This window comes from Flavobacterium sp. AK-345 (assembly GCF_058310175.1).
Window position 1 is genome coordinate 1 of record NZ_JBZEER010000004.1, and the last position, 57,671, is coordinate 57,671.

Sequence of the window (57,671 nt, forward strand, 5' to 3'; positions counted from 1 at the left end):
TTAATCCAAATTTCTCTGGGCTATCCCTCTGTAAAAGGTAGATTGCATACGCGTTACGCACCCGTGCGCCGGTCTCTATCTCCGAAGAAATATACCCCTCGACTTGCATGTGTTAAGCCTGCCGCTAGCGTTCATCCTGAGCCAGGATCAAACTCTTCATCGTATATTGTTTGTCTTGATTAAATCAAGACTAATTATTATCGACGACTCTCTATCGGTTCTTTTCAAATCTCTCGATTCTATTACTCTTATTCTTTTGTTTTGAAATCTCTTTCAAAACGGCTGTCAATTCAATATGTCTACGAACGTGTTTCAATTTTGTTTCGCTTGTGTTTCAAAGCGGGTGCAAAAGTAGAAAACTTATTTCTAACTGGCAAATGTTTTTTGAAGTTTTTTTTAAGAAATTTTACTTTCCTTTTTCCTCATTTATTTACCAATCTGTCAATGAACTTTCCCTGTTTTGCGGGGTGCAAATGTAACTTCTGTTTTTAAATCTCACAAGCTTTTTTGAATCTTTTTTTGAAAAAATTTTTCTTTCCAAAATCCGTATGCCTGTCAGTATTTCTTAGAACGTCTGTCGCTGTTGCGGGTGCAAAAGTAGCACCTTTATTTACATTTACAAGCCTTTTTTTTATATAATTTCAATCTTTTGCAAAAGTTTTTCTTAACACTCTGATAACTCAAAACTTACGATTTGATATTTTTTATCGTTTTTAGGAATTTTCTGTAGTGTTTGTGTTTATCTCAATTCTTTTGTTTCCTGAACTACCGTTTTTATGGACTTTACATACTAATACATTCTTTTCTGAGAACTCTACAAACATTTGCTTTCTGCTTCTTTTCCGGGATTTTCATCCTTTTGCATGCCTTTTTTGGCTTTTTGCAACAAAGGCATTAAGCACAAAGTCTTTTTTTCTGCTTTCTCCTTATATAAACAACACTTCTCCTGAAAACAACTCCCCTAGCCCCGATGGGAGGGAAAATCCTTTTGTGGTGGGGTTCACCACAAAAGATTGGAAGGAACAGCGGGAACAGCTCCTCATTAATATTAATTTCAATAAAGGAACTTCAACTTCGCCCTGACAAAATCACACTTATATATTATAGTAACGCAATATTCTACTTATATAAAAAACAAATCCGACAGTTATTAAAAAACTTGCCGGATTATAAATGTGAATTCTTAATTATATACTTAATCGAATCGAATAGCTTTAACTGGAGAAATCTTGGTTATGATATAGGAAGGAATCAGCAATACCAGAAAGCAAATTGTAATAGTCAACAGATTCAATAAAATCACATACCCCCAATTTATATAAACCGGCGCCTGGTTGACATAATAATTTTCGGGATTTAACTGAACAATCCCAAATTGCTGCTGAATGAGTAATATAGAAATACCTATTACATTCCCCCAAAAGAGTCCTCGTATAATGAGATAGAAAGCATTGTACAAAAATATTTTGCGAACTGCCCAATTATTAGCTCCTAATGCTTTTAGAATCCCAATCATTTGTGTGCGTTCTAAAATAAGAACCAATAAAGCTACAACCATGTTTATAGTGGCTACTAAAATCATAACCGCCAAAATAACGATGATATTGAAATCAAAGAGCTGTAACCAATCGAATATATAACTGTATTTTTCAACTATAGTTTTTGTATCTAAACTTGAAGATGTTTGTTCGTAAATTTGATCACCGGTTGTTTTAATATTCTTAAAATCTTTTACAAAAACTTCAAAAGCGCCAACCTGATCCGGATTCCATTTATTGATTCGTTGTATATGGCGAATATCTCCTATTATATAAGTTGCATCGAAATCCTGGAATCCTGAATTAAAAATACCCGTAATTTTGAATCGACGGCTATTGGGCATCTTGCCTTGTTCTTCTTTAATAAAAAAGGTATTAAAATTATCTCCAACTTTTAAATCTAAGCGATTTGCCAGAAATTTGGAAATAATTACTTCTTCGTTTAAGTTTTTAGAGAAATCCGGTAATTTACCCTCTACTAAATATTCTTTTATATTATTCCAGTCATAATCTGCTCCTACTCCTTTGAAAATAATTCCTTCAAATGCATTTTCAGTTCTAATGATTCCCGCCTTACTTGCGATTGCCTGAATATGACTTACCTCTGGAACTGACTTAAAATTGGGATAAAAATCTTGTTTTTTAGAAATTGGAACCAATGTTACATCTGAATTATTATTATCATAATTCGAAATAATAATTTGACCGTTGAAAGCTGAAACTTTTTCGCGTATTTTTTGCTGTAATCCGATTCCGGTTGCAACTGAAACCAACATCATTATAATACCAATGGCAATAGCCGAAATGGCAATTTTGATGATCGGGGCCGAAATACTGCTTTTATAATCTTTGGCAGTAATAAGTCTTTTTGCTATAAAATATTCCAGATTCAATTTATAAGGGTCTTATTGATTTATTAAGTTGGTTAAGTTTATCTTATTCAAAAATACATTTAAAAAAACAAAAACGAATTGTAACTAAAAACAATTACAAAATATTTAAATTCTTAAAGTGGTAGTTTCTTTTTCATTTCTTCAACAATATTATATGCTGCGGGACAAATTGCAACATTTTTCAATGTAAGATCTGCAATTTGATGAAACTTTTTTCTGTCAGTATGAGGAAATTCTCTACACGCTTTCGGCCGAACATCATAAATCATACAATAGTTTTCATTATCAAGAAAAGTACAGGGCACACTTTTTAAAACATAATCTTTATCTTCATCTATTCGAAGATATTGATCAATAAATTGCTGTGGTTTTTGCCTAAAAGATTTTGAAATTCTTTCAATATCAGCCAAAGTAAATAATGGCCCGGTTGTTTTACAACAATTGGCGCATTGTAAACAATCTGTCTTTTTAAATTCGGCGTCATGCAAATCCTGCATAACATAATCTAAATTTTTAGGTTGTTTCTTTTTCAGCTTATCAAAATACTTTTTGTTTTCGATATGCTTATCTTTGGCTAACTTATTTAAGTTATTTAAAATCTGTTTCAAGTTTACTATTTAAAGTTGATGTGCAAAATTAAACAACTTTAAACTTGAAACCTTAAACTTTGAACTAAATTACCATGAAAGATCTTTTTGGAAAAGCGATGTTTGATTTTCAGACCAATAATTCGCCTGAAGATATTATTACCGAAACTACAATTTCTGAAGAAGATGAAATGAGTGTAGATTATTTATTCCGTTCTTATAATGAAATGCCAAAAATTGAGCAAAAGGCACTACAATTAGCAACTGGAAAAACACTTGATGTAGGTTGCGGAGCCGGAAGCCATAGCTTGTCATTACAAAATGATCGAAAGCTAGAGGTTACTTCTATAGATATTTCTGAAAAAGCAATAGAAACCTGTAAACTTAGAGGTGTAAAAAATGCCAAAGTTCAGAATATTTTAGATTTTGAGGGAGAAAAATTCGATACCATTATACTATTGATGAATGGCGTTGGCATTTTTGGAAAATTAGATAACTGCAATAAATACTTATCGAAACTAAAATCACTTTTAAATGAAGGCGGACAAATTTTATTAGATAGTTCTGATATAATATATATGTTTGACGAAGATGAAGATGGCGGAAAGTGGATTCCATCAAATAATGATTATTATGGCGAACTTGTTTTTAATATTTCTTATAAAGGAGAAAAAGAAGAGCCTTTTAATTGGTTGTACTTAGATTATAACACACTTCAAAATGCTGCTATTGCAAATGGATTAAAATGTGAACTTGTTTTAGAAGGAGAACATTATGATTATTTGGCCAGACTTTCAATTTAAATCATACTCGAATTCATGGAAAATTTAAATTTAGAAAAATTAAAATACCCGATTGGAAAATTTATTGCTCCTAAAACGTATTCATCAGATTACATATTAGCCAAGATTGAAGAAATTAAATCTTTTCCAGAAAGGCTTAAAAAAGAAACAGGAAATTTAAATAATGATCAGCTTAATACTCCATACCGTCCTGGTGGATGGACAGTTCGCCAAGTAATCCATCATTGTGCCGAAAGCCATATGAATTGTTTTATTCGAATAAAATGGACTTTAACAGAAAATAATCCGGTTATAAAACCATATGACGAAAATCTTTGGTCGGCTTTGCCAGATAATTTACTTATGCCAATAGAGTCAAGTTTGACTTTGTTGGAAGGCTTACATGCGCGGCTGGCATTTTTAATGAAAAGTTTATCCAAAACTGAACTTGAAAAATCATTTATTCATCCGGAAAATAACTCAGAATATAAAATAAAAGAAATTATCGGTCTTTATGCCTGGCACGGAAATCATCACCTAGCGCATATTACTTCTTTAAAAAAATATAACAACTGGAAATAAAAACATTGTATCCTTTTTATACATTTTATACATTGTTGTATACTATTTACTTAAAACAAAAAAACTCTTCGTTTGAAGAGTTTTTTTGTTTTAGACCATTTATGGAATATTTAAATATTTATGTGTTTGTAATGAAACTCTCCATTTTGGATTGTTCATTACATAATCAACAATTAAAGGCGTCATTTCTTCTTTTTTACTCCACTCAGGCTGAAGAAATAAAATTGCACCATCATTTACAAGTTCAGCTTGTTCTTCTGCAAAGATAAAATCGTGTTTATTATAAATAATCACTTTTAATTCGTGTGCATTATCATAAACTGTTTGGGTTGGTAATTTATTTTTTTTAGGAGAAAGACAAATCCAATCCCAAAATCCTGTAAGCGGATAAGCGCCTGAGGTTTCTATATGAACTTTTAAATTTTTATTTTTTAATTCCTGAGTTAATAAAGTCATATCCCATGTTAATGGTTCTCCTCCTGTTATTACAACTGTATCAGCATAAGTTGCAGCGTTCTTTACAATTAAATCAACACTTGTTGGCGGATGTAATTCTGCATTCCAACTTTCCTTTACGTCACACCAATGGCAACCTACGTCACAACCTCCAATTCGTATAAAGTAAGCAGCGGTTCCTGTATGAAAACCTTCGCCCTGAATGGTATAAAATTCTTCCATCAAAGGCAACATCGCTCCTTTATTTACTTCTAATTGTATTTCTTTTGATAACATTATTTTATTTTAAAGTGCAAAGATAGTCAATTAAATACGGAACAAAAAAACCGATAGTCTTGCGAGCTATCGGTTTTATATTTAATAGAAAACTATAATTATTTTAAAGCTTTCACAGATTGTTGAGCGTAAGTATTAGCCGGATCTAAAACTAAAGTTTTATTGAAATATTCAACCGCTTTAGCTTTATCTGTATTAGCATAACTAGCACCAATGCTATTGTAAGCTTCTACAATTTTTTTAACTGTAGCAGGTTTCGCTAATTCTTCAGCACCTTTTGCTGTTATTTTAGTAATATACTCTTCGTAGTTTTTGATAATTTGATCATCTTTCTCTAACAAGTTATTGATTCTGCCTTTGTATAAGTAAGCTTCATCATAAGTAGGAGAAGCAACCAAAACTCTGTCAAAAGCAGCATCCGCTTTACCTAAATCAGCAATAACTTCAGGAGCGGTAGCCGTTTTATTTACATTTGCATAATAAAGAGAGATCCCATAATACACATTATCAGTTAGGTAATTTTTTGATTCTGTATTACTAGAGCTCAATTCATAAAGAGCTGCAGCCTGAGCAAATTGTTTTTTACCAAATAATTCTTTACCAAAATCACCAAGCTCTTCAACAGCTAAAGGGTCCATAGCAACTCCTTTTTTAATTTCAGCTAAACCAGCATTAAAAACTGCAGGATCAACAACACCCTCAGCATTAGTTCCTTTTTTAATCTTTGCGTAACCTAAATACAAATAATCTCTTCCGATTATTTTATTTGTTGGTACTTTAATATAATCTTCAATAGATTTAATAGCTACATCATAATTTCCATTTTCATAAGCAGCATATCCTAAATATCTAAAGATTCTTGGATTAACTTTATCTTCAGCAATCATTTTGTTTGCAACAACTTCAAGATTTTTATAATCTTTAACTAAGATTAGGAAATCTGCATGACGCATTTTTGAATCTAAAGAATAGTCTGTAAGGCTTAAATATTTCTCGTAATTCGTAATTGCTTTTTGCAAGTTAACAGTAGAAGTAGATGGTTTATTTCTAGCCCATTTGTAATATGTTTCAGCTAATTCTCTGTAAACAGGTCCATAATTAGCATTTAAAGCAATAACTTCATTGAAAGATTTAATAGCTTCCTCATAAGATTTTGCTCCTTTTAACAAAACTCCCAATTGCATTTTAGCTCTCAAAAGTGTTGGATCTGCAGTAAATGCATCACGATATGCTTTGTAAGCGTCATTTTGATTATTTGCTCCATAATATGCATCACCAATTGCTAAAAGCGCCTGAGCATTTTGTGGTTCAATAGCTAAAGCTTTTTTCAAAGAGGCAACAGCATTTGTATAATCAGGATTTACTGAATTCATGTATGCTTTACCAATGTAAATAAATTCATCTACATCTTTACGTTTTATGTCTTTTGTTGCTAATCCAAAATTAGCAGTAGCTGAAGCAGTGTTTTTATTATCAAGATCAATTTGAGCTAAACCTATATAGTTTAAGTGTTTCTTTTCAGATGCTTCTAATCCATTTAAGTAATAAATTTTAGCAGAATCAATAATAGATTGATTTAAGTAAACATTACCTAAAACAAAATTAGCTTCTCCATCAGATGGTTTTGCTTTAATGATTGATTTCAGCAATGATTTTGCTTTTTGAAATTGCTCTGCATCGATTGCTTTTTTAGCTTCTTTGATATCTTGCGCTTTTACTACAGAAGCTGAAGCAACTAAGGCAAGACTAAAAATTTTAAATTTATTCATCTTTATTGTAATTAATTTATTCTTTATCGTTTATAATTTGACTTCTAATTTGTAGTTTTCTTCCGGGAGTTCTAACAGGAAGCAATCCAGATTTTAAAACTATACGTTGTCCAATATCTCCGGCGATGAATGAAGCAAACCCCATTCCTAATCCAGAATATCCCTGACAATTTATAATAAACAAATCACGTGCCAAAGGATATTTTAATTCAGCAAGATCATTTTGTGTTGGATTATAATAGTTATTATCTTTTAATCCTTTTACGCTCAAAACATTAATTTTCTTTACAATGTCAACCATATTTGGAGAAGGCTGTGATAACCAATTTACGCCAACAACACCAATCATTCCGTCATTCTCAGAAACAAATTTAATAACTTCATCATTTGTTTTGAAAGAAAAAACACCATTTGCCGGAATTTCTTTAACCTTTGCCAAATCCTTCATATAGCGCACCGTACTTGAATTTGGATTATCAAAAACTAAACCTTTAATTCTTGTATCTGATTTACCTTGCATAAAATCTATTACTGACTTCAACGCAATTAAAGTATCATTATTGCTTTTGTTTGAAATTAAAGCAATTGCATCAACTGCGAAAGGAGTTACTCTTGGATTAATTTTACTCTTTTCAAATTTTTGTAATTCCTCTTTAGTTAGATTACGAGCTGTTACTACTACTTTAGCTTTCTGACTTAACAAATCATTTATAAGCTCACCTTCTGACTTAGGTTTTACTGTAATTTTAGCATCGTAGTATGTTCCTTCAAAAACAGCTACCTGGTCATCTACAATTGGTTTTATCGTTTCATCAGTAACAATATCAATTGAACCCTTTAAAATTGTTTCTTTCGATTCGTTTTTACTTTTTTGGTTACACATGGCAAACAAAAAGACAAAAACTACTAAACCGAAAACTTTACCATATTTCAACATAATTTATTCTGCATTTGAATTAATTAACCTTAAAAAACGGATTGCCGAATAAACAATCAGTAAACCACCAAAAGCATATCTATATTTAGGTTCCATATCTAATGGAAGTTTTTTCCAGAACATAATCATTAAACCCAGTACAAGATATATTAAAAAAAAGAGTATTCCTAAAACAAGAAGAAATCGCTCTTTGAGCGATTTCTTCTGAATATTATTAAGCATATCTTTTAACATTATTCTGCAGATTGAATAGTAATAGGAAGAGAGTAAAGTACTCTGACTTTTTTACCATTTTGCTCGCCGGGAGTCCATTTTGGACATTTTTTAAGAACACGAATTGCTTCAGCTCCTGTACCGTAACCGATATCCCTTAAAACTTTAATGTCGGTTAATGAACCGTCTTTTTCAACTACAAAAGTAACATAAACTTTACCTTTTAAACCTTCTTCTTCTGGAGTCTTGTAATTGTTTCCTACGAATTTGTAGAATTTTTCAATTCCTCCTGGGAAATCTGGTTTTACTTCGATACCAGCCGTATTATATACGTTGTTATCTTCTTCTACCACTTGAGAAACAGGTCCTGTTCCAACTGGTTCATCTACAGTAAGTACTGCATTTGGATCTCCTTTGATAGTCTCAGAACCTACTTTTTTATCTTTAAGTTCTTCAATTTTTGGTGGATCCTCAGTAATTTCATTTGCTTTAGCCACAACCGGTTTCACAAACTTCACCTGATCCACTTTTGGTGGTGGCGGTGGTGGTGGTGGTTGGTTTGGCTTAATTTCCTCTTTTTTTGGAGGTAATTTTACAGTAGCAATCTTAATATCGTTATTTACATCTTCTTCTTGAGAGTCTGGTAATAAGCTTGCAATAAGAGGAGCTGCCACAGCAAAGCTAAAAATAACCGAACCTATGATAAGTGCTTTTATAGTAGTACTTCGATTCGATTTTCTTAACTCATATGCACCATATATCTTATTACGCCCTTCGAATACGATATCAAGCCACTGATTTTTAATTATATCTAATTTCATTTTTCTTGAGTATTAGGGTATTAAAAAAAGATTATTGTTCTTTTTTATCTACCAATTTTGTTTCTTCAGGTGTAAACTCAGGAACGATAGCATAAGTTTCAACTCCGGTGATAGCCATTTCATCTAACATATCAACCAAATTACGATAATTTGATTTCTTAGTTGGTTTAATAATAACTATTATCCCGTTTTTAGGTTTCCCTAATGCTGTAGAATAAGCTAAAACCGATTTCTTTCTTGATATTAATTCTCTACGAATTCCATCTTTACCATAAGCGATGTCTTTTGGCCCAGCAATTGGACTTTCAAGTAATCCCATATAATAAACAATTTTATTATCTGCGCCCAACATTACAGTCATTGTACGATTCTCATCAACCTTAGTTGGTTTCGCTGTTGGATCTGGATCTTTATCTGGCAGAGACAAATCCATCGATTGAGGTTTTGACAACGATGTGGTCAACATAAAGAACGTGATCAATAAGAATGCTAAATCCACCATAGCCGTTAAATCGACTTTAGAATTCTGCTTTTTACTTCTTACTTTGCCACCTTTTCCGCCGCCACCGTCGCCGGTATTTAATTCAGCCATTTTAGTGTATCTTTTTTAATTAAAAGTCTTTTCCTCTCATACCAGTAACTAAGTTAAAGGAATTGATTTTCTGATCTTGTAAAATATCCATAATCTTTTTGATTTGTGGATATTGTTCTTTCGCATCACCTTTTATTGCAATCTGCAATTCTTTATCATCTATATCGATCGCAGCTCTTCTTGAAACCAAAAGCCAATCTTTTAATTGATTATCTAAAGAATCTAATGGAATTCCAGGTTGATTTGCTTTTGTTCTATCAGCCGCCTTCATATCGATGATTTGTTTCAAATTTGTTACCGGAACACCAAAGTCATCCATTAACGCAAATTTAGTTTTATCATCTTCTGAAAAATTCACACCGTATTTTGCACCCATTCCTTCAAGAGTTTTTTTACGAATCTCTCTTCCTTTGATGTCAAAAAACACTTTGCTCTTCCCGTCTGCTCCTTTACCAATTGTAATAATTGCCAAATCAGAATCTGGTAATTTACTTTGTACAGTAGATGAAGGTGTATCAACAGGAAGTGCTTCTGGCACTTTAGCAGTAGCGGTCAAAATAAAGAACGTAAGCAAAAGGAACGCAACATCACACATGGCAGTCATATCTGTCGATGTTGACTTTTTTTTCATTTTTATTTTAGCCATTCTCTTTTATTTTTATTTTGATATAATTAATTGTAATTATTCAAAAATTAATTATTGTTTCAAACTTCCTCTGAATCTTCTGTAAGTATTCACGATTGTAGTACCAGCCTCATCGATAGAGTAAGTTAAATCGTCAATTTTAGCAGTAAAGAAGTTGTAAGAAACGATAGCCAAGATTGAAGTAGAGATACCTGTTGCAGTGTTGATAAGTGCTTCAGAGATACCTGTTGCAAGAGCTGCCTGATCTGGAGTTCCAGCAGAAGCTAATGCACCAAACGCTTTAATCATACCAGATACAGTTCCTAATAATCCTCCTAAAGTTCCTAATGATACTAAAGTAGAGATAATAGTCATATTTTTTTCTAACATTGGCATTTCTAATGAAGTTGCCTCTTCGATTTCTTTGTGGATTACTTCTGAAGCCTCTTCACTGTTGAAACCTTCTTTTTTAACGTCTTGATATTTAATCAAAGCAGATTTAATTGCATTTGCAACTGAACCTTGTTGTTTGTCACATGCAGCAATAGCAGCTTCGATGTTACCTTCTTTAATACTTCCTTGAACGCTTTTCATGAATTTGTCTAAGTTAGCTTTTCCAGCCGCTTTTCCAATAACGATAAATCTTTCAATAGAAAACACAACAACCATTAAAAACATACCTAATAATACAGGTACAATAAATCCTCCTTTATATACTTGACCTAATGTATTGATCGGGTGACCTGTTTCAGGATTACCTCCTTCGAAGTTAGCAGCATCTCCCATGATTACTTTCCAAATAAACACCCCAACCAAAATACACGCAACAATAATGATTCCAGTGATCATTCCTCCCCCATTCGAAGTGCTTTCTTTTTTAACTTTAACGTTTGCCATTTTTTTAAATTTTAATAGTTTTAAATAATTTTTATTTTTTAGTTATATTTAACTTGTAGAGGAGCAAATTTATACGTTTAGTTTAAATAAAAAAACTTTTTTTAATTTTATTCAAGCAAATTTAACGTCAATTTAAAAAATATCTCATTAAATTGCGAACCTCAGGTTTTCGATAAAACAAAAAACAGCATGATTTCTGGGAAAATTACAACGTTTTAGTAAATATTCAAAGATTCCATTGATATCTTCTTAAAAAGTTGCGAAATAATTTTTTATTATATTTTTAACCCGAAAAAGCTTTTTCTTACTAAAAAAAAAGTAATCAAATTGTTAAAAAACAAAGCAATACTCTTATAATCATCTAAATTACAAACAAAAAAATGAATAAAAAAGACAATTTCATTCAAGATATAAACAATGGTTATTTATCTAAGGGTGACAGCATCATTCTTGGGGGTGCAATTCTTGACGGCGAGCCAATTGCGGAGGCACACGTAAAAATTCCGCTAAAAACTTTAAACCGTCACGGTTTAATAGCCGGAGCAACCGGAACGGGAAAAACTAAAACTATTCAGGTTTTTTCAGAGCAATTATCAAATGCCGGAATTCCCGTCCTGATGATGGACATAAAAGGTGATTTTAGTGGTATAGCCAAAGAAGGAAAAGAGGAAGGTTTTATTACAGAGCGTCATGCCAAAATAAACATACCTTATAATGTAACTGCATTTCCTGTTGAATTAATGTCTTTGTCTAAACAAAACGGAGTTCGCTTACGCGCCACGGTTTCTGAGTTTGGCCCTGTACTGTTTTCCAGAATTTTAGATTTAAATGATACGCAGTCCGGAGTTGTTGCGGTAATTTTTAAATATTGTGATGACAAACAAATGCCTTTACTGGATTTGAAAGACATTAAAAAGGTCATTAACTATATTACCGAAGAAGGAAAAGACGAAATCACACAAAGCTATGGCAAGATTTCGACTGCAACAACGGGAACAATTTTGAGAAAAATAATCGAATTAGAGCAACAAGGCGGAGATTTGTTTTTTGGTGAATTATCTTTTGAAATTGATGATTTAATGCGAATTGATGAAAACGGAAAAGGATATGTAAACATTATCCGCTTGACCGATATTCAGGACAAACCCAAATTATTCTCGACTTTTATGTTGAGTTTATTGGCAGAAATTTACCAAAAGATGCCTGAAAAGGGAGATGCTGAACAACCGGAATTGGTTATTTTTATTGACGAAGCACATTTAATTTTTAACGAAGCCAGCAAAGCATTATTAGAACAAATTGAAACTATCGTAAAATTAATTCGTTCTAAAGGAATTGGCGTTTATTTCGTAACACAAAATCCAATGGATGTTCCGAGTGGTGTTTTGGCGCAATTAGGATTAAAGATTCAACATGCTCTTAGAGCTTTTACTGCAAATGACAGACAGGCAATAAAAAAAACAGCTGATAATTACCCAACATCCCAATATTACAAAACAGACGAATTGCTTACTAATTTAGGAATTGGGGAGGCTTTAGTAACAGCTTTGAATGAAAAAGGAGTTCCAACACCGCTTGTCGCTACTATGATGCGTGCACCAATGAGCCGAATGGATGTTTTGACTTCTGATGAAATCGAAGCCATCAACAGCAAATCTAAATTAGTAAAGAAATATAGTGAGGAAATTGACCGTGAAAGCGCTTACGAAATTCTAAATAAGAAAATTGAAGAAGCAACTCAGGCTGCGGCAGAGCAAGAAGAACAAGCCCCGACAAGATCATCAAAATCTGAACCTAGTACAGCAAGTGTTGTTGGGAAATCTGTTTTAAAAGTCGTAACAAGTGCTACTTTTATAAGAGGTGTTTTTGGTGTTCTAACGAAAATCTTCAAAAAATAAAAAATTTCCACCATATAAGTTATATAAGGTCACATAAAAACTTTGCGTAAAGATTAAATGAACTTATATAACTTATATGGTAGAAAAAATTATGCGTTTTGCAACAACTGCAAAATCTTGTTGTCAATTTCCGGAGTGTTCCAGATATTCTCGATGTTGTCTATTTTTAGAATTTCTTCCATAATTCCGTTTTGGAAATCACCAATCGCCAAAGCTTCTGCGTATGGGCGATCGCTAAAAGTGACACGGCTGTACAGCGGAATCCATTTTTCAGGATATTTATCAGAAAAAGCTTTTTCGATTTTCTTTTGAAGCAAGAATTTCTCATCAGCTGTTTTTGTACTCATTTCCATAAAATTACGGTACGAAAGTTCTGCAATTGCATCCGCATTTGGTTTACGTGAAATTTGATATTCAGCGAAAATCTTTTTCCAATCGTCACCATATTTTTCAATCATTTCGTTTAAAACCGTAATATCTTCAAAACCGGCATTCATTCCTTGTCCGTAAAATGGAACAATGGCATGACAGGCATCTCCGATTAAGGCAATTTTATCTTCGTATGTCCAAGGGAAACATTTCATGGTCACCAAAGTACTTGTTGGGTTTTTAAAGAAATCTTCGGCCAATTTCGGAATCACTTCAATCGAATCGGGGAAATTTTTTGTAAAGAAATCTTCCACCATTTTTCGATCTGTAAGCGATGCAAATGAATTTTCTCCTTCAAAAGGCATGAATAAAGTACAAGTAAAACTTCCGTCAAGATTAGGAAGCGCAATTAGCATATATTCGCCACGCGGCCAAATGTGAAAAGAATTTTTATCCAGTTTATGAGTAGCATCAGTATTTGCCGGAATATTCAATTCTTTATATCCCATATTCAAAAATTCCTGCGAATAATTAAACATACTTTGGCGCTGCATTCTGTGACGAATTCTTGAGAAAGCACCATCGGCTCCAAAAACCATATCGTATTTCTTCTCCTCCCACTCGCCTCTTTCGGTTTCACCAATGTGCAAAGTTGCATCGCTCAGTGTTACGTCCCAGATTTTTTGGTCAAATAGAAATTCGGCTCCGGCTTGTTCAGCAAGATCGATCATTTTTCTATTCAGAGTTCCTCTCGAAATCGAATAGATCGACTCACCTTCCTGACCGTAATTCTGAAAATTGAGTTTATCCACCAGATGGATCGCCCTTTTGTCCATCGGAATCGCGATTTCACGAACTGAGTCGCCAACGCCAACGCCATCAAGTGCTTTCCAGCCTCTATTTGACATCGCCAGATTGATGGAACGCCCAGAAAAATTTATTTTGCGAATATCAGGACTACGATCATAAACATGAACGGTGTGACCTGCTTTTTTAAGATAAATTGCCAATAATGATCCTACCAATCCAGAACCTACAACGGCAATTTTTAGTGAAGTTTGCATCAAGAAAAATCTAAATATAAGATCGTAAAAATAAGTAATAATTCTACAAGACCTTAAAAATAAAGGAAATATTTATGATTTATATAGCATGCAAATCCCGTTTTCATAACAAAATCCTGTTTTTATGGATTTATTAGAAATCCGAAAAGGATTATTTTCGTTGAAGAATAATCTCGCAAAGGCGCAAAGACGCAAAGTTTTTTTCTCATTTATTGTCATTTCGAAATGACAAGATTGCGCAAAAACTTTGCGCCTTTGTGACTTCGTGGCAAACAATTAAAACAAAATCCTATGAAAAGCGAACTATTACAATCAAATATAATCTTAGAAAACGAACGTGTTTTATTACTCCCATTTGAAAACGAAAGAAACATCGAACTCAAAGAAATCATTTTTGATGATGAAATTTGGAAATACATGGGAATGTATGTTCGAACTGAAAATGACTTCGAAAACTATATCAAAAACACCTTAAAACAAAAAGCAGACGGAATTTGTTATCCATTTTTAATTATCGACAAAGCCACCAACAAAGTTGCCGGAAGCACGCGATATGGTTATCTAAACTATGCAAGCCAAAAATGCGAAATTGGCTGGACCTGGTACGGAAAACAATTTCAGGGAACTGGTTTAAACAAAGCCTGTAAATACGAATTATTGAATTTTGGTTTCGAAAATATTCAATTCAAAAGAATACAGTTTAGTGCTGATTTAGAGAACACAAAATCTCAAAAAGCAATTGAGAAATTAGGTGCTGTAAAAGAAGGAATCTTTAGAAATAATTATTTGGATTCTGAAGGAAAAAGTAAAGATGATGTTTATTATAGCGTGATTTTGGAAGAATGGGAGAATACTAAAAAAGAATATTTTTCTGAATTTATTTAAAATTTATTCCATCACTGTCATGTAATAATTGGTATTTTTAGATTCGAATAGAAAAATGAAAAGAGTTAACAACAAATTAATATATTATGTGGACAATCGAGAAACTTGAGCAGTATATCAAAGATCAAATTGAAGAAAGCCTTTATTTAGATTATAAGGCCGCTGATTCACTTAGCAGTAGCGAAGGTAAAAAAAGTGAGATTTCTAAAGATGTTTCCTCATTTGCTAATTCTGATGGAGGTATCATAATTTACGGTGTAAAAGAATTTCAATCTGGCGCTACTTATCTTCCGGAAAAAATTGATCCAGTTGACAGAAATAGTTTCTCAAAAGAAACATTAGAACAAATAATAAATACCCGAATTTCTCCTAGATTACATGGTGTAGTCATCACACCAATAACAATTGGAGATTTAGCTAATAATCATGTTGTGTATATTTTAGAAATCCCTAAAAGCACCACTGCTCATCAAGCAAGTGATAAAAGGTATTATAGGCGATACAATTTTCAATCAATAGCTATGGATGATTGGGAAATAAAAGACATTATAAATCGTCAAAATAAATCACTCGTAAAAATATATTTCAGACCCAGATTTAATTCAGCATTTTTTGAAAAATATATTGAGAGTTCTGGTATTCCGTTAAAATTTGACATTATAGCGTGGAATCAAGGACATAAAGTTGTAGAATATTGTGATTGTATGATAGCAGGAAATGAAACCACATCAAAAGAATTAATACCAAGACCTCATATTGAAAACAATTACTTCGAGTTGTATTACACAAATGTTGAAGAGTATAGAGTCTCATTAAAAGGTGATGAATTTGTCGTTAATACAAAAAGACAAGCAATATTACCAATGACATATCGAGTAATTGGACAAGTCGAATTTCAATCCGATTTTTTTAAAGATAATCATGAAATTACTGTAACAGTAACTATGGACGACAATAGGATATCCCAAAAATTGATAGGAAAAGAATTTGTAGAATTAGATTAAAAATCTTTTCAAAAACTAATGTATGAATAATGCATTTATATATTAAAATTACACACTTAAACTGCAGATATAATTAAAATCAAAAACGTCTATAAACCTAACATAATACCTCAAAATGAACCTATATTCAGAATATTATGTGAGCGAAAATTGCGAAAGATTTGTCAATAAAATTTGGTGTCTCGATAACAGCATCGGCGAAAGCCTGATCGAAAACAAACTCGTTTTACCAAACGGCTGTTTTAATCTCGCCATTGTGAGTGGAAATGCTATCGAAGTTCATACAAGCAAACAAAAATATGAAATGCCCGAAGGTTTCTATTTTTGTTCGCAAATGACGAATAAAGTTTTGGTCAACATTCAGCCCAAAACTAAAGTCACCATAATTCAATTGCATGCCTGGACGCTTTCGATGTTTCCTAATTATGATTTAAGCAATTTTACCGATTCAATTATCAGGATTAATAAAAATGAATTGCCATTTAAACACGAAATTAATTCTGGTTTAGATGGCAATATTTTAGTTTTACTCGATATAATCAATACGTATTTTGAAGGCTTAAATACTTCACATTCAAACAAAAATCTTGTCGAAAGAATCTGTGAAATTATTAAAATTCATAACGAAGAAATTACGGTTTCGGAAATTGGAAACATTATAAATGTCTCTCAAAGATTATTACAAATTAAATTTAAAACCGCAACTGGACTTACAATCAAAAAATACATTCAGATTCTGAAATTCAGAAAATCAATCGATCAAATGGTCAATGTTGGTTTTGAAAAATTAAACCTGACAGAGATTGCCCTTTATAATAAATATTTTGACCAGTCACATTTTATAAAACAATTTAAAGATGTGATGAAAACGACTCCAAAAACATTCAATTCAAATTCTTATTTTCTTTCAAAAAAAAGAGAATAATTCGCATTTGTACAATTTTAAAAATTTTCATTGTACTAATATTGCAAATCATCAATCAATCAATCAATCAATCAATCATAAAATGAAAATCAATCCGTCATTTTTCCCATTAAAAGCAATTTTAATGGGGACATTCCTCTTTCAATCCCATTTTGGATATTCTCAGGAAGAAAAAACCTCAACATTGTACAAAACCATCATGTCAAAAGACAGTCTTCTGTTTAATGTTGGCTTTAATACTTGCGATATTTCACAGTTTGAAAACCTTGTAAGTGATAATTTTGAATTTTATCACGACAAAGACAGTATTTCTGACAAGACTTTATTTCTGAAAAACCTTAAAAAAGGTCTTTGTGGTTCTATAAGTAAATTTCAATCCCGAAGATATCTAATCCTCAACAGTACCGAAATTTATCCTTTATACAAAAAAGGTGTTTTGTATGGCGCTATTCAAATAGGCATTCATCAATTTTATGAAAAGTTTGCAGAGAATAATGAATCTCTGGCGGCCGCTAAAGAAAATTTTGGCAGTACAGCCAAATTTACGCATCTGTGGATATTAGAAAAAGGAATCTGGAAATTGCGCAGATCCCTTAGCTATGATCATCAGTCTTCTCAAATGGCCGAAACAAAGTCTGATATTTTTGATAATGATGAAGAAATTGAAAAATGGCTATCACAAAATAATGTTCCAACATTAGGAATTGGCGTAATTAACAATGGAAAACTGCAGCAAGTAAAAGTGTTTGGCGAACTTAAAAAAGGTATTTCAGCTCCTTATAATACCATTTGGAATGTCGCTTCATTGACAAAACCGATAACGGCGATCGTAACGCTAAAACTCGTAAGTCAGGGAAAATGGAATCTTGACGAGCCACTGTATAAATATTGGACAGATCCGGATATCGCAAACGATCCAAATACAAAATTGCTGACGACAAGAATTATTTTGAGTCACCAAACCGGTTTTCCGAATTGGAGATTTATGAACGAATCCGGGAAATTAGATTTTAAGTTTAAACCGGGAACAAAATATCAATATTCCGGAGAAGGATTCGAATATTTGAGAAAAGCATTAGAAAAGAAATTTCATAAAACATTAGATCAACTAGCAAATGAATTGGTTTTTGATCCGTTAAAAATGAGCGATACACAACTAATCTGGAATGATAAAATCGATCTTTCAAGATATGCTATTAATTATAACAATAAAGGTGTTGCTTACGAACCAACCAAAAACAAAACCGCAAACGCCGCCGATGATTTATTAACTTCAATTGAAGATTACGGAACTTTTTTATGCAGCGTAATGAACAGCGATGATTTGAGCGAAAAAGTTTTTAACGACATGATTTCGCATCAAATTGAGACAAAAAAAAACAAATATTTCGGGTTGGGTTTTGAAATTTACGACTTAGGAAATAGCAATTATGCACTTTCGCATGGAGGCGCAGACAAAGGCGTTCAGACGATTTTTTTATTGCTTCCAAAAACAAAACAGGGCTTACTAATTTTTACCAATGTTGATGACGGCTATAAGGTTTACGAAAAAATTGTCAACCATTATTTAGGCGAAAACGGAAGAAAAATAATTGAAATAGAAACCAAATAATATAGAAGCTATGACACGAATGATAAACACATTGGCCTTTTTTATATTGTTTTTAAGCAGAGAAGCAAAAGGCCAAACCAGTAATGATACGGTAAAAATGGATCTCCTGAAAAATGAAATCCTAAAAATGGACAGTTTGCTTTTTGATGTTGCCTTTAATCAATGTGATGCTGCAATTTTTAAAAAAATAATAGCCGAAGATGTCGAGTTTTACGACGATCGTTTCGGATTAAATACTTCTAAGGGAAACGAAATAAAATCGTTGGCCGAAAAATGCGCCGGAACCGAAAAACTTACCCGAAAATTAAATTCCACTACAATCGATAAATTGGGCGATTTTGGTGCGGTACAATTGGGCGAACATACTTTTCTAGTCAATAATATTCCGGTTGGAACTGGAAAATTTATTCACATTTGGGAAAGAAAAGATGAAAATTGGATATTGAAACGAATTGTTAGTTATGAGCATAAACCGATAAAAAAGTAATGCTATTTTTTTGTGGTATTTATAAGTTATTAAGACAAATACCAAAAAAATGATTGATATTTGAAACAAAATGAAAGAATAGTCGTCTAATAAATTAGAAGAGTTTCATTCATCATTTCACAATCAAAAAACCGCTCATTAACCTAACTAATTAATCAAATGAAAAAACCAATCAAACTTATTGCAGTTTGCTTTCTTGTATTATCTGCTTTGAATATTTCTGCGCAGGACAAAGCAAAACAAATTGAAGAATTATTAAACAAATACAATCAATACGGATTATTTAACGGCTCTGCACTTGTATCAGAAAACGGAAAAGTTATTTTGCAAAAAGGATACGGTTTTGCTAATATGGAGTGGAATATTCCAAATCAGTCGGACACAAAATTTAGATTAGGTTCTATAAGTAAACAATTTACGGCTCTGTTAATTGTGAAATTGGCAGAAGAAGGCAAAATAAAATTAGATGTTCCAATCACAACCTATTTACCGGATTATCCAAAAGAAACGGGTGACAAAATTACAATTCATAATTTATTGACACATACATCCGGAATTCCAAATTATACCAGCGCACCCAACTTCATGAATGAAAAGGCCCGAAATGCATATTCGCCTACAGATTTCGTGAAGACATTTTCGAATTTACCGCTTGAATTTAAACCTGGTGAAAAATTCGCTTATAGTAACTCGGGTTATTTTTTATTGGGATTTATTATTGAAAAAATTACCGGTAAAACTTATGAGCAATATTTACAGGAAACTATTTTTACTCCTTTAAAGATGGTCAATTCTGGTTACGATCACAGCGATGTTATATTAAAAAACAGAGCTGCTGGTTACGAAAAACAAGGCAAAAAAATCGTAAACTCTTCTTATATCGACATGAGTATTCCGTATGCTGCAGGTTCTTTATATTCTACAGTAGAAGATTTATATTTATGGGATCAGGCACTTTATACCAACAAATTGCTTTCAGAAAAATCAATGGAATCTTTGTTTAAGCCTTATATCGCACAAGGAGATGAAGCTTATGGTTACGGATGGTTTCTTAGAGATATAACAAACGGAACTAAAGGAAAAGTAAAAATTATTGAACATGGCGGAGGAATTAATGGTTTTAATACCAATATCTCCCGCGTTCCATCTGACAAGATTCTTATTGTTTTATTAAATAATACAGGAAGAACTGTTTTGGGTGAAATGACAGAATCTATTAGAAATATTTTATACAATCAGCCTTTTAATCAGCCAAAAAAATCAATGGCATTTGAATTATTAGATGTATTAACCGAAAAAGGCGCAGCCACAGGAGCAGAAACTTATAAAAAACTAAAAGCAGATTCAACTTATGGCATTAAGGAAGATGATATGAATAATGTTGGATATCAATTATTAATGACCGGAAAAAAGAAAGAAGCTCTTGAAGTTTTTAAAATTAATGTAGAAGCTTTTCCTAAATCCGGAAATGCGTATGATAGTTTAGGCGAAGCTTATTTAGCCGATGGAGACACAAAATTAGCGATTGCGAATTACAAAAAATCGATAGAACTTGATCCTAAAAACGAACATGGGAAAGAAGTTTTGGCAGAAATTTTGAAAAAGAAATAATCAGAAACAAAGAATAAATTATTCAAACTAACTCTAATAATTCAGCTCAAAACTGGATTGTTAGAGTTTTTTTTATTTGAAATGATTATTTTAGCTAAGCTATTTAATCAATAAATGATATGAAAATTCACACTACAAATTATCAAAATACTTTTATTGAAGTTGCAGAAGATTGTCCGATTGTAAAAGGCGAAATTCCGCAGCAAAAAGGCGACAAAAAAACCGTTGCCAATATCGAGTTTGAAATCATCAGCAAAAATCCATACAAATATTCTTCTGATGATGTTTTGTTTCAGGTTTTTGCAGATAAAAATGATTTAACCAAATCAGAATATGAAAAATCCAGAGAACAGTTTTTCTCAAAAGGTCAGGCGTGTTTTCGTGCTTCACCTTTAACCAAACGTTACGGCTGGGGAATTCATAATGATGAAAATGGGAAAATTGCCTTATACGGAATGGAAACTCCGGAATACCAAAAATTATCAAAAGATAAAAACCTAAAAGTCGTAAAAGCAATGCGAACTTCGAGAAAATAAAGGATTGAAAATACTATTCTTCACTATTACTTTACAAATCTCCGACAGCAGAAATTTTAAAATTTGCTATCGGAGATTTTTTATTTAAAAGTCATTTTTTCCATTGAATATTCAGAACAAAAAAACTATTTTAGCCAAGCTCAAAAAATAATATTTAAAATCTAAATCAACCTGATTTACAGCTTAAAAACTGTAATCAATTTTAAGATAACCTATGAAAAAAAACTACTTTCTGTTTCTTGTATTATTGATGTTTGTTCCTGCTATTTGTATTTCTCAAACTTCGGTTGCTAAGGCGCCAATGCCAACCCAGCAAAATACTATTATTGTCAATAAAATTATTGATGTAACCAATTACAAAACCTATTTTGTTGATTATTGCTTGACCAAAATAAACGAAACGGCATATAAAGAAAAATGGAACGAACAAAAAACGGTTCAAATAACTGAAACCATCAACTTTAAAAACTTTAGAGATGCGGTTTATAATATGTTTGCTTTTTACGACGAAGTAGAATTAGAAACATTATTAAAAGAATATCAAAAAAATACGGCTTACCAAACTACAAACGCAATGACAACCAACAAAGTCCTGCTTAACAATCTGGATATTTATGCCAAAGATGTTGTTGAAGGGAAGTATTTGGTTAAATAAAGATCCTAAGGTTCTGAGTTTCTAAGCTTTTTTTAATCTTAGTATCTTAGCAACTCAGAACCTTAGCAACTTCAAAAAAACTATTTTTTCTCTGGTTTGAAAACCAATTTTGTCGAAGTTTTTATAATTTCTTCTTTATTCAACTTCATTTTTCTGAATTTTCCGTGAACAAACATTTCGGCCTGATCGTCGTAATGTTTGCTGAAAGGATTTCCGGATTGTCCGGTTGGTAAAATACTCCAGCTGTTTTCAATATCAGCAAAGTCTACAATTCTTCTGGTTGAAGGTCCGCCTTTTACATAATATTTCCCTTCTTCATTATATCCAAAAAACTGATTGTTGATCACTTCATTCGATCCCGGATCTGCAAACGGACCAACATTAAATAATTTACGTAAAGCCGCTACTTTTCCAAGCGGATGTTCATGTTCTACGGTATGAACTTTTCCCCAATTCCAATTGGGAACATTGTTTCCTAATTGTTTTTTAAGTGCCGTAATCGCTTCGTGAAATGATTTTGATACAATTTCATTTCTGGTTTCTTTTATGTTTTTGGTTTTTATATTATCCCACCAAACCGAATTTTCGTTTACAATTTGTCTCGAAATAATTTGTTTACCTAAACTCACTCCGAGAAATAAATTAAAATTATCAGACCCCATTTCGTCTTCAAAAGTATTTTTCAAGTACAAATAAATCCATTTGTTGTAAATCGTTGGCGCAATATCTTCTAAATTATTGGTTCCTTTCCAGGCTTTTAAAACTCCGATTGCCTGTCTTTCTTCTATAGAAAGAGATTTTTTATTTAAACTCGAAATTAAATTTTGGGCAACGCCTGTCGAGATATCAGAAGTATTATCATAAATCATTTTACTAATTTCTTCCTTATCCCAATTTGATTTTGCATCCATTAAGCCCGAAATTCTTTTTGCGCGATCTTCAGGCAAATAATATCCCGGATATAAATAGCCATCAATAGCTTCCGGCTGGTTATTGGCAGAATATACATAACCCCATTCAGGATTTTCTGCAGATGGGTTTTTGGAGAAATCCAGATATTCTGCAATATCATTTTTTCCGCTGGCACCGTCTAAAATAAAGTACGTACTCACTCCTTTATTGTGTTTATATAATTTTCCCGTTGCCCACCAGGCTACATTTCCTTTGGCATCGCCGTACATTACGTTCAATCCCGGCGCGGCAACTAATTGTACTGCTTTTTTAAAATCATCTTTACTTTTAGCGTGCGAAAGTCCATAAACGGCATCCAAAATCTGAATCGGCTGTTGGGTATAAGTCCACGTCATTGCAATTGGATTTTTACGATCTAAACGTTCCAGCAAATCATTCATAATAGGTCCGTGTCGACTGGATTTTACAGTTAAAACTACGTCAGAGCTATCTTTTACTTTAATCGTTTTTTTGATCAATTGATATTTTGCAAGACCATCAGGCGTTTGGTATTGAGTTGAATCTCCGGCTTTATTCTTTTCCTGATAAAAATCGATGTCATCATTTTCAAACATTGTTAATCCGTAAGCATAATCGCGATTGTGTGCCAATAACGGAAACGGCGTTCCGGCCAAATAACAACCGTACAATTCATGATTTGGCGTTACCAAATGCGCTTCGTACCAAGTCCCAGGCTGCGAAAACCCAATATGCGGATCATTCGCAAAAATTACTTTTCCGCTTTTGGTTTTATTTGGTCCTGCAACCCAGCTGTTACTGCCCACAAATGGTGGAATTGGCGATTTATCCAGCAAAGCCGCAACTGATTTTGAAATTGCCGTATATTCTTCAATATTTTCTTTTGAACTTTTGATTTGTGTGGTATTAAATTCGCCTTCTATTCCTAAATCTTTCAAATAGGCAGAACCGTATTTATTTCGAATATCTGTTAATAAAGGATCTGTTTTTTGCGCCATTGCGAAACTAAAAGACATGTATCCAAAAATATTATAAACATCTTCTATCGTAAATTTTTTCTTTTTTACACCAACCAAAGTAAATTCAATTGGTGTTACGCCTTCCTCTAAATATTGATTAATTCCGTCTAAATAAGCCATTGTTAATTGATAACTCTGGCTGTTTTTATCTAGTTTTGCTATGGCTTTCGCCGAAGCGTCTTCGATACCAATACCCGAGAAAAACATATCATTTTTAAGCGCAACAGATCCAAAAATCTCTGATAATTTCCCTGGAGCAATTCGGCGTAATAATTCCATTTGCCATAATCTTTCCTGCGCATGTACATAACCTAAAGCTGTCATTGCATCTTTTTCAGAATTGGCATAAATATGGGGAACACCAAAATCATCAAAATAAACGATGGTTTCTTTTTGGATGTTTTTAAGTTCTAATTCACCTTCATATTTAGGCTTTAAATGAAAAATGTAAGCGCACAAACCTATTCCAATTACAACTATAAGTACGAATAAAACCAGCAGAAATTTTTTAAATCTTCTCATATTTTGAAATAAGTAAATAATAAGGTTTGTAAAATCATGTAACCAATAAAGAGAATAATGTAATAATCCTTTTTTTTAAAAGCCTAAATTTATGTATTTAAAACCAATCCTATAAATGTCAGTATATAAAAAAATAGCAATCGGTGTAATTTCCCTTTTTTTACTTGTGGTTTTTGCCAATATTGGTCTGAATTACTGGATCAAAAAACAACTTCCGATTATTATTCACGAGAAAAACAATACGCCGTATAACATCAATTACGAAAAAATTGAAGTATCGCTTTTTTCCAGAAATATCTACGCCGAGACATTATTAGTAAGCCCGAAAAATGAACCTAAAGACAGCAAAAACGGGCTTTTTTCGAAAATCGAATCTATTACCATTCAGCATTTTAATATTTGGGATTTGGCTTTTCGCGACGTTATTCAGGCCGAGAGCATTATCATCAATAAACCCAGAGTTATTTTATATAAAAAAGGCGAAAAACTTTTGAATAACAGCAAAAGCATTAAAAATGAAATTATCGCACCCTTTCGTAAAATAATTGCTGTTTCGAACATTTATTTGAATGACGCATCTGTGGATGTTGTTTCTTTAGATTCTCAAAAACCAATTTTCAGTATTAAAAAAATGGTTTTAAAACTGGAAGGTATTTTAATCACCGATGCAACCTTAAACGAAAAAATTCCGCTTCGATATGAAAGTTACGCTTTAGTAATTGATAGCTTATTTTACAAACCAAGTGCTTTTTATCATATTAACATTGGCAAAATAAGTACCGAAAAAAACTTTATAAAAATCAATAATTTTTCTAATCTCCCTCAATTTAACCGACAAGATTTTATTAAGCATTTAGATAAGGAAAAGGATATTTATACGCTAAAATTCGATTCAGCCCAAATAGCAAAAATGGATTGGGGTTTTAAAAATGATCGTTTTTTCTTTAAAGCAAATTCACTTGTAATCAATCATTTTGATGCCAATATCTATCGTGGCAAAATGCCAAAAGATGATTTAAGCAAAAAATATCTTTACAATCATTTATTACGAAATATTAAATTTCCGCTACAAATTGATACTTTGCAAGTCTTGAAATCAAAACTGGTTTACGAAGAAGAAATTGATTTTTCTAAAGGTCCGGGTGTTTTAAACTTTGATCATTTTAATCTTCAGGCAACAAATTTGAAAAGTGGTTTTGGATTAAAAAAAATGGATGATGTAAAAATCAAAATTAACTGCGTGTTCATGAAAACGTCGCCATTAAATGTTAATTGGAATTTTAATGTTTTAGATAAAAAAGACAGTTTTCATATTCAGGGCGTTATTTCAAATTTTGATGTAGCAGCGATGGGCAGATTCAGCAAGCCTTATATGAATGCTTCGTTTACAGGAGTTTTTAACAAATACCGTTTTAATTTTTATGGAAATGATAATGTCTCCAAAGGAAATGCTTCTTTAGATTATGATGATCTGAAGGTGAAATTATTCAAAAAGAAAAACCCGGAAAAAGAAGCAAAACTAAAATCTGCTGTCGTTAATTTATTAGTAAAAAACGACTCAAAAGACAAAGCAAAAACCGCCGAGGTTGAACTTGAAAGAATTCAGGAAAAATCATTCTACAATTTTTTATGGCGAAGCATCGCAGAATCTTTGAAGAAGATTTTGATTTAGTGTTTTTTAGCCACGAATTACACGAATTTCCGCAAATTTTTTATTTGTTGACATAGCCAACGGTTTCAACCGTGGAACACAATGTATTTTACATCCCGTCTCCCACGGTTGAAACCGTGGGTTATGTAAAGAAACCTCGAACCTGATAATTATCAGGTTTTCAGTAATTATTTTTCTTCACATTTGTTTTTATTTTAATTTGAAAACAAATGACAAAAAGGCCTTTACATACCTTTCATATTCCGGTTATGGGACTCGCTTATACTATTGACAGCCCGATACGAGTGGCGCAATACGGGATTTCGTCTGTAATTTCTATAGCCGATGATGATTTAATTGAAAAGATGCGTAATTTTTACAGCACTAAATTCAATTTTCCATATGAAGAAATAAATCAGAAATTCCATGATTATCGCGCCGAAAGAATCACTTCGTATCTAAACTTAGTAGACAAAATCGTAAAACAGAAGTTTGAAAATTTTAAAACAGAATTAGCTGAAAGTAAAACCGCTTTAGAGAATTTTATAGCAACATTACCCAATACTTCTGACATTAAAAAAGGTTTTCAAAATTTACTGGAAGATGGAATTTTATTCAAAGAAAACATTCAAAACTACATCGAATCAAATCTTTTTCCAGGTGAAATTGATGTAAATATCATGACGAAACTGGACAAAGATAATTTTGTCAAAAATGAACAGCTCCCTATTGAGTTTAATGACGCCCATGCTGCTTTAAGAGGTTTTGCAAACAGTAATCTTGAATCCTCGGTTGTACTTTCTGCAGGAATGAATCCAAGACTTTACAGTTACTTTGAGAATTTTTCAGACTTTTTTCCAAATCAAAAAAACGAACTTAAAAAGAAAATTATTCTAAAAGTTAGTGATTTTAGATCTGCAATGATTCAGGGAAATTTTTTAGCTAAAAAAGGACTTTGGGTTTCTGAATACCGCATAGAATCAGGTTTGAATTGCGGCGGACACGCTTTTGCAACTGATGGACTTTTATTAGGAACTATTCTGGAAGAATTTAAACTAAAAAAAGAACAATTAATTCAATCTGCTCATGAATTGATGGTAAAAGTGCTGCAACAAAAAAATGCTCCTACTCCTAATCAGCCCCTGCCTTTAAAAATTACCGTTCAGGGCGGCGTTGGAACTGCGGAAGAACATGAATTTTTATTAGAAAAATACGAGGTCGATTCTGTTGGGTGGGGCTCTCCTTTTTTATTAGTTCCCGAAGCAACATCTGTAGACCAGACAACCCGTAACTTATTGATAAATGCGAAAGAAAAAGATTTGTATTTGAGTCATATTTCACCTTTGGGAGTTCCTTTTAATACAGTGAGAGGTACAACAAATGAAATTTTAAAACAAAAACGAATCCACGAGAATAAAGCAGGAAGCTCGTGCCCTAAAAAATTTCTGGCGTTGAGCAAAGAATATGATCCTCATGGAATTTGTACAGCCTCAAAAAAATATCAGGACATAAAATTAGCCGAATTAGATAGTATCAAAAACACTCTTTCAATTAATGCTTTTGAGAATGCTAAAACTAAAATCACAGAAAAATCATGTTTGTGTGTTGGTTTAGCCAATTCCTCCTATTTAGAAAATGATATTAAAATAAAAGGACAAGCCCAAGGTGTTGTTATCTGTCCTGGTCCTAATATGGCGTATTTTGATCAAGAAGTTTCACTTGCTGATATGTTGCAGCATATTTATGGAAATAAATCTGTTTTAAGGGCTAAAAATCGCCCCAATTTATTTGTGAAAGAATTAAAGATGTATATCGATTATTTCAGAAACGAGATTGAAACTATTTCGGGTGAAGTTACTGCCAACCAACTTAAAAAATGGAATAGTTTTAAAGCTAATCTTCTGGAAGGTATTGATTATTATCAGAATTTATTTGAATCCGGTTTCTATTTTAGAAGCGATGCAGAAAAAATCAAATATCAGTTCGATTTTTATAAATTGGAATTAGCAGCAATAAAAATTCCAACACCAGAATTAGTATAAAAACAAAACCCCGATCTGGAAATCCAGATCGGGGTTTTATATATAGCGCTATTTAGCTTACTCTTTTTTATTTTTACTGTCAATAACGGCACCTGTCCCAGTTCCTAAAGCAGCGCCGGCCAGACCACCGATAATTGCACCCTCACCTTTTTTCTTACTTACAATTGCTCCGGTTGCAGCACCAACTCCCGCACCAATTACGGCACCTTTAGCAGTAGCACTCCAGCCTTTCTTTTTAGTTGTAGTTGTCGTAGTTGCAGTATTTCCGTTTGCCGCCTGTTGATGTACCACTACCACTTTTTGAGATTCTACTCGTTGCTCTTCTTTTATTTTTGCCATCTCAGTTTTCATCGAATCCATAACTTTTTGTTGTTCAATTGCAACTTTCATGGAATCTATACTTGCCTGTTTCGCCTTCTTCATATCCGCATTCGATTGATTCTGACAAGAAACGATCGAAAGAGCAATCAATATTATATATAAAGTTTTCATGATTGTAGTTTTTAATTAGATTTATACACTACAAAGTAAAGAAGATGTTTTTTGTTGATGTTATATGATTTGGGAGAAAGGTTATAGAATTTGAAGATTATTATGATAGTTTGAACGCAGATGACACGGATTGCTAAAGCAAAACGCGGATTAAAACGGATTTTTTATTTGTAAAATATTTTCACGCAGATTTAATAGATTTTAGCAGATTATTTTTGAAAAATCTGTTTAAATCTGCGTGAAACAAAAAACTTTTCGAAATTCTTTTATTTTCCTAAAATTCCTTTTTTCAGAATTTGACCAAAATCATACATATCTTCATAAGAACAATACAATGGAACTGGTGCAAGACGAATTACATTAGGTTCACGCCAATCTGTAATAACTCCGTTTTTCATTAAATAATCGAATAAACTTCTTCCTTCTCCGTGTAAAAAAACAGACAACTGAGAAGCTCTTTCTTCAGGGTTTGAAGGTGTAATAATTTCAAAATTACCTTTTACTTCCTTATCAATTTCATGCAAAATAAATTCTAAATAAGAAGTTATATGATCTCTTTTTGCAATTAAAGCATCCATTCCAACCTCAGCAAACATTTCAACTGAAGCCAAATAAGGTGCTAATGAAAGAACCGGTAAATTACTAATTTGCCATCCTCCTGCTCCATGAACGGGATCGAAAGTTGGCTCCATTTTAAAACGACGTTCTTTATTATGTCCCCACCAGCCGGCAAATCTTGGTAAATTTGCATCATTGTGATGTTTTTCATGTACAAAACAACCAGAAGCATTTCCCGGACCCGAATTCATATATTTATAACTGCACCATGCAGCGAAATCTACATTCCAATCGTGCAATTCAAGTTTTATGTTTCCGGCGGCGTGTGCCAAATCCCAACCTACTTTTGCTCCAGCTTTGTGTCCTGCAGCGGTGATGGTTTTAATATCAAAAACTTGTCCTGTATAGTAATTTACTCCTCCAATTAAAACGAGAGCAAGTTCATCTCCAACTTCTTCAATTTTTGCCAGAACATCTTCCAGACGAATATTATGTTCACCCTCACGACGTTTGATTTCTACAATTGCATCTTCTGTTTTATATCCATGAAAATGAACCTGACTCTGAAACATATATTGATCTGATGGAAAAGCTTTTTCTTCACAGATAATTTTATAACGTTTGCCTTTTGGCTGATAAAATGAAACCATCAACAAATGAAGATTTACTGTCAAAGTGTTCATCACCGTAACTTCTGATGGCAAAGCACCAACAATTTTACTCAACGGTTCTGCAAATCTCTCCTGATAATCCCACCATGGTTTTTGAGCATAAAAATGACCTTCAACGGCTAGTTCTGCCCAGTCATTCATTACTTCATCGATATAAGCTTTGGTGCGTTTGGGCTGTAAGCCTAAAGAGTTTCCCGTAAAATAAATTACGCGTTTGTCATTTACTTTAGGAAATATAAATTGATCCTGATAATGATTTAAAGTATCTTGTGAGTCAAGTTGTTTCGCAAATTCGCGTGTATTTTGAAAAGTCATTGTATAATTTTTGAAAGGTAAAAATAACAAAAAATGCTATAATAGTTAGTTAATTTTGTTTCAGGTTTCGAGTTTCAGGTTAGCTCAACGGGGTGTTCAGCTTGAAACCTGAAACCTGAAACTTTTAAACCATAAAAAAACCCGTCATTTCTGACAGGTTTTATATTTGATTTGACTTGCAAATTATAGAATCAACATTGCATCTCCGTAAGAATAGAATTTGTATCCTTCTTTGATTGCTTCTTCGTATGCTTTTTTCATTAAATCATGTCCACAGAAAGCAGAAATCATCATTAATAATGTTGATTTTGGTGTGTGGAAATTTGTAATCATACAGTTTGCAATACTAAAATCGTGAGGAGGAAAAATGAATTTATTTGTCCATCCTTCGTAAGGATTTAAAGTGTTTTGAGATGAAACTGAACTTTCAATAGCACGCATTGAAGTTGTTCCAACAGCACAGATACGTTTTTTCGCAATTTTTGCAGCATTTACAATATCGCAAGCTTCTTGTTTAATGATCAATTCCTCAGAATCCATTTTGTGTTTTGATAAATCTTCAACCTCAACCGGATTAAAAGTTCCTAAACCAACGTGAAGTGTAACTTCTGCAAAGTTTACTCCTTTAATTTCCAATTTTTTCAAAAGGTGTTTTGAGAAGTGTAAACCAGCAGTTGGTGCCGCTACAGCTCCTTCTTCTTTTGCGTAGATTGTTTGGTATCTTTCAGCATCTTCAGCCGTTACTTCTCTGTTGATGTATTTAGGAATTGGAGTTTCCCCAAGTTCTGTCAATTTGTTTCTGAATTCTTCGTAAGAGCCATCATATAAAAAACGTAATGTTCTACCACGAGAAGTTGTGTTGTCAATTACCTCAGCAACTAACGAATCATCGTCACCAAAATAAAGTTTGTTACCGATACGGATTTTTCTGGCCGGATCTACCAAAACGTCCCAAAGACGTTGCTCTGAATTTAGTTCTCTTAATAAGAAAACTTCAATTCTTGCTCCAGTTTTTTCTTTGTTTCCATACAAACGTGCAGGGAAAACTTTAGTATTATTAAGAATTAAAACGTCTCCGTCATCAAAATAGTTGATAACATCTTTAAACATTTTATGTTCTATAGTTTGTTTTTGACGATCGATTACCATTAAACGAGACTCATCTCTGTTTTCTGCTGGAAATTCCGCTAAAAGTTCTTTTGGTAAGTTAAATTGAAAATGTGATAATTTCATATTGGCATTGTGATTTTTAAAGTGTAGATTTTAGATTTTTTATCTAAAATTATAAATCGTGTGCAAATATACGATTGTGAGATAGGCGTTGTCAAGTGTTTTGCTGTTTATTTTCAAAAGTCGTTGATTTAGTGGTGTTTCGAGTTGATTAAAAAAGATTTTTTTTAACATATAAGTGGTATAAGCTCATTTAATCCGGATTCTTATAAAATGTCAATAATTTTATTTGGCTAAAGCCGAAAACAATAATCATAAAAAAACCTCCAGTTAAAACTGGAGGCTATGCATTTTTTTGCCACGAATTCACGAATTATTATTTAAAATTCGTGAATTCGTGGCGAATATTTTTATTTACAATTCTGATACTTCGAAATTTAATGCTTTAAGATCATTCCAGAAATCTGGATATGATTTTGAAACTACTTCGGCATCTTCGATAATAATTGGAACTTTCAGGGCTAAAGGAGCAAAAGCCATTGCCATACGGTGATCATTGTAAGTGCCGATTTTTACATTATGATTAATATTATGCGAAGGCAATAAAGTCAAAGAATCATTAGTAACAGAAATATTGGCTCCCAATTTTGTCAATTCAATTCTAAGCGCTTCCAATCTGTCTGTTTCTTTAATTTTTAAAGTATGGAGACCTGTTAAATGACAGCCAATTCCCAGACCTAAACAAGTTACAACAATTGTTTGTGCGATATCCGGAGTATTATTTAATTCAAAATTTACATCTTCAAACTCAAAATTCTTTTGTTTTACCAAAGTCATTTTATTGTTTTCAAACGTAGTCTGAACACCCATTTTTTCATAAAGTGACACCAACTCTGAATCGCCTTGCAAACTGTCTTTTTTATAACTGCTTAATGTAAGTGAAGCCGAATCAGACAAAGCAACCAGACTAAAAAAGTAAGATGCCGAACTCCAATCAGATTCTACAACCATTTCTTTAGCTGCAACTTCTGTTTTTGGATATACTTTAATAACATTTCCTTCAAAACTGGTTTGAATATCTAAATCATTTAGCAAAGCCAAAGTCATTTTGATGTACGGAATTGAAGTGATTTCACCTTCCAATGTCAACTCTAAACCGTTGTCTAATTTTGAAGCGACTAGTAATAAAGCCGAAATATACTGACTGCTCACATTTGCAGCCAAAGTTACTTTTGAAGCTGTAACTTTTTTTCCTTTAATTCGTATTGGCGGATATCCCTCTTCTTTTTCATAAGAGATCTCAACGCCCAATTGTGCCAAAGCCTCAACCAAAATTTTTATCGGGCGTTCCTGCATTCTGCTTGAACCTGTCATTACGACTTCTCTGCCTTCGTTTACAGCAAAATAAGCGGTTAAAAAACGCATTGCAGTTCCTGCATGATGAATATCTACAATTTCATCATTTCCAATTAAAGCTTTTTGCATTACTTCGCTATCATCAGAATTGGAGGTATTGGCTAATGTAATGTTTGGAAATAATGCTTTCAGTAATAATAAACGATTGGTTTCGCTTTTTGATCCGGTTATATTTAATTGAGAATTATCAATGGTGAATGGTGAATTCGTGCTTAATTTTAAATTCATTTTTTTTATTGTAAGTTGTGAATTTTGAATTATGCTTGATTAGAAACCTAATTCAGGCGTGCAATTTACCACTCCCCATTCATAATTCAAAATTCAAAACTCATAATTCAAAGTTTATAACTGATATTTCACAATTATTTCAATTTATCGTTGTTTTTGTGACGATCTTTATCTCTAACCGATTTTAAATCCATTTTTTTATCAAAAGCGGCCTGTAAATCTATTCCCGTTTGATTCGCTAAACATAAAACCACAAAAACAACATCAGCCAGTTCTTCGCCTAAATCTTTATTTTTATCGCTTTCTTTTTCAGATTGCTCACCGTATCTGCGAGCAATGATTCGGGCAACTTCACCAACTTCTTCGGTAAGCTGCGCCATATTTGTTAATTCATTAAAATAGCGAACTCCATGTTCTTTTATCCAGGTATCAACGTCTAGTTGTGCATTTTTTAAATCCATGATTATATTTTTTTAAGGACAATTTTTTCATTTTGACTGACGATTATCTTCTGAAAAAACTCTTTCAGCATATCGTAATCACTTGCTGCAAAAATAGCTTTGTTTATTCCTTTTGTCACCTGAATTTGTATTTTATTTTCTTCAGTATTCATATTCATTATATAAAAACCATCTTTACCTTCTGTACTAATGCGTATTGGTTTTGGAAGCGATTCTACAACATAGCCATCCGGGATTTTTAAGAAGACATTGTAAACATTCTGATCCGGATATCCAAAATAAACTGGCATTTGTCTTTCTTCCTGAACAAGCGGATTGGAAGTGTCTGTAAAGAAAAGCAAGGGTTTTAAAAATATTTTCCCGTTAATCATATCATACGCATTGCTCCATGAAAAATTAAATTTCTCTACCACTGGTTTCGACAAATCTTCATTCTTATTTTCTAATAAATAATCTTTAATTTCGATTTTGCTCAAATCATTTTCTAACTTTTCAAGATAAGCGTCTTCATCATTATTGCTTACTTTTAATTCTCTAAATTGAAGTGCCGAATAATCTGCTCTTCTAATTCTAACTTGTCCCTGAATTTGTTTTAATTCAGGATCTATAGTAGCTATTATTGTATAGTTGCCTTTTGACAGAGATTCCGGAATAAGATCAATTTCTTGCGAAGAACCATCTTGTTTTATAAGTCTTCCTTTCCAGTTTAATAGGTTTAATGGCAAAACATTTAACGTAGTAAACTTATTCGCTGCATTTAATAAAATTTTCTTTCCATCGATTTCTGCAGCGGCAATTACATAATTAAAAACAGTACGGTTTGGAAATACAGGCACGCCATTTTCAAGCGTACTAACCAAAACCGGACTCACTTCTATACCCGCAGTTTTTAGCATCGAAATCAAAATGAAATTTATTTCTGCGACATTTCCTGTTCTTGCTTCATATGCTTTTTTAACTCCTTTGTCTACAAAATATCCATTTTCTTTATTCCAGTTCATTCTATTCTGAACAAAGTTGAATATCGCATTTAACCGATCCAAAGGCAGGTTTACATTTGCTAATAAAATTTTTAAATCTTCAGAATAATAGTTTTTAAATTTTATCTCTTTTCCAAAACTCTCATTTTCATAAATACTAGTTGCAACTCCTTCCCAGGTCTTAGTTAAATCTACAATAGGTTCACTTGGAAATCGCTTTCTTTCTAATTCATTTTGTATAGAACCTGAATAATTGCTTATGTTATCGACAAATTTTTCATTTTTTAGTGCAGGAATATTTTCAGAAGTATAAAGACTGTTAATTTGTTTGTAGCCCGTAGCAAATATTTGTTTACTCTCTACTACTTCAGTGCTTGACTTAATATTTACTTGACCAATAAGTATTGTTTTATAAATCAGGAACTCAGGAATTTCAGTTTTATACTCAAAAAAAGCAACAGGAAAAGGATATTGAAAATCGAAATCAGGAAGCCTAATCAGATTTTCGGATTTCACAACATATTTAAATTCGATAACAGACCCGACTTTTACGTTTGGCAAAGTAATCATTGCCTGATTCCAGTATTTATTGATGTTGCTATTAAAAACACCTTCACTATTTAATTTTGTTTTTACAATGACACCATTTTCCAAATTATATGTCGCTGCATTTGAAAAACTAACACTATCATCATTCCTGTTTTCATATCCTATGTAGTAAGAAACTTTATGGTTTGCCAGGTTAAGTCCTTCTTTTTTGTATATTTTGATTTTAAATTCATAAACATGATTAGCCGTAAAACCTCTTTCTGATGTATAAGTGAAAAATGTTTTTCCTTTTTTAAATAAAACTGCTGCGGCTGCGGTAGTATCTTTTGCATTTACTTTTTGCTGTAATTCTTCAATTGTTACTTTGCCTAATTCATAATTTTGCGCGTTAATTTTTGAAATACTTAAAAGTAAAAAAGCAACCAATACTAAACCGTAAAATCTCATATTATATTCTTTTTAAAACTATTTTTTCTGTTTCTTTTGCAATCATTGCCTTGTAATATTCTTTTAGCATTTCATACTTATCAGTTCCTACAATAGCTTCATTAATTTGATGTGCAACAACTAATTGCAAAGAATTTCCGCTTACTGCAATATTATATTTGAAAGTTCCTAAATTATCCTCCATCGTCATTACTGCGGGCGCCGGCAAACTCTCTACCGAAAAACCTTCCGGAATTTGAATGGTAATATTATACTTGTCTGCAAATGGAAAACCAAAATCAACCGGATATTCTCTAACTTCCTGCTTAAAAGGATTTTTTTCATTTGTAAAAAATAACATCGGATTAATATAGATTTTGCCGCCAATTTGTTCGCATAAATTGTTTCCTGTAAAAGAATATGTTTCTACAATTGGCAATAAGATTTCCTTTTCGTTTGTTCTGGAATATTCGCTTATTTCTATTTTATTATTTTCATTCTCCAGTTTCTCCAGATATTCTTCTTCTTTCAAACCAGAAATATTATCCCTTGTTATCATTGCATTATAATCTGTACATTGCCTTCTGGTTTTTCCGGTAACTTTACCTTCGTTGTCAATAGTATAATTGATAAAAACATTATCACCGGATGGCTTGCTGGGCATTAAATCAACATCTTCTGATGTTCCGTCTTTTCTAATTAATCTTCCCTGCCAGTTTAATGTTCTTAAAGGCAAGATATTGGGTGTCGAAAATTTATCGGTTGCATCCAGTAAAATGTTTCCATTTGGAGTTTCAACTGCGGCAATAACATAATTAAAAGCTGTTCTGTTTGGGAACAAAGGAATCCCGTTTGAACGTGTGCTCACCAAAACCGGATTTGCCGTTAAACCCGCATAACGCAACATTGCGGTAAGCATTAAATTGATATCACCTACATTTCCTGATTTTTCTTTATATGATTTTCGTACTCCGTTATCGCAATCATAACCATAATATCCATTCCATTTTACACTCGATTTTACATGATTCAGGATTGTCATAATTTTTTCTTCCGGAGAATCTTTACCAGCTAAAATTACTTTTAAATCATCTTCAAAATAACCGGTTTTATTTAATTCAGGACCAAAAGTTTCATAATCATAAATTGTTTTTACTACCGAATTCCAATCTGTTGAATAAGGTTTTAAGGGCTCATTTGGAAATTTTACCATAGACAATTCATGCTGAATACTTGATGTGTAGTTATCAATGTTATTTACAAAAGCCTCATCTTTCATCGCTGGAAAATTTTCTCCAACATAAGTAGTTTTTGTTTCTATATAATCAAACTTGTCCTGAGAAAATTCTGTTCTTGTAGCTGTAAACCCGCCTGAATTAACCCTTTCTTTAGAAGATATAATTATCGACTTATTGTTTTTTTCAACTGTCATTTTAGGAAAAACATATCCTTTTTGTCTTGCATTAAAAGTATAATATTCTGGAACAAAAGTTACAAATTCAGAATAATTGACCGGGATACTGGTTTGAAAATCCCATTCTCTAATCATTCTGGCTGGACTTCTAATAGTATACCTAAATTCGATAATTGAACCTTCTTTTACATTTGGCATTGTTATTTTTTTTTGCCCACTAAATTTATTGCGGACTTCATCAAATATTCCTTCGCTCTTTAACTTTGTTTTCTCGATTTTGCCATCTACTAAATTATAAGTAATCGCATCACTAAAAGAAACTTTCTCAGATATATTACTGTTGTTATAATACCAAACCTTATGAGTAACCCAGCTATAACCTTCTTTTTTATAGATTTTAATTTTGGTCTCAACATCAGTTACCGTAACAAATCCATCGTTTTGATTGTACTCGATTCTTGAACTTCCTTTTTTATATAATATCGCTGCTGCAGCTGCCGTATCTTTTGGATGTGCTTTTTCCTGCAATTCAGCAATAGACACTTTCCCTAATTTAAATTCCTGCGCAGTTACGTTTGAAATCAATAACAAAAGAATTGATAAACAAAATGGTTTAATAAATTTCATTGGTTTTGGCTTGTTTAGTTTTCTGGTTAGTTCTTGGTTAATATAATTTTGGCATTATCGTTTCTGGACACTTGTTCTATAAAAAGGCGGTATTCATCGTATTCTTTATTCGAATATTTTCCCTTATTTAAAAACATCGAACGCTTATAAACGAGTTTGTTATTTTCTTTTTTGATGATTTCGGTTTTGTATTCCCCAAATTTCCCTTTTAACTCATAGTTTGATGGTAAAAATTCGATCGTAAAACCATTAGGTAAATTAATTTCTATTTCATCAGAATCTAAATATCCACGCTGAATTTGAAATGGATTTTTTCTGTTTCGAATTCGTTTAATGTTATTTGCATTTTGATTAAAAGCATCAACAGGAAAAATTAATTTGTTGGCAGCAATTACACCATAATTTATAGCACTTACCTGAATGTTTTCTGTAAACCGAATATTTTCTTTATCGTTAGTAAAAACTATTTTCCCAAGTTTTAAATTATTGATTTTGTCCCAATATTCTTTATAATGTTTTTCTTTCTCTGTAGGCTGCAAATGTTCTATTCTTGATTTTGAACTGTATTGTGACCCCTCTGAAACAATTGAAAGTGATCCCGAAAAATTCCCGTTTTCATCTATAGTGTAATTTCCTTTGTCTGTTTGAGTATTGCCTTTGTCGTCATAGATTTTAGTACGAACAATTTCTCCGCCTTCGGGTTTAATTATCAAAACATCTCTGTCATCTGTAAAAGTTCCCTGATACCCAAAAGGATCATCCTGACTTGTGCATTCGAGCCATGTGTAATGATTTCCGTTTGGGATACACAAAATCATGTGATTCCCCTGCATGGCAACAAAATCGGCTTCTATATTGGTTTTATAACTGTCTCCATATAAAACTGTATTATACGAAGGAACATCAACAGCTTGCAAAAGTGCTTTGGTATAGTTTGTTAAAGCTTTACAATCACCGTAACCTAATCGATCGACATCTGTAGCCAACATGGGTTTCCAACCGCCAATTCCAACCTGGATACTAACATAGCGGGATTTTTTTTGTACAAAATCATAAACTAATTTTGCTTTTTTTATTGGGTCTTTTTCATCTCCAACAACAGCTTTAATTTTTGTTTTTGTTTCTTCAGGCAAATCTGTTGTTCCGGATAATATTTTTTCAGAATACCATTTACCAAAATCAATCCAATTTGTGGCTGTTCCATCAACACCTTCTAAGTGAAAATGCTCTAAACCCATCATTACTTTAGGAAAAAGATCTTTATACGACGGACTATGATCTTCGTTTTTTTGAGCCAAAATATTGCTGGCTGTATACGACAGTTGTGTATTAGTATCTGTTATTTTTTTTATATTAAAATCTAAAAATTGAAATTCTTTCTTTTTAAAACCCAAATCTGCCGGGTAAATTACATTTAAAAAAGATTTTTCGATACTAACACCATAACTTCTCAAAGGCATCCATTTTGGAATAAAAGCTGTTGAAGAAGTTTGAACTTCACTATTAAATTCAATTGTAAAAGGATAAGAAATAGGTGTATAATCCAAAAAGATATACCTGTTGTCAGAAAACAAAGTTCCACCACCAACAACACTTTGATCTTTGAAATCTTTTCTTTTTATTTTCTTAATTTCTTTTCCGAAAGCATCGTAAATTATAGCCTCAATATTTTTAACCGATGTTGATTTATCATAAAATTCATAAGCATCGATATCATCAAAACCTTTTTCGTTAAAAACAGTTACAACGCGATGATTTTTGGTATTCATGCTTCGCTGCGACAAAATTGTAATATCGGTTTGATCTAAGCGAACTACCGCATTGGCATTTTGTTTAAGACTATCTGAAATTGTAAATGCTGGAAATTCGCTCTTTTGAGCGGAAGAAATAACGGTAAATAGAAGAAAAAATAATGCAAAAACGAGGCTTTTCATCAGTAAGGAATTTCGCCAAATATATATTATTTTTAGAAATCCTTAACATTTGTTTATGATTTTTTACTCTCTGTTTTTACTGTCTATCAAAATAGTAACCGGGCCATCATTTAACAGACTAACTTTCATATCTGCACCAAAAATTCCGGTTTGTACTTTTTTATTGAATTCTTTTTCTAAAGATTTTACAAAATTCTCATACATTGGAATTGCAAACTCTGGCTTGGAAGCTTTTATGTACGAAGGTCGATTTCCTTTTTTGGTAGAAGCGTGAAGTGTAAACTGACTAACCACAATAATCTCACCATCGATATCCTGAACAGAACAATTCATAACATCATTTTCATCACCAAAAATTCTCATTTTAATGATTTTACCAACCAGCCAGTCAATATCTTCCTGAGTATCGGAATCTTCAATTCCAACTAAAACCAATAATCCTTTTTGAATATCGGCAACAATTTTAGAATCAACAGTTACGGATGCTTGTGATACTCTTTGAAGAACTATTTTCATATTTTATCTAATGATGTGGTTTTTTGCCACAGATTACACGGATTAAAAAGATTTAAATTCTAACGTTAGATGCACTGCTGTGCATCTCTACAATAAACTAATGCCTATAAATTATTAGAATTGGAATTTGGAATTTTCAAGTTGGAATTTATTTTTGATTTCTGGTTTCATCGCTAATTTTACGATCTTCATCATACGAATCTGTACGGTAATTTTCTTCATCGCCTTCCAGAATCTTCAAATAACTATTGTAACGCGACCAAGCGATCTCGTCTCTTTCTAAAGCTGCTTTTATGGCGCAATGCGGTTCTTCTTTATGTAAACAATTGTTAAACTTGCATTGATCTTTCAATTTGAAAAATTCAGGAAAATAACCGCTGATTTCTTCTTTTTCCATATCAACGATTCCAAAGCCTTTAATTCCCGGCGTATCGATGATTTTTGCATTAAATGACAAATCATACATTTCGGCAAAAGTTGTTGTATGCTGACCTTGTTTGCTGGCTTCAGAAATGGTTTTGGTTTTAAGATGCAAAGATGGTTCCATAGCATTTACCAAAGTCGATTTTCCAACACCGGAATGTCCGGAAAACATGCTCACTTTACCAATCATCATTTCTTTCAATTCGTCAACACCTTTCATTTCTGTAGAAGAAACCCGCAAGCATTTGTAACCAATTTGCTGATACACATATTGCATATACAATTGATCTTCAAGCGTTGGCTCATCAAATGTATCAATTTTATTAAAAACCAAAATTGTTTCGATATTATAAGCTTCGGCAGTGACCAAAAAACGATCTATAAAGTTGAATGTTGTTGGCGGATTATTAATCGTGATCAATAAAAATACCCGATCAATATTCGAGGCAATAATATGCATTTGATGCGAAAGGTTTACCGATTTACGAACGATGTAATTTTTTCTTTCGTGAATATTAAAAATCGTTCCCGTTACAGCATCCGAAGTTTCTTCGAGTTCATAATCGACAATATCGCCTACAGCAATAGGATTTGTACTTTTAATACCTTTCATCCTAAACTTCCCTTTCATACGGCATTCTATAAAATCACCTTTTTCAGATTTTACGGTGTACCAACTTCCTGTAGATTTATATACGAGTCCTGTCATTCTTTTATTTTAGATTGTTGTCCCGAAACTTCGGGATTAGATTTCAGATTGAAAACCTAAATCTTTGCAAAGATAAATGAATAATTTTAAACATAGTCCACGGTTTCAATCCTGGCGATAAAGATTATGATTATCGATACGTTCCCACGGTTGAAACCGTGGGCTATGTAATAAAAAGCAAAAAATCTCCAAATCTTCTTTCGAAGAAATGGAGACTTAAAAAACAATTTAATCTTAATTATGATATAAGAAAACTTAAATTAATGAAAACAAAAAGCTTAAAAAACTTATATCACTTATATAGTTTAGAAAAAATTATGCATTGAAAATTTTCTCTTGGTGACCGATACTTTCCTGGTGAATTGCTTTGAACATTCTCAAAACAAACTCTTCAGTAAGACCTTTTTTCTCACCTTCAAGAATCATTTTTCCTAAGATTTCGTTCCAACGGTTGTTTTGAAGAATCGCTACGTTTGCATCTTTTTTCACCTGACCAATTTCGTCAGCAACTTTCATACGTTTTCCTAATAACTCTAATAAGTTAGCATCAAGTACGTCGATGTTAGCTCTTAGTTTAGTCATTTTTTGAGTGTATTGATCTGTAGTATCATCCGTTTTTCTGATAGTCAAATCTTTAATGATTTGTTTCAAAGCATCTGGAGTAACTTGTTGAGCAGCATCAGACCAAGCGTTGTCCGGATCGTAGTGCGTTTCGATAATCATACCATCGTAGTTCAAATCTAAAGCCTCTTGTGTTACTTCAAAAATCATTTTACGATCTCCTGTAATGTGAGATGGATCGATGATTAATGGTAAATCAGGAAATTTATTTTGCAATTCGATAGCAATTTGCCATTCCGGGATATTTCTGTATTTTGTTTTTTCGTAAGTCGAGAAACCTCTGTGAATAACTCCTAATTTCTCGATTCCCGCCATGTGTAAACGCTCAACACCACCTAACCATAAAGCTAAATCAGGGTTTACAGGGTTTTTAACCAAAACGATTTTATCAGTTCCTTTCAAAGTATCAGCAATTTCCTGAACAGCAAAAGGGTTTGCAGTTGTACGAGCACCAACCCATAAAACGTCAATATCATGTTCTAAAGCTAGTTTACAGTGCGCTGCAGTTGCAACTTCAGTACCCATTAATAAACCAGTTTCTTTTTTAGCTTTTTGTAACCATTTCAAACCAATTTCTCCAACACCTTCAAATCCTCCCGGACGCGTTCTTGGTTTCCAGATTCCAGCTCTGAATACACTAACCTTTGAATCTTTCAATTCGTGAGCAATTTTCAATACTTGATCTTCTGTTTCTGCACTACATGGTCCAGCTATCACAAGTGGGTGATTTAAATTGAAATCTTCTAACCACTTTCTCATTTCTTTCTTATTTTCCATCTTAATTCTAATTTACTTTTTAGTTGTTGTTAATCCGTTTAGTATTTCTTTTATTTTATTCGTGCTTTCCATTTCTTCAAAAATGGCATTGTAATCTTCTTCTTTTAACAAATCCCTAAACCGACTCAGGTTTGAGATATATTCTTCTAATGTTTCGATAACATGTTCTTTGTTTTGCTTAAAAATTGGTGTCCACATTGCGGGAGAACTTTTTGCTAAACGAACGGTACTTTCAAATCCACTTCCCGCCATATCAAAAATATCCTGTTCGTCTTTTTCCTTATTCATTACCGTTTTTCCGAGCATAAACGAACTAATGTGCGACAAATGCGAAACGTAAGCAATGTGTTTATCGTGCGAAATCGGGTCCATATATCGAATTCTCATTCCTATTTCTGCAAAAAGCTTTAATGCCTTTTCCTGCAATTTAAAAGTGGTTTTTTCCACTTCGCAAATAATATTCGTTTTCCCCTGAAACAAACCTTTTATTGCCGCCGAAGGTCCTGAAAACTCTGTTCCTGCAATAGGATGTGTTGCTATAAAGTTTCTTCTTTTCGGATGACTTGCTACTGCTTCACAAATTGGCTTTTTAGTTGACCCTACTTCAAAAACAATTGTTTTATCTCCAACCAAATCCAGAACTTTAGGCAAAACAGTCAATGCTACATCTACCGGAACCGAAACAATTACAAAATCGGCTTCAGCCAAATCTTCAAAACTTCCAGCTTTCTCGATAACACCCAAATCAATTGCTTCCTGTAAATGTTTTTCGTTATTATCTATTCCAAAAATAGTTGCGTTTGGATGTTTTTCTTTGATGTCCAGCACCATCGAACCGCCAATTAGCCCTATTCCTATTACGTATACTTTCATATTTATTTTTATTTGAAGCTGATTCCTGCTATCCGCTGTATCTTTTGTGGTGAACCCCACCACAAAAGGATGTCGCTTCTATCAGGGCTAGGGCTTCTCGTTTTTTCAAGACCTTTTATTTTTTTCTGTCACCCTGAGCGATCCCGAGGCTTCGGGAGAAGGCCGCGCCAATTGGAACATGGGCTTCGACTTCGCTCAGCCTGACAAACTATGTCAAAAAATCTTGCTTCTTGCTTCTAAAATCTTAATACTTAAAACCTATCAATCGCTTCTTGTACTTTTTCTTCTTTCACACACAATGAGAATCTAATATATCCTTCACCATTGCTCCCGAAGATCGTTCCCGGTGTGATGAAAATATGCTTATCATATAATATTTCGTCAATGAACTTTTCTGCTGATTCAATTCCTTCCGGAAGTTTTGCCCAGACAAAAAGCCCAACTCCTTCTTTATAAACTTTGCAACCTAATTTTTCTGCTAGTTTTTCTGTTAATTCTCTGCGGCGTCTGTAAATTTTGTTTTGATCTTCGAACCAGGATTTATCACAATTTAAAGCTGCAATTGCTCCTTTCTGAATTCCGTAATACATTCCGCTGTCCATATTACTTTTTACTTTTAAGACTGCGTCGATAATTTCAGGATTTCCTAAAACCATACCCACTCTCCAACCTGCCATGTTGAAGGTTTTGCTTAATGAATTTAATTCCAGAGCCACATCCTTCGCGCCTTCAATTTGCAATAAACTCATCGGATTATCATTCAAAACAAAACTATACGGATTATCATTAACCAATAATATATTGTGTTTTTTAGCAAAAGCAACCAATTTTTCAAATAACGCTAAACTTCCTCTCGCTCCTGTTGGCATGTGCGGATATCCCAGCCACATAATTTTTACTTTCGAAAGATCTAATTTTTCCAAAGCTTCAAAATCCGGTTCCCACGCATTCGCTTCTTTCAAATCATAATAAACTGGAACAGCTCCTACCAAATTAGTTACCGAAGTATACGTTGGATAACCCGGATTTGGAATTAAAACATGATCGCCTTCATTCAAAAATGCAAGTGAAATATGCATAATCCCTTCTTTCGAACCCATCAAAGGCAAAATCTCATTATTGGGATTTAATGCAACACCAAATTGATTCTGATAAAAATCTGCCATTCCTTTTCTCAATTCCGGTAATCCCTGATAGCTCTGATAACCATGCCCATTCTCATCTTGAATTGCTGCGGCAACAGCTTCAATTACTGCTTTCGACGGACTCAAATCAGGGCTTCCGATTCCCATATTGATGATAGATTTTCCTTCAGACTGCAGTTGTCGAACTTCTCTCAATTTTGATGAGAAGTAGTATTCTTCAACTGTATCTAATCTTTTTGCTGTTGTAATCATTTTTTTTTGCTTTACGCTTTAAGCTGTAAGCTTTAGGCTCTTTAACTAATAACTTTTAACTAATAACTTCTAACCTATAAAAGGTTTAGTGTTTTTATATTCTCCCAAAACCTTTAAATATTCTGCCATTATATTTAGTAACGATTTGGCTTTTGCAAAATCTTCGTATTTCTCAAATGTTACATCTACGAAAAACGAATATTTCCAGGGAGTTTCAATTTTTGGAAGTGACTGAATTTTCGTTAAATTCAATTTGCAATCGCTCATTACATTTAAAACCGCTGCAAGGCTTCCTCTTTTATGATCTAATTCAAATTTAATTGAAGCTCTGTTAATTTCGCTTTCCGGCAAAAATGAATTCTGCTTTTTGATAATCACAAAACGAGTCATATTGTTTTTGATCGTTTGAATTTCCGGCGCGATGATTTCCAAATCATACATCTCAGAAGCTACTTTACTTCCTATTGCTGCAATTCCGGTTAATTGTTTTTCCTGAATTCTTCTTGCTGTTTCTGCCGTATCTTTATCTTCAACCAATTTGATATTTGGATATTGTTTCAGGAAATCCATGCATTGCAAAAGTGCCATTGGATGTGAATGAACTTCTTTTATATCTTCAATTTTCTGACCTTTTAAAGTCATTAAATTTTGATGAATGCTTAAATAATGCTCGCCAATAATGTGTAAATTATTCTTGTCAATCAAAGCATAATTCGGAATAATTGGCCCTGCGATCGAATTTTCAATTGCCATCACTGCCTGATCAGATTTTCCTGAAAGCAGGCTGTCAACTAATTCTTCAAAAGACAAACATTCATCAATAGCCACATTTTCAGAGAAATACTCCTTCACAACCTGATGATGAAAAGAACCTTTTATACCTTGTATTGCAATTTTAGTTGTCATATATTCAAAAAAAAATCCTGATTTGCATCAGGATTGTATATTAGTTTTATTTGTATTTTATATTTTTCAAATAACCATAGCACAATCCTCACTTCTACTAAAGAAGAAATAAAAAGAGTTGCTAAAATAAAAACGGTTATTAGACATTTTGTTTGTGTTTTTCAATAAATTCTCTGCGAATGTATAAATTATTTTCACTGCACCAAAAAAAATATTGCATTTTATGAAACAAAAGAGGATTTCTTAACAAATTCATCAAGTTTTGTATGATAATGTAAAAAAAGCAGCTTAAAATGTGGTTTTGAAAAATAGGTTCTAAGATCTTAGTTGCTAAGATGCTAAGATTTATCCTCCACGAATTCACGAATTAGTACAAAATAATTGCGTTTTAAAATTAAATTTTCCAAATTACAAATCAAAAATTCGTGAATATTTTTGAATTCTAAAACAATCCGGAAACCGGCATATTCTTAATCCCAATTTTAGAATAATCAAAACTCATTTTTTCCTTTAATAAAGAAGCATAAACACTTCTGAAATCAATTTCATATTTTAAATCACCATTATCTAAATCTGCTAAATTTGGATTTTTCCCTAAAATTGTTCCTTTATTATTTCCTCCAATAATAAACATGGGCGCTGCGGTTCCATGGTCCGTTCCGTTTCCGTTGTCTTTTACACGTCTTCCAAATTCTGAAAACACGACAATCGTTACATTTTGAAGCAATTGAGCCTGTTTTAAATCCTGATAAAAACTAAATAGTGCATCATTTAATTCAGTTAATTTTCGTTCGTGCATAGAAAGTTGATTGTCATGTGTATCAAATCCGTTTAGTGAAGTATAATACACTTTCGAATTTAAATTTCCTTTTACCAATCGTGCAATCCATTCCAGATTTTTAGACAATCCGGTTTTTGGATAACTAACTTCTGTTTTCGATTGTTTCAATGCATTTTGAATTTCATCTGAACCTTCTATAAGTGAATTGGCAATTTTTCGAACAAAATCCAATTGCGGATTGTTTGATAATTTTACATTTTCATCATTACCTGGTTTTATCTTAAATCGATCCGGATCTTTTAATGTTATAGAATTTGGCTCAGCACCTTTCAATGCCAGATTATCTATCGAGTCCAAATTTATTCCCGCTGTTGGCTGATGACCATGACACTGCAAATCCAAATAACGTCCTAACCAGCCTTCATTTAGATATTTATTGGAATCTACTGCCGTTTGCCAAATTTCCTGACTTCTAAAATGTGAACGAATAGGCTCAGGATAACCTACATTCTGAATCACAGTTAAATCTCCATTTTGCTGCATTTGGGCAAAATCTTTTAAAGATGGATGAAATGCCATTCCATTATTTTTTCCAAGTACAATATTCTTATTTAAGGCAATTTTAGTTCTTAAATCATAATATAATGGATTCTCATATGGAATATAGGTATTCAAACCATCGTTTCCTCCATTTAGCTGTACAAATACCAAACATTGTTCGCCAACAACCAAACTATTTTGGGAACCAAAAGCATGTAAAAATTCAGGAAGAACAAGTAGCCCTCCGGTAAACGTTCCTGTAAGCGTTAGAAAATTTCTTCTGTTCATAGCTTTAGTTTTAAATCAATTGATATTCTGGCAATTTCGTAATATAATTAAACAATCGAACTACCGCAAAATTCGAATTAGGTCCTTTAGGGTCAAAGTCATATTTGAGTAAATTTTCCATATCTTTTTGCATGGAATCATTTACAGAAAACAATAATCTGTTTGATAATTCAGCAATGATAGTTTTATTATTGCCGCTGGAATCATATTCTATCTTAACTACTTCTTTCGGTTTCTGAGTTTCATTACTCATCATATCTGGTGTTTTCTTTGCAAGATTTCCACCTTTACAAAGAAAATCGGCAGTATTGTTTCGCTGTAAGTAGAGTTGAGAAGTCAACCACGAATTTCCTCCGTCCCAACCTTTTACATTTGTCTGACTGTACAAATCCATTCCCTGCTGCCTTAAAAAGGCAACAATCCTAGTTTGATCATATATTTCCTTAAGATGCAATTCAGAAATAAGCTGAGAAATATAAACTAATGGATCTTTGATTTTTTCTCCGGAATTATCTTTAAGGTATTCTTCTGTGAAGATTTTAGTAAGTAACGGCGCTATTTCAAAATTTACTTTTCTGAAATAATTCCCATAATAAGTAACCAATTCTTCTGATGGGGAGTCATAAATAAACCACTTTAAAATTTTTCGTGTAATTAAATATGGGATATTTTTTTGTTCAAAAATAATATCGACCAAATCATCATCTTTCCAGTTTCCTGTTTTTCCGAAATAGGTTTTATCGCTATTATCTTCAAAATTTTGTCTGTAAACAGCTTGTTCATCTCCAAGACTTAATCCTGCCAAAGCCCGTGCGCCATTTTTGATATCATCTTCAGTATAATTTCCTATTCCAATAGTAAATAATTCAAGCAACTCGCGACTTAAATTTTCGTTGAATTTACCTTTTTTATTATCTACATTATCCAGGTATTTAACCATTGAATTAGATTTTAGGATTTTCTTTGTCAGTTCCTTGAAATTTCCAAAAGCATTCTCACGTAAAATCATATTGTGTTGATAAATCCAATAATTGGTTTTTACTTTTTGAGAAGTTATTACAAAATGATTGTGCCAGAAACAAACCATTTTTTCACGCAATGGAAATTCTTCGGTTTGCATTTTAGCAACCCACCATTCCTTAAGTTTTGTTGTAGTAAAATTTTCTTCTATTAGAATTTTCCTCTTTTCCTCCTTATCCAAATTTCTAATTATCTCGCCTCTTTTTTTTTGCTCTTCAATTGTTTTGGGATCATCTTGCAAAAAAGCAGGAAGTTCTTTGTCAAACTTTGATTCATAAGAACGCTTTAGGAATTTTTCTAATCCTAGTTTTTCAATTTCATCGGCTTGCTCGCCGGAAAAACCCAATCGTAACGACCAAAGATTACTTTTTTTCATAATTCAGGAATTATTACAATATGACTTAATTTTTCTATAAAGGTTTAAAATAGAAGGCGCTAAGTTTCTTAATTATTAAGAAACTAAGTTTTTTGAAAAAGGTCTTTGGTAATAATTACAACGAAGATTTTTTGGGGATATTGCCCATTCAAAGTACAAGAATACAAAAAGGTAATTAAACAAACTCCAACACGTTTTTTACTATGACCCACGGTTTCAACCTTGGGATACGAATCGTTATAATGCATTGTATTCCCACGGTTGAAACCGTGGGCTATGTTTAAAGAGTTTCTTCTGGAATCTTTTATTCAATAACAAAATCACTAATAAACTTAAAAAAGAAACCACAAAAAAAGCAGCTATCATTACAATAACTGCTTTCTATTATTTAAGAGAATAAAATCTTTCCTCTTTATTCTATCTTCTTTCTTCTGCTAAAAAAATTAAGACCCACACATTTCACAATCTTCAGGATCTGCGGCTTGAGCTTTCAAAAGCATTGCTTTATAATCTTCAACGTTGATTTCTTCTGTTTCTGCAACAAGAGTTGGAACTTCTTCTTTTTTATCGTTGTTTAATGTGAATTTAATCGCATCTACTGCTGATTTCGTTCTTAGGTAATACATTCCAGTTTTTAAACCTGATTGCCAAGCGTAAAAGTGCATTGACGTAAGTTTAGAATAGTTGGCATCTTGCATGAACAAGTTTAACGATTGAGATTGGTCAATGAAATAACCTCTTTGACGTGACATATCGATAATGTCTTTCATAGACATTTCCCAAACTGTTTTGTACAATTCTTTAAGGTCTTGCGGAATCACATCAATGTTTTGAACAGATCCGTTATGACGCATGATTTCTTGTTTCAATGTTTCGTTCCACAAACCTAATTTTACTAAATCTTCCAGCAAATGTTTGTTTACTACAATAAATTCTCCAGACAATACACGACGTGTGTAAATGTTTGATGTGTACGGCTCAAAAGCTTCGTTGTTTCCTAAAATTTGTGAAGTTGAAGCTGTTGGCATTGGTGCAACCAATAATGAGTTACGAACTCCATGCTCCATTACTTCTTTTCTTAATGAAGCCCAGTCCCAACGACCAGATAATTCTTCATCTTTCATTCCCCACATATTGTATTGGAATTCTCCTTTAGACATTGGAGATCCTTCAAATGTAGAATATGGACCTTCTTCTTTAGCCATTTCCATAGAAGCGGTTACGGCTGCAAAATATAATGTTTCGAAAATTTCCTGGTTCAAAGCTTTAGCTTCGTCACTTGTAAACGGCATACGTAACATGATAAAAGCATCTGCTAAACCTTGCACTCCCAATCCAACCGGACGGTGGCGCATGTTTGAATTTTCAGCTTCTTTTACAGGATAATAGTTTCTGTCGATTACTTTGTTCAGGTTACGGGTTACACGTTTTGTAACGTTGTAAAGTGCCTGGTGATCAAATTTTCCGTTTTCAATAAACATTGGCAATGAAATTGAAGCCAAGTTACAAACCGCAATTTCATCTTTAGAGGTGTATTCCATAATCTCTGTACACAAGTTTGATGAACGGATTGTTCCTAAATTCTTGTGGTTCGATTTACGGTTTGCCGCATCTTTATACAACATATAAGGCGTTCCTGTTTCGATTTGTGATTCCAGGATTTTCTCCCATAATTCACGTGCACGAATGGTTTTTCTACCTTTTCCTCTAAATTCATAATCCAAATACATGGCTTCGAATTCTTCTCCGTAAACATCATATAATCCAGGGCATTCGTTCGGGCACATTAAAGTCCAAGATGCATCTTCCTGTACACGTTTCATAAACAAATCTGAAGTCCACATGGCGAAGAATAAATCTCTTGCACGCATTTCTTCTTTTCCTGTATTTTTCTTCAAATCTAGAAATTCGAAAATATCAGCATGCCATGTTTCAATGTATATCGCAAAACTTCCTTTACGTTTTCCACCACCCTGATCTACGTAACGAGCCGTATCGTTGAACACTCTCAACATTGGCACAATTCCGTTTGAAGTTCCGTTTGTACCTCGAATGTAAGATCCAGTCGCACGAACGTTATGAATAGAAAGACCAATTCCTCCCGCTGATTGCGAGATTTTAGCCGTTTGTTTTAAGGTATCGTAAATACCATCAATACTATCATCCTGCATTGCCAAAAGGAAACAAGAAGACATTTGTGGTTTTGGAGTTCCAGCATTAAACAACGTTGGCGTTGCATGCGTGAAGAACTTTTTAGACATTAAATCGTAGGTTTCAATTACCGATTTTAAATCATCTAAGTGAATACCAACAGAAACACGCATCAACATATGTTGTGGTCTTTCAACGATTTTTCCGTTGATTTTTAATAAGTACGAACGCTCTAAAGTTTTAAATCCGAAGTAATCGTAATTGAAATCTCTTGTATAAATGATATGAGAATCAAGGAAAGCAGAGTTTTCCTGAATTACCTTAAATACTTCATCCGAAAGTAGCGGTGCTTCCTGACCATTTCTTGGATTTACGTAGTTGTACATATCTTTCATCGTTTCTGAAAACGACTTTTTTGTATTCGAATGTAGGTTTGAAATCGCCACACGAGCTGCCAATTGTGCATAATCAGGATGCGCAATAGTCATAGATGCCGCCGTTTCTGCTGCAAGATTATCAAGTTCAGATGTAGAAACTCCGTCATACAATCCTTCGATAACTCTCATGGCTACCTTAACAGGATCTACAAGCTCATTTAGCCCGTAACACAATTTTTTAATTCTTTCTGTAATCTTATCAAACATTACGGGCTCTTTGTGGCCATCTCTTTTTACTACATACATAAGCTTACTTTTTTTAGTTTATTGAAAAAATGAAAGTCACTAGAAAACGAATTCCGGGACTTAAACATTGTGTGTTTTTAAATTATTTTTTGAGAATTACGGCATTCTCAATAGCCACCCTATTCCAATCTGAAATCAGACCGAAAATGCGTTGAAAATTATTGAATCTTCGATTTGGGAAAGAGATTCGTAAAATGTTTTTATTGTAAAATTTTAATCTTTTTTTTAGTGATTATTTGAGGTAAAGCACTAAAGTATTTTGTTGTCTAAAAATCTGCATCGAATGAAATTTTCTGAGCATCACTATCTGTGTTCATCACACCAGATTTTTGATACTCGGCAACACGCTTTTCAAAGAAATTAGTTTTTCCCTGAAGAGAAATCATATCCATGAAATCAAACGGATTTGCTGATCCATAAACACGTTCGCAACCTAATTCTACCAAAAGCCTGTCAGCAACAAACTCTAAATATTGTGTCATTAAAGCTGCATTCATACCAATTAAACTCACCGGAAGAGATTCTGTAACAAACTCTCTTTCAATATCTAAAGCATCAACAATGATTTCTTTAATTCTGTCTTTTGGTACTTTATTAATCAAATGGTGATTATGAAGGTGAACTGCAAAATCACAATGCACGCCTTCGTCACGAGAAATCAACTCGTTAGAAAAAGTTAAACCTGGCATTAAACCACGTTTTTTCAACCAGTAAATAGAACAGAAAGCTCCTGAAAAGAAAATTCCTTCAACCGCAGCAAATGCAATTAGTCTTTCAGCAAACGAATCAGATTCAATCCATTTTAAAGCCCAGTCTGCTTTTTTTCTGATAGCAGGAAAAACTTCCAAAGCATTAAATAATTCTGCTTTTTCTGCTTCATCTTTCACGTAAGTGTCAATCAATAAAGAATAAGTTTCACTGTGAATGTTTTCCATCATGATTTGAAATCCGTAGAAAAATTTCGCTTCAGCATATTGCACTTCGTTTACAAAGTTCTCAGCAAGGTTTTCATTTACAATTCCGTCAGAAGCTGCAAAAAACGCAAGAATGTGTTTAATGAAATATCTTTCTTCATCATTTAACTTATTATTCCAGTCAGTAAGATCCTGATGCAAATCGATTTCCTCTGCAGTCCAAAAACTAGCTTCCATTTTCTTATACCATTCCCAAATATCATGATGTTTGATAGGAAAAATAACGAAACGGTTCTTGTTTTCTTGTAAAATTGGTTCGACTTGCGACATGGCTTTTATGTTTAATTTTTTTACTGATTTTTTGCTTTTTCAGAGTAGTACAAAGATTGTCATTTATCGCTAAAAATGAAAGCCAAACTTATTCACAATTTGGCGTAGTTTTTAACAACGGCAAAAAAGTAGTCTATTTTTCAGACAATATTTAAATTATTGAAAATGAGTATTTTAAAACCACCTATTTAACCTTAAGTGCCGTAAAATATAGACTTTTTACAATAAAAAGCAAGAAATTTTTAATTGTTTTTAAAAGTTTTTTTAGAGTTAAAACTTTAATTCATTGAGTTAAAAAATACCACATGAAAAGCGTATTTTTTACAGTTATTTTTTTAAGAATTTTTAAGTTCCTGAGCTACTTTTTCAAGCTCCATATACCAATCTTCACCAAAGCGACGAATCAGGGCTTCTTTTACAAACTTATAAACCGGAACTTCTAATTCTTTACCTAAAGAACAGGCATCATCGCAAATATCCCATTTGTCATAATTAACCGCAGCAAATTCTGTGAAGTCTTTTACACGAATTGGATACAAATGACAAGAAACTGGTTTTTTCCAGTCAACTATTCCTTGATTATACGCTTGCTCGATTCCGCAAAGTGCAGTTTTTCCATCAAAAATAACGTAGGCACAATCTTTCTCGTCGATTAATGGCGTTTCAAGATCACCATCGGTTCCTTTTACCCAGGTTCCTTGTGCTTCGATCGCAGCAATTCCTTCTTTTCTTAAAAAAGGTTTTACTTTAGGATAAATCTCTTCCATTATTTTGGTTTCAGCTTCGCTCAAAGGCGCACCCGCATCTCCGTCAACACAACAGGCTCCTTTACAAGCCGACAAGTTGCACACAAATTCTTTTTCAAGAATATCCTCTGAAATAATGGTTTTACCTAATTGAAACATGATATTGAAATACTGAAATTTATAAAGTGCAAAGATAGGCAAAGAAAGCAGATGATGTGAGATTAAATTTTACAGTACAAATTAGTGAAATTTTACCGCAGAGATGCACAAAGTTTTTCACAGAGTTTCGCAGAGTTTTTTACTTTTTGGCTGTTTTTTTAAGTTCACAAAGCTTTGAAATTTAACTTTCGCAAAGCTTAATAAACCTTTGTGTAACTCTGTGAAAAACTTTGTGCATCTCTGCGTAAAACTCACAAGATTTATAAACTCTAAAAATTAAACTTTGCGAAACTCTGTGAAAATCTTTGTGAATCTCTGTGACAAAGTTATCAATTGTTACAAATATCACTTTTTTAACCAATAAAACGTGTTTTTATAACAAAAATACATCGTATAGAAAAAACACCTACCTTTATTATCTACCTTTGCAAAAATTTTAAACGCTTAAAATCAAAGTAATATGTTAGAAATCGACTTTAAAGAAATAATTACTGTTGGAATGGTACTTTTTGCTGTAATTGACATTGTGGGTTCTATTCCGATTATTGTGAATTTAAGAGCGAAAGTTGGTCATATTGAATCTGAGAAAGCTACTATTGTTGCAGGAACAATTATGATAGTTTTTCTTTTTGTTGGAGAAGGCTTTCTTAACCTAATAGGTATCGATGTTCATTCGTTTGCTGTCGCAGGTTCATTTGTCTTATTTTTTCTTGCTTTAGAAATGATTTTAGGACTTAGAATTTTTCGCGATGAAGAACCTGGCTCTGCCTCTATCGTTCCTTTGGCTTTTCCGTTAATTGCCGGAGCCGGAACAATGACTACTTTATTATCACTTAGGTCGCAATTTCATACCATAAATATTGTCATTGCTATTTTACTCAATATCATCCTTGTATATATTGTTTTAAAATCTTCTAAAAAAATTGAAGATTTATTAGGAGAAAACGGACTTGGCGTGGTTCGCAAGACATTTGGAGTGATACTTTTAGCGATTGCTGTTAAATTATTCGCCGCTAATGTTAAAGGTTTGTTCGTCTAACGTTTATTTTTATAAATTTACCCCCATTAAAATTTCTAAATACAACTTTAAGACAATTTTACGTCAAAAGGTTTTACTTATTATTTTAGACAAACAAAATAGCCATATGAAAATTTTCACTTCCATATTAGTACTTTTAGCTTTAGCTTTAATCGTTTTTAACATTACATTGTTAGACTTTAAAAATCCTTTCCAAGGAGATAGTGCCGTTGCTTTTATTGGAATAGCCGCTTCTTTTTGTGCCGTTTTGATTCTTTTGATTTTTAGAATTTCAAAAAGAATTGAAGAAAAAATGAACGGTAGATAATATGTTTGATGTTTTAATTATCGGCGGAGGCGTTTCTGGCATGTCCTGTGCTCTCGTATTGGGGTCTGCCAAAAACAAAGCTTTTGTTACCGATAAAAAAATCGGGATTTTTACACATCAAAAAAATTCTTCTTTACAGGAAGCAATTTTCTACAATGCTTACGGAATTACACCAGGTAAATTAGGATCTGATTTACTTATAGAAAGCACACAGGATTTGGCTCTGACTTATCCTCATATTACTCAGATTGCAAATGAAAAAGTAATTAAAGTTGAGGGATCTTTTCCTGAATTCACTGTAATTACGAATAAAAACTCATACAAAACTAAAAATATCGTAATCGGAATTGGTTCTGCCAATACTTTTGATATCGAAGGTTTAATGCAATATGTTGAACCTCACAAAAAAGCATTACCAGAAAAACAGCGTATTCAACTAAAAAACGACGATCATAAAGTTGCAGATGGTATTTACGTTATTGGAACTCTTGCAGGCTGGAGAAGCCAACTGGCTATTGCCGCAGGAAGTGGTGCAGCTGTTGCAACCGATATTCTGACTTTATGGAATAACGGTATACAAACTCACGCCCACGATAGCATTCGATAAAATTTTAAAACATAAGTTTTTTATTTTTTACCATTAAGAGATTAAGTTTATTAAGCTGTAGCATTAAATCTATTACTGGTAAAAATAATTCGTAAAAAAAACCATTAAGAGATCAAGTTTATTAAGCGTTAACTTAATTTTTCTTAATCTCTTAATGGTTAAATAAATTTTATGTTAGGTGTTTTTTGTTATTTCACTGAAACAATCTCCTGTACTTTCATGTGTTTTTCGTCGTCTGTTTTCCAGATTTCTCCTTTTAGTGAAACCTGATCTCCAATTTTAACTTGTTTGTAGTTTTGAGGCCCGCCAACGTTTACAATGCTGATTGTTGCAAAATAAACTTCTTTTGTATCAGTTATAACTTTTGCTGTGTAACCATCTTTTCCTGATTCTACCGATTCTACTTTTCCTGAGATGGCCTTATTGGTATCTTTCATAGCTGTACAAGAAATTACAAAAGCCATTAAAATTACTAATGCACTTATTCTTTTTAGATTTTTCATATTTGTATTGTGTGTATTAAAATTTAACCGCAAAGCTCGCAAAGTTTTACGAATCCCGAAGCTTTAGGACGCAAATTTTTTAAATTATTTATCTGGTAAAGTTCGCTAAGACTGCGACTTTAAATGTTATATTATACTTTAAAAAATTATTATTATTTGAATTATTGCAAAACGACACAGCTTCCGGCAATTACCTGAAGATCTTCATTAAACTGTTTCCAAACTCTAACATAACGATAAGCACCACCTAACGGATTACCATCATAAGTTCCCCTTAATGAAACGGTTACCGCAACAACTGCAACATCATCTATAATATTAATAAGTTGATCTGAAGCTTCCAGCATTTCAACCTTCATTTTACCTAAACGATACGATTCTAAATCTAACTCTTTGGTAATGGTATTTCCGTCAGGCAAATTGAACAACAAATCGTCATGAAGCATTTTTTCCAAAACTGGAACATCTGCTTTTTTGATTGCCGTTAAAAGTTCGATTTCTGCATTAACAACTTCTTCTGTTTTCATATCAAAAAAAATTAAATTATTTTTTCTTCGGATTTAAAACTGTTTTAATCATTGCATCTTCTTTCAAAATCACATCATAATAATACAGTTCTCCGTATAATTGTCGGGCGAATTCTGCTGTAATGTAGCGATTTACCAGTGCTTTTGTTTTATCTAATTTTAAATCTAAACCAGTCATTAAAATATAGTTTTGAAACTTTTTGAAATAGGCATCAGAACCTTTCATTTTGTTTAGGAACTCATTAAAATGAAGTCCTGCAAATGCATTTCTGTTTTTATCTAATTCTTCAAAAACAAAATGCCCTACTATTCCCGTTTGCAATAAATAAGCGACATTTTCATTTCCGTGTTCAGCTTCCATCGGTACAAAAACATCTGGAACGATTCCGCCGCCGCCGTAAACAATTTTACCTTTTGGTGTTTTAAACCTTAAGGAATCGGCTACTTTTATACTGTCTTTTGCATAAAGTTCCCCAGATTTTATACGATCTTCAGATTCCTTATAATATTCTTCGTTTCCTTTTTTATATGGCTTTTGAATCGATCTTCCGGTTGGCGTGTAATATCTTGCCACAGTTAATCGAACTGCAGATCCGTCGTTAAAATCCATTTCACGCTGTACCAATCCTTTCCCAAAAGAACGTCGTCCAACAATAGTTCCGCGATCATTATCCTGAATCGCGCCGGCTAAAATTTCACTTGCCGAGGCACTATTTTCATTAATTAAAATATACACTTTTCCAGTTTCAAAACTTCCGGCTTGTGTGGCATATGTGTTTTCGGTTGTTCCGTTTTTGTTTTTGGTAAAAACGATCATTTGTTTATCTTTCAAAAACTCATCGGCAATAGCTACAGCTTCTTCCATATAACCGCCTCCATTATCGCGAAGATCAATTACGAGTGACTGAATTCCGTTTTGCTTTAATCTTGTTAATCCGGTTTTGAATTCTTTATAAGTAGTTTCGGCAAAACGATTGATTTTGATGTAACCCGTTTTATTATCCAATAATAAAGAAGCGTCGACACTTTTGAGCGGAATAATATCTCTCTTAATTTTAA

General features: G+C 32.8%; 50 protein-coding genes and 1 rRNA gene (1 of these 51 running past the window's edge). 16 read left to right on the forward strand and 35 right to left on the reverse strand.

What is annotated here, in order from left to right; all coding sequences use genetic code 11:
• From AC4FQ3_RS09130 to AC4FQ3_RS09140, 3 genes are all read right to left on the reverse strand, one after another.
• Positions 1 to 163, reverse strand: a 16S ribosomal RNA gene (locus AC4FQ3_RS09130); the annotation flags it as partial.
• Positions 164 to 1,195: 1,032 nt separating this feature from the next.
• Positions 1,196 to 2,431 carry an ABC transporter permease gene (locus AC4FQ3_RS09135; RefSeq protein WP_491181650.1) on the reverse strand — a complete coding sequence of 412 codons (1,236 nt, stop codon included), beginning with the start codon at positions 2,429 to 2,431 and terminating at the stop codon, positions 1,196 to 1,198.
• A 113-nt stretch (positions 2,432 to 2,544) separates the two neighbouring features.
• The gene (locus AC4FQ3_RS09140) at positions 2,545 to 3,039 is read right to left on the reverse strand and encodes a YkgJ family cysteine cluster protein (protein ID WP_031455300.1); all 495 of its coding nucleotides are present in this window, start codon (positions 3,037 to 3,039) and stop codon (positions 2,545 to 2,547) included.
• 74 nt (positions 3,040 to 3,113) lie between these two features.
• Between AC4FQ3_RS09140 and AC4FQ3_RS09145 the strand changes: the two genes are divergently transcribed.
• Positions 3,114 to 3,821: a class I SAM-dependent methyltransferase gene (locus AC4FQ3_RS09145; RefSeq protein WP_491181651.1), complete on the forward strand. Its 708-nt coding sequence runs from the start codon at positions 3,114 to 3,116 to the stop codon at positions 3,819 to 3,821.
• A gap of 15 nt (positions 3,822 to 3,836) precedes the next feature.
• Positions 3,837 to 4,382 carry a YfiT family bacillithiol transferase gene (locus AC4FQ3_RS09150; RefSeq protein WP_491181652.1) on the forward strand — a complete coding sequence of 182 codons (546 nt, stop codon included), beginning with the start codon at positions 3,837 to 3,839 and terminating at the stop codon, positions 4,380 to 4,382.
• Positions 4,383 to 4,481: 99 nt separating this feature from the next.
• Here the strand turns inward: AC4FQ3_RS09150 and AC4FQ3_RS09155 are convergent, their stop codons facing one another.
• The 8 genes from AC4FQ3_RS09155 to AC4FQ3_RS09190 all read right to left on the reverse strand — a co-directional run bounded on the left by AC4FQ3_RS09155 (position 4,482) and on the right by AC4FQ3_RS09190 (position 10,968).
• Entirely contained in the window at positions 4,482 to 5,114 is a 633-nt protein-coding gene (locus tag AC4FQ3_RS09155) for a 7-carboxy-7-deazaguanine synthase QueE (RefSeq protein WP_042563696.1), read from the reverse strand.
• A 98-nt stretch (positions 5,115 to 5,212) separates the two neighbouring features.
• The gene (locus AC4FQ3_RS09160; protein WP_491181653.1) at positions 5,213 to 6,883 is read right to left on the reverse strand and encodes a tetratricopeptide repeat protein; all 1,671 of its coding nucleotides are present in this window, start codon (positions 6,881 to 6,883) and stop codon (positions 5,213 to 5,215) included.
• Between the two features lie 16 nt (positions 6,884 to 6,899).
• The gene (locus AC4FQ3_RS09165) at positions 6,900 to 7,820 is read right to left on the reverse strand and encodes a PstS family phosphate ABC transporter substrate-binding protein (protein WP_042563694.1); all 921 of its coding nucleotides are present in this window, start codon (positions 7,818 to 7,820) and stop codon (positions 6,900 to 6,902) included.
• Positions 7,821 to 7,823: 3 nt separating this feature from the next.
• Entirely contained in the window at positions 7,824 to 8,054 is a 231-nt protein-coding gene (locus AC4FQ3_RS09170; protein WP_026983456.1) for a hypothetical protein, read from the reverse strand.
• Entirely contained in the window at positions 8,054 to 8,854 is an 801-nt protein-coding gene (locus AC4FQ3_RS09175; protein ID WP_302093700.1) for an energy transducer TonB, read from the reverse strand. Before AC4FQ3_RS09175 ends, AC4FQ3_RS09170 begins: the two co-directional genes overlap by 1 nt.
• Before the next feature lie 31 nt (positions 8,855 to 8,885).
• Positions 8,886 to 9,446 carry an ExbD/TolR family protein gene (locus AC4FQ3_RS09180; protein ID WP_302093701.1) on the reverse strand — a complete coding sequence of 187 codons (561 nt, stop codon included), beginning with the start codon at positions 9,444 to 9,446 and terminating at the stop codon, positions 8,886 to 8,888.
• Positions 9,447 to 9,465: 19 nt separating this feature from the next.
• Entirely contained in the window at positions 9,466 to 10,092 is a 627-nt protein-coding gene (locus tag AC4FQ3_RS09185) for an ExbD/TolR family protein (RefSeq protein WP_302093702.1), read from the reverse strand.
• 51 nt (positions 10,093 to 10,143) lie between these two features.
• The gene (locus tag AC4FQ3_RS09190; protein ID WP_042563690.1) at positions 10,144 to 10,968 is read right to left on the reverse strand and encodes a MotA/TolQ/ExbB proton channel family protein; all 825 of its coding nucleotides are present in this window, start codon (positions 10,966 to 10,968) and stop codon (positions 10,144 to 10,146) included.
• Between the two features lie 380 nt (positions 10,969 to 11,348).
• Here AC4FQ3_RS09190 and AC4FQ3_RS09195 point away from each other — a divergent pair, with 380 nt between their 5' ends.
• Positions 11,349 to 12,866, forward strand: coding sequence for a helicase HerA-like domain-containing protein (locus AC4FQ3_RS09195; RefSeq protein WP_491181654.1), 1,518 nt, complete (start codon positions 11,349 to 11,351; stop codon positions 12,864 to 12,866).
• Between the two features lie 89 nt (positions 12,867 to 12,955).
• On the opposite strand, the gene AC4FQ3_RS09200 is transcribed toward AC4FQ3_RS09195, so the two are convergent.
• The gene (locus tag AC4FQ3_RS09200) at positions 12,956 to 14,299 is read right to left on the reverse strand and encodes an FAD-dependent oxidoreductase (RefSeq protein WP_491181655.1); all 1,344 of its coding nucleotides are present in this window, start codon (positions 14,297 to 14,299) and stop codon (positions 12,956 to 12,958) included.
• Between the two features lie 291 nt (positions 14,300 to 14,590).
• Here AC4FQ3_RS09200 and AC4FQ3_RS09205 point away from each other — a divergent pair, with 291 nt between their 5' ends.
• From AC4FQ3_RS09205 to AC4FQ3_RS09240, 8 genes are all read left to right on the forward strand, one after another.
• Positions 14,591 to 15,184 carry a GNAT family N-acetyltransferase gene (locus AC4FQ3_RS09205; RefSeq protein WP_491181656.1) on the forward strand — a complete coding sequence of 198 codons (594 nt, stop codon included), beginning with the start codon at positions 14,591 to 14,593 and terminating at the stop codon, positions 15,182 to 15,184.
• A gap of 86 nt (positions 15,185 to 15,270) precedes the next feature.
• Positions 15,271 to 16,188 (forward strand): AlbA family DNA-binding domain-containing protein, encoded by a 918-nt coding sequence (locus AC4FQ3_RS09210; protein ID WP_491181657.1) that lies wholly within the window; start codon positions 15,271 to 15,273, stop codon positions 16,186 to 16,188.
• A 115-nt stretch (positions 16,189 to 16,303) separates the two neighbouring features.
• Positions 16,304 to 17,113, forward strand: a complete 810-nt coding sequence (locus AC4FQ3_RS09215; RefSeq protein WP_491181658.1) for a helix-turn-helix domain-containing protein — start codon at positions 16,304 to 16,306, stop codon at positions 17,111 to 17,113.
• A 124-nt stretch (positions 17,114 to 17,237) separates the two neighbouring features.
• Positions 17,238 to 18,725, forward strand: coding sequence for a serine hydrolase domain-containing protein (locus AC4FQ3_RS09220; RefSeq protein WP_491181659.1), 1,488 nt, complete (start codon positions 17,238 to 17,240; stop codon positions 18,723 to 18,725).
• A gap of 10 nt (positions 18,726 to 18,735) precedes the next feature.
• Positions 18,736 to 19,212 (forward strand): nuclear transport factor 2 family protein, encoded by a 477-nt coding sequence (locus AC4FQ3_RS09225; protein ID WP_491181660.1) that lies wholly within the window; start codon positions 18,736 to 18,738, stop codon positions 19,210 to 19,212.
• Positions 19,213 to 19,371: 159 nt separating this feature from the next.
• Complete coding sequence (locus AC4FQ3_RS09230) at positions 19,372 to 20,823, forward strand: serine hydrolase (RefSeq protein ID WP_491181661.1); 1,452 nt, start codon at positions 19,372 to 19,374, stop codon at positions 20,821 to 20,823.
• A 119-nt stretch (positions 20,824 to 20,942) separates the two neighbouring features.
• A complete protein-coding gene (locus AC4FQ3_RS09235) occupies positions 20,943 to 21,359 on the forward strand; it encodes a DUF6157 family protein (RefSeq protein WP_491181662.1) in 417 nt (138 codons plus the stop codon).
• 214 nt (positions 21,360 to 21,573) lie between these two features.
• On the forward strand, positions 21,574 to 22,014 hold the full coding sequence (locus tag AC4FQ3_RS09240) for a hypothetical protein (RefSeq protein WP_491181663.1): 441 nt from the start codon (positions 21,574 to 21,576) through the stop codon (positions 22,012 to 22,014).
• Between the two features lie 80 nt (positions 22,015 to 22,094).
• Here AC4FQ3_RS09240 and AC4FQ3_RS09245 read toward each other — a convergent pair whose 3' ends face one another.
• Complete coding sequence (locus AC4FQ3_RS09245) at positions 22,095 to 24,485, reverse strand: penicillin acylase family protein (RefSeq protein ID WP_491181664.1); 2,391 nt, start codon at positions 24,483 to 24,485, stop codon at positions 22,095 to 22,097.
• 115 nt (positions 24,486 to 24,600) lie between these two features.
• Between AC4FQ3_RS09245 and AC4FQ3_RS09250 the strand changes: the two genes are divergently transcribed.
• Positions 24,601 to 26,157 carry a hypothetical protein gene (locus tag AC4FQ3_RS09250; protein ID WP_491181665.1) on the forward strand — a complete coding sequence of 519 codons (1,557 nt, stop codon included), beginning with the start codon at positions 24,601 to 24,603 and terminating at the stop codon, positions 26,155 to 26,157.
• Positions 26,158 to 26,366: 209 nt separating this feature from the next.
• The gene (locus AC4FQ3_RS09255; protein ID WP_491181666.1) at positions 26,367 to 28,178 is read left to right on the forward strand and encodes a hypothetical protein; all 1,812 of its coding nucleotides are present in this window, start codon (positions 26,367 to 26,369) and stop codon (positions 28,176 to 28,178) included.
• Between the two features lie 57 nt (positions 28,179 to 28,235).
• Here the strand turns inward: AC4FQ3_RS09255 and AC4FQ3_RS09260 are convergent, their stop codons facing one another.
• The 19 genes from AC4FQ3_RS09260 to AC4FQ3_RS09350 all read right to left on the reverse strand — a co-directional run bounded on the left by AC4FQ3_RS09260 (position 28,236) and on the right by AC4FQ3_RS09350 (position 53,629).
• On the reverse strand, positions 28,236 to 28,670 hold the full coding sequence (locus AC4FQ3_RS09260) for a YMGG-like glycine zipper-containing protein (RefSeq protein WP_491181667.1): 435 nt from the start codon (positions 28,668 to 28,670) through the stop codon (positions 28,236 to 28,238).
• Between the two features lie 266 nt (positions 28,671 to 28,936).
• Positions 28,937 to 30,214, reverse strand: coding sequence for a kynureninase (gene kynU, locus AC4FQ3_RS09265; RefSeq protein ID WP_491181668.1), 1,278 nt, complete (start codon positions 30,212 to 30,214; stop codon positions 28,937 to 28,939).
• Between the two features lie 183 nt (positions 30,215 to 30,397).
• Complete coding sequence (gene queA, locus AC4FQ3_RS09270; protein ID WP_491181669.1) at positions 30,398 to 31,447, reverse strand: tRNA preQ1(34) S-adenosylmethionine ribosyltransferase-isomerase QueA; 1,050 nt, start codon at positions 31,445 to 31,447, stop codon at positions 30,398 to 30,400.
• A gap of 351 nt (positions 31,448 to 31,798) precedes the next feature.
• A complete protein-coding gene (aroA, locus tag AC4FQ3_RS09275; RefSeq protein WP_463459648.1) occupies positions 31,799 to 33,028 on the reverse strand; it encodes a 3-phosphoshikimate 1-carboxyvinyltransferase in 1,230 nt (409 codons plus the stop codon).
• 134 nt (positions 33,029 to 33,162) lie between these two features.
• Entirely contained in the window at positions 33,163 to 33,489 is a 327-nt protein-coding gene (locus AC4FQ3_RS09280) for a nucleotide pyrophosphohydrolase (protein WP_012022600.1), read from the reverse strand.
• A 2-nt stretch (positions 33,490 to 33,491) separates the two neighbouring features.
• Positions 33,492 to 35,465, reverse strand: a complete 1,974-nt coding sequence (locus AC4FQ3_RS09285) for a DUF3858 domain-containing protein (RefSeq protein ID WP_491181670.1) — start codon at positions 35,463 to 35,465, stop codon at positions 33,492 to 33,494.
• 1 nt (position 35,466) lies between these two features.
• Positions 35,467 to 37,485: a DUF3858 domain-containing protein gene (locus tag AC4FQ3_RS09290; RefSeq protein ID WP_491181671.1), complete on the reverse strand. Its 2,019-nt coding sequence runs from the start codon at positions 37,483 to 37,485 to the stop codon at positions 35,467 to 35,469.
• Between the two features lie 26 nt (positions 37,486 to 37,511).
• Complete coding sequence (locus AC4FQ3_RS09295) at positions 37,512 to 39,419, reverse strand: DUF3858 domain-containing protein (RefSeq protein WP_491181672.1); 1,908 nt, start codon at positions 39,417 to 39,419, stop codon at positions 37,512 to 37,514.
• A gap of 63 nt (positions 39,420 to 39,482) precedes the next feature.
• Positions 39,483 to 39,935, reverse strand: coding sequence for a D-aminoacyl-tRNA deacylase (gene dtd / locus AC4FQ3_RS09300; protein WP_491181673.1), 453 nt, complete (start codon positions 39,933 to 39,935; stop codon positions 39,483 to 39,485).
• 148 nt (positions 39,936 to 40,083) lie between these two features.
• Entirely contained in the window at positions 40,084 to 41,067 is a 984-nt protein-coding gene (rsgA, locus tag AC4FQ3_RS09305; protein WP_073397783.1) for a ribosome small subunit-dependent GTPase A, read from the reverse strand.
• A gap of 315 nt (positions 41,068 to 41,382) precedes the next feature.
• A complete protein-coding gene (locus AC4FQ3_RS09310) occupies positions 41,383 to 42,465 on the reverse strand; it encodes a bifunctional 3-deoxy-7-phosphoheptulonate synthase/chorismate mutase type II (RefSeq protein WP_115847983.1) in 1,083 nt (360 codons plus the stop codon).
• Between the two features lie 12 nt (positions 42,466 to 42,477).
• The gene (locus AC4FQ3_RS09315; RefSeq protein WP_491181674.1) at positions 42,478 to 43,338 is read right to left on the reverse strand and encodes a prephenate dehydrogenase; all 861 of its coding nucleotides are present in this window, start codon (positions 43,336 to 43,338) and stop codon (positions 42,478 to 42,480) included.
• 251 nt (positions 43,339 to 43,589) lie between these two features.
• On the reverse strand, positions 43,590 to 44,735 hold the full coding sequence (locus AC4FQ3_RS09320) for a pyridoxal phosphate-dependent aminotransferase (RefSeq protein ID WP_491181675.1): 1,146 nt from the start codon (positions 44,733 to 44,735) through the stop codon (positions 43,590 to 43,592).
• A 69-nt stretch (positions 44,736 to 44,804) separates the two neighbouring features.
• Positions 44,805 to 45,641: a prephenate dehydratase gene (locus tag AC4FQ3_RS09325; protein WP_042563665.1), complete on the reverse strand. Its 837-nt coding sequence runs from the start codon at positions 45,639 to 45,641 to the stop codon at positions 44,805 to 44,807.
• Between the two features lie 442 nt (positions 45,642 to 46,083).
• On the reverse strand, positions 46,084 to 47,250 hold the full coding sequence (locus AC4FQ3_RS09330; RefSeq protein WP_491181676.1) for a DUF1501 domain-containing protein: 1,167 nt from the start codon (positions 47,248 to 47,250) through the stop codon (positions 46,084 to 46,086).
• Between the two features lie 10 nt (positions 47,251 to 47,260).
• Entirely contained in the window at positions 47,261 to 48,646 is a 1,386-nt protein-coding gene (locus AC4FQ3_RS09335) for a DUF1800 domain-containing protein (RefSeq protein WP_491181677.1), read from the reverse strand.
• A gap of 443 nt (positions 48,647 to 49,089) precedes the next feature.
• Positions 49,090 to 51,480: a ribonucleoside-diphosphate reductase subunit alpha gene (locus AC4FQ3_RS09340; protein ID WP_491181678.1), complete on the reverse strand. Its 2,391-nt coding sequence runs from the start codon at positions 51,478 to 51,480 to the stop codon at positions 49,090 to 49,092.
• 266 nt (positions 51,481 to 51,746) lie between these two features.
• Positions 51,747 to 52,724: a ribonucleotide-diphosphate reductase subunit beta gene (locus AC4FQ3_RS09345; RefSeq protein ID WP_042563659.1), complete on the reverse strand. Its 978-nt coding sequence runs from the start codon at positions 52,722 to 52,724 to the stop codon at positions 51,747 to 51,749.
• Positions 52,725 to 53,059: 335 nt separating this feature from the next.
• Positions 53,060 to 53,629, reverse strand: a complete 570-nt coding sequence (locus AC4FQ3_RS09350) for a DUF3109 family protein (protein WP_042563658.1) — start codon at positions 53,627 to 53,629, stop codon at positions 53,060 to 53,062.
• A 460-nt stretch (positions 53,630 to 54,089) separates the two neighbouring features.
• Here AC4FQ3_RS09350 and AC4FQ3_RS09355 point away from each other — a divergent pair, with 460 nt between their 5' ends.
• The 3 genes from AC4FQ3_RS09355 (at position 54,090) to AC4FQ3_RS09365 (ending at position 55,582) form a co-directional block, all read left to right on the forward strand.
• Positions 54,090 to 54,668 (forward strand): MarC family protein, encoded by a 579-nt coding sequence (locus AC4FQ3_RS09355; RefSeq protein WP_042563657.1) that lies wholly within the window; start codon positions 54,090 to 54,092, stop codon positions 54,666 to 54,668.
• Between the two features lie 106 nt (positions 54,669 to 54,774).
• A complete protein-coding gene (locus AC4FQ3_RS09360) occupies positions 54,775 to 54,975 on the forward strand; it encodes a hypothetical protein (protein ID WP_042563701.1) in 201 nt (66 codons plus the stop codon).
• Between the two features lies 1 nt (position 54,976).
• Positions 54,977 to 55,582, forward strand: a complete 606-nt coding sequence (locus AC4FQ3_RS09365) for an FAD-dependent oxidoreductase (RefSeq protein WP_491181679.1) — start codon at positions 54,977 to 54,979, stop codon at positions 55,580 to 55,582.
• Positions 55,583 to 55,770: 188 nt separating this feature from the next.
• Here the strand turns inward: AC4FQ3_RS09365 and AC4FQ3_RS09370 are convergent, their stop codons facing one another.
• From AC4FQ3_RS09370 to AC4FQ3_RS09380, 3 genes are all read right to left on the reverse strand, one after another.
• A complete protein-coding gene (locus AC4FQ3_RS09370) occupies positions 55,771 to 56,085 on the reverse strand; it encodes a hypothetical protein (protein ID WP_042563655.1) in 315 nt (104 codons plus the stop codon).
• A 161-nt stretch (positions 56,086 to 56,246) separates the two neighbouring features.
• Entirely contained in the window at positions 56,247 to 56,612 is a 366-nt protein-coding gene (locus AC4FQ3_RS09375; protein ID WP_302093735.1) for a nuclear transport factor 2 family protein, read from the reverse strand.
• Between the two features lie 16 nt (positions 56,613 to 56,628).
• Positions 56,629 to 57,671, reverse strand: the 3' portion of a protein-coding gene (locus AC4FQ3_RS09380; RefSeq protein ID WP_491181680.1) for a S41 family peptidase. Its footprint extends 538 nt past the window's final position; 1,043 of the gene's 1,581 nt are visible here — the last part of the coding sequence; the start codon falls outside the window, past its right edge; its stop codon occupies positions 56,629 to 56,631.

Excerpts from the sequence above, each read along its gene's own strand:
- AC4FQ3_RS09145 (WP_491181651.1), top strand. The coding sequence starts at position 3,114 with ATGAAAGATCTTTTTGGAAAAGCGATGTTTGATTTTCAGACCAATAAT.
- AC4FQ3_RS09150 (WP_491181652.1), top strand. The coding sequence starts at position 3,837 with ATGGAAAATTTAAATTTAGAAAAATTAAAATACCCGATTGGAAAATTT.
- AC4FQ3_RS09155 (WP_042563696.1), bottom strand. The coding sequence starts at position 5,114 with ATGTTATCAAAAGAAATACAATTAGAAGTAAATAAAGGAGCGATGTTG.
- AC4FQ3_RS09160 (WP_491181653.1), bottom strand. The coding sequence starts at position 6,883 with ATGAATAAATTTAAAATTTTTAGTCTTGCCTTAGTTGCTTCAGCTTCT.
- AC4FQ3_RS09165 (WP_042563694.1), bottom strand. The coding sequence starts at position 7,820 with ATGTTGAAATATGGTAAAGTTTTCGGTTTAGTAGTTTTTGTCTTTTTG.
- AC4FQ3_RS09170 (WP_026983456.1), bottom strand. The coding sequence starts at position 8,054 with ATGTTAAAAGATATGCTTAATAATATTCAGAAGAAATCGCTCAAAGAG.
- AC4FQ3_RS09175 (WP_302093700.1), bottom strand. The coding sequence starts at position 8,854 with ATGAAATTAGATATAATTAAAAATCAGTGGCTTGATATCGTATTCGAA.
- AC4FQ3_RS09180 (WP_302093701.1), bottom strand. The coding sequence starts at position 9,446 with ATGGCTGAATTAAATACCGGCGACGGTGGCGGCGGAAAAGGTGGCAAA.
- AC4FQ3_RS09185 (WP_302093702.1), bottom strand. The coding sequence starts at position 10,092 with ATGGCTAAAATAAAAATGAAAAAAAAGTCAACATCGACAGATATGACT.
- AC4FQ3_RS09190 (WP_042563690.1), bottom strand. The coding sequence starts at position 10,968 with ATGGCAAACGTTAAAGTTAAAAAAGAAAGCACTTCGAATGGGGGAGGA.
- AC4FQ3_RS09195 (WP_491181654.1), top strand. The coding sequence starts at position 11,349 with ATGAATAAAAAAGACAATTTCATTCAAGATATAAACAATGGTTATTTA.
- AC4FQ3_RS09200 (WP_491181655.1), bottom strand. The coding sequence starts at position 14,299 with ATGCAAACTTCACTAAAAATTGCCGTTGTAGGTTCTGGATTGGTAGGA.
- AC4FQ3_RS09205 (WP_491181656.1), top strand. The coding sequence starts at position 14,591 with ATGAAAAGCGAACTATTACAATCAAATATAATCTTAGAAAACGAACGT.
- AC4FQ3_RS09210 (WP_491181657.1), top strand. The coding sequence starts at position 15,271 with ATGTGGACAATCGAGAAACTTGAGCAGTATATCAAAGATCAAATTGAA.
- AC4FQ3_RS09215 (WP_491181658.1), top strand. The coding sequence starts at position 16,304 with ATGAACCTATATTCAGAATATTATGTGAGCGAAAATTGCGAAAGATTT.
- AC4FQ3_RS09220 (WP_491181659.1), top strand. The coding sequence starts at position 17,238 with ATGGGGACATTCCTCTTTCAATCCCATTTTGGATATTCTCAGGAAGAA.
- AC4FQ3_RS09225 (WP_491181660.1), top strand. The coding sequence starts at position 18,736 with ATGACACGAATGATAAACACATTGGCCTTTTTTATATTGTTTTTAAGC.
- AC4FQ3_RS09230 (WP_491181661.1), top strand. The coding sequence starts at position 19,372 with ATGAAAAAACCAATCAAACTTATTGCAGTTTGCTTTCTTGTATTATCT.
- AC4FQ3_RS09235 (WP_491181662.1), top strand. The coding sequence starts at position 20,943 with ATGAAAATTCACACTACAAATTATCAAAATACTTTTATTGAAGTTGCA.
- AC4FQ3_RS09240 (WP_491181663.1), top strand. The coding sequence starts at position 21,574 with ATGAAAAAAAACTACTTTCTGTTTCTTGTATTATTGATGTTTGTTCCT.
- AC4FQ3_RS09245 (WP_491181664.1), bottom strand. The coding sequence starts at position 24,485 with ATGAGAAGATTTAAAAAATTTCTGCTGGTTTTATTCGTACTTATAGTT.
- AC4FQ3_RS09250 (WP_491181665.1), top strand. The coding sequence starts at position 24,601 with ATGTCAGTATATAAAAAAATAGCAATCGGTGTAATTTCCCTTTTTTTA.
- AC4FQ3_RS09255 (WP_491181666.1), top strand. The coding sequence starts at position 26,367 with ATGACAAAAAGGCCTTTACATACCTTTCATATTCCGGTTATGGGACTC.
- AC4FQ3_RS09260 (WP_491181667.1), bottom strand. The coding sequence starts at position 28,670 with ATGAAAACTTTATATATAATATTGATTGCTCTTTCGATCGTTTCTTGT.
- kynU (WP_491181668.1), bottom strand. The coding sequence starts at position 30,214 with ATGACTTTTCAAAATACACGCGAATTTGCGAAACAACTTGACTCACAA.
- queA (WP_491181669.1), bottom strand. The coding sequence starts at position 31,447 with ATGAAATTATCACATTTTCAATTTAACTTACCAAAAGAACTTTTAGCG.
- aroA (WP_463459648.1), bottom strand. The coding sequence starts at position 33,028 with ATGAATTTAAAATTAAGCACGAATTCACCATTCACCATTGATAATTCT.
- AC4FQ3_RS09280 (WP_012022600.1), bottom strand. The coding sequence starts at position 33,489 with ATGGATTTAAAAAATGCACAACTAGACGTTGATACCTGGATAAAAGAA.
- AC4FQ3_RS09285 (WP_491181670.1), bottom strand. The coding sequence starts at position 35,465 with ATGAGATTTTACGGTTTAGTATTGGTTGCTTTTTTACTTTTAAGTATT.
- AC4FQ3_RS09290 (WP_491181671.1), bottom strand. The coding sequence starts at position 37,485 with ATGAAATTTATTAAACCATTTTGTTTATCAATTCTTTTGTTATTGATT.
- AC4FQ3_RS09295 (WP_491181672.1), bottom strand. The coding sequence starts at position 39,419 with ATGAAAAGCCTCGTTTTTGCATTATTTTTTCTTCTATTTACCGTTATT.
- dtd (WP_491181673.1), bottom strand. The coding sequence starts at position 39,935 with ATGAAAATAGTTCTTCAAAGAGTATCACAAGCATCCGTAACTGTTGAT.
- rsgA (WP_073397783.1), bottom strand. The coding sequence starts at position 41,067 with ATGACAGGACTCGTATATAAATCTACAGGAAGTTGGTACACCGTAAAA.
- AC4FQ3_RS09310 (WP_115847983.1), bottom strand. The coding sequence starts at position 42,465 with ATGGAAAATAAGAAAGAAATGAGAAAGTGGTTAGAAGATTTCAATTTA.
- AC4FQ3_RS09315 (WP_491181674.1), bottom strand. The coding sequence starts at position 43,338 with ATGAAAGTATACGTAATAGGAATAGGGCTAATTGGCGGTTCGATGGTG.
- AC4FQ3_RS09320 (WP_491181675.1), bottom strand. The coding sequence starts at position 44,735 with ATGATTACAACAGCAAAAAGATTAGATACAGTTGAAGAATACTACTTC.
- AC4FQ3_RS09325 (WP_042563665.1), bottom strand. The coding sequence starts at position 45,641 with ATGACAACTAAAATTGCAATACAAGGTATAAAAGGTTCTTTTCATCAT.
- AC4FQ3_RS09330 (WP_491181676.1), bottom strand. The coding sequence starts at position 47,250 with ATGAACAGAAGAAATTTTCTAACGCTTACAGGAACGTTTACCGGAGGG.
- AC4FQ3_RS09335 (WP_491181677.1), bottom strand. The coding sequence starts at position 48,646 with ATGAAAAAAAGTAATCTTTGGTCGTTACGATTGGGTTTTTCCGGCGAG.
- AC4FQ3_RS09340 (WP_491181678.1), bottom strand. The coding sequence starts at position 51,480 with ATGTATGTAGTAAAAAGAGATGGCCACAAAGAGCCCGTAATGTTTGAT.
- AC4FQ3_RS09345 (WP_042563659.1), bottom strand. The coding sequence starts at position 52,724 with ATGTCGCAAGTCGAACCAATTTTACAAGAAAACAAGAACCGTTTCGTT.
- AC4FQ3_RS09350 (WP_042563658.1), bottom strand. The coding sequence starts at position 53,629 with ATGTTTCAATTAGGTAAAACCATTATTTCAGAGGATATTCTTGAAAAA.
- AC4FQ3_RS09355 (WP_042563657.1), top strand. The coding sequence starts at position 54,090 with ATGTTAGAAATCGACTTTAAAGAAATAATTACTGTTGGAATGGTACTT.
- AC4FQ3_RS09360 (WP_042563701.1), top strand. The coding sequence starts at position 54,775 with ATGAAAATTTTCACTTCCATATTAGTACTTTTAGCTTTAGCTTTAATC.
- AC4FQ3_RS09365 (WP_491181679.1), top strand. The coding sequence starts at position 54,977 with ATGTTTGATGTTTTAATTATCGGCGGAGGCGTTTCTGGCATGTCCTGT.
- AC4FQ3_RS09370 (WP_042563655.1), bottom strand. The coding sequence starts at position 56,085 with ATGAAAAATCTAAAAAGAATAAGTGCATTAGTAATTTTAATGGCTTTT.
- AC4FQ3_RS09375 (WP_302093735.1), bottom strand. The coding sequence starts at position 56,612 with ATGAAAACAGAAGAAGTTGTTAATGCAGAAATCGAACTTTTAACGGCA.